This is a genomic window from Streptomyces sp. NPDC093544 (assembly GCF_040683495.1).
Classification (GTDB): Bacteria; Actinomycetota; Actinomycetes; order Streptomycetales; family Streptomycetaceae; genus Streptomyces.
In genome coordinates, this window is record NZ_JBFBEA010000043.1 from 1 (window position 1) to 46,750 (window position 46,750).

Below are 46,750 nucleotides of genomic sequence, written 5' to 3' on the forward strand. Positions count from 1 at the left end.
TTTTCTTCAAAGGAACCTCGCCCCAGCCATAACGGCTGGAGACGGGGTATCAACAAACTTGGCGTTGATTTTTGGCACGCTGTTGAGTTCTCAAGAAACGGACACTTCCTTTGTACTCACCCGAGAGACTCTCTCAGGCTTTCCTCCGGGCGTTTCCCTTCGGTCTTGCGTTACCGACTCTACCAGACTCTTTTAGGCCCGATTCCCTGTCGGCGGGATTTGCCTCAAGCCTTTGATCGCTTTCGCGTCCCGGCTTTTCGACATTCACTACGCTAGCCGATTCCCTCCGCAACTCATAATCGAGTTCCGCGAGTTCGAATTACGGCATGCAGACACGCCGAATTCGCCCCCGCTGAGGGGAGTCGTAGGTAGTGGGTTGGCCGCTCTCGGCTGCTGGCTGAACGCCGTAACCGGTTCAAGCGGCTCGGGCTACATTACGGACCCCCCAGGAACGAGTCAAGTTCGGGGACGCCGGGGCACATGGGCCCGATAAGGGCTCACTGTCGGGTCGTTGGCGATCCAAAAGCGCCAGGGGTGAACGCCCCCGTCGCCGGCCACACCGGTGCGTGGACCGCTGCGTACCTGGTCGGAGTAGACAGGGGCGCCCGTGAGGAGGGTCAGCGGGCCACCCTCAGGGGCACAGGCGTCGGTGCCGTCGAGGGCGCGGTCCACGTCCAGGGCCGTGGCCAGTCGAGCGGGCCCTTTGGCCAGTTCCTTGTCATTTCGGGCCGATAGTCGACGTTTGCGGGTGAGTTCAGCGCCCTCGGTGACCTCGCCGGCACGGAGCAGGACCGCGCAGGGCTTGCCCTCGGGGCCGCACACCAGGTTCATGCAGAACCACATGCCGTAGGTGAAGTAGACGTACACGTGTCCGGGCGGACCGAACATCACGTCGTTGCGGGGTGTGCGGCCGCGGTAGGCGTGGGAGCCGGGGTCGTTCGGGCCGTCGTACGCCTCGACCTCTGTGAGGCGGAGCTCGATCGGACCGTCCGGCGTGCTGCGCACCAGGATGCGCCCCAGGAGATCGGGGGCTACGTCCAATACAGGGCGATCGAAGAACTCGCGTGTGAGGGGCGTACGGTCAGGGGCCGTGATCATGGCGTACGAGCGTAGTCCAGACGGGCGCGTGTCGGCGGGGTGGTCAGGGGGCGTCTCCCTTGGAAGGGTGAGGACGCGGAACCGGCGACGGTCGGATTGCGTTTGTAGGGATCAAGGAATCCAGACAGACAGCAGACACAGGACAGAACAGGCGTTGCCTGGGGAGGAAGTGACATGGGGTTCAAGCGGCTGCTTGCGAGCCTGGGGGCCGGTGGGGCTTCGGTCGAGACGGTGCTGACCGAGATCAACACCGTTCCGGGCGGCGTCGTCCAGGGGGAGGTGCGGATCCAAGGTGGGTCCGTGAACCAGGCGATCGAGGGTCTGTCGGTCGGTCTGCAGGCCAAGGTCGAGGTCGAGGGCCAGGACCAGGAGTACAAGCAGGACGTCGAGTTCACCAAGCTGCGGCTCGGTGGGGCCTTCGAGCTGCAGGCCAATGGGGTGCACTCGGTCCCGTTCGGCCTCGAGATCCCGTGGGAGACGCCGATCACGACGATCGACGGTCAGCCGTTGCGGGGGATGAACATCGGGGTGACCACGGAGTTGCAGATCGCGCGCGCCATCGACTCCAGCGACCTGGACCCGATCAGCGTGCACCCGCTGCCGGCGCAGCAGGCGCTTCTGAACGCGTTCATCCAGCTGGGCTTCCGCTTCAAGAACGCGGACCTGGAACGCGGTCACATCCGGGGTACGCGGCAGAAGCTGCCCTTTTACCAGGAGATCGAGTTCTTCCCGCCGTCGCAGTACCGCGGGCTGAACCAGGTGGAGCTGAGCTTCGTCGCGGACGACCGCGAGATGGACGTCATCCTGGAGATGGACAAGAAGCCGGGCCTCTTCAGTGAGGGCAGCGACTCGTTCCGTTCCTTCCAGGTCGGGCTGCACGACTACCAGGGCACGGACTGGGCCGCGTACCTGAACCAGTGGCTGTCGGAGGTCGGCAGCAAGCGCAGCTGGTTCTAGGCTCGGCCGGGAACTGTCACCACCGATCAGGAGGTACCGAGGTGACCGAGCTCAAGCGGCCGCCGCTCCCCCACGACTTCCATCCGCCCGTGCCGTCCTTCACGGCCACGAGCGATGATGTCGAGCAGGGTGCGACGCTCAAGGACGCTCAGGTCTACGCGGCGGGGAACACCTCGCCGCAGCTGCGCTGGGAGGGCTTCCCACCGGAGACCAAGAGCTTCGCCGTGACCTGCTACGACCCGGACGCCCCCACGGGCAGCGGGTTCTGGCACTGGTCAGTCTTCGACATTCCGGCGTCGGTCACCGAGCTGCCGACGGGCGCGGGCACCGGCAAGTTCGAGGGGCTGCCCGAAGGCGCGGTCCAGGTGCGCAACGACTACGGGTCCAGGGACTTCGGTGGCGCCGCGCCGCCGCCCGGGGATCCGGCGCACCGGTACGTCTTCACGGTGTACGCCGTGGATCAGGAGAAGCTCGGTCCTGACGCGGACGTGTCGCCTGCGGTCGTGGGCTTCAATCTGCGGTTCCACACCCTGGCACGGGCCCAGCTGATCGCCGAGTACGCGGCAGGTGCGGACAGCTGAGGGTTCACGGAACGTTTGCCCGTCTCTGGTCTTGGAAGTGATCAGAGGCGGGCATTTTTATTGCGTTGTCCATCCCGGCGCGCCCGGCCAGAGTTGATCCAAGCCCGCCAGGGAGTGGGCTTGTGCGCAGAGGAGGTGGGCTGGATGCGGGACACGCTGGTGCTGAATGCGAGCTTTGAGCCGCTGTCGACGGTGACGTTGAACCGAGCCGTCGTTCTGGTGCTGCAGGACAAGGCTGTCGTGGAGCAGGCCCACCCCGAACTGCGTATGCGCGGAGCCGCGCTCGACATACCCGTGCCCCGGGTGATCAGGCTCTGCCGCTATGTCCGGGTGCCTTTCCGAAGACAAGCTCCGTGGTCGAGGCGCGGTGTGCTGATCCGCGACCGGCACAGGTGCGCGTACTGCGACAGGCGGGCGACGACCGTGGACCACGTGGTGCCGAGGGCGCAGGGCGGTCAGGACTCCTGGCTGAACACGGTCGCCTCGTGCGCCGAGGACAATCACCGCAAAGCTGCCCGTACGCCGGACCAGGCGGGTATGCCGCTGCTCCGGCAGCCGTTCGAGCCGACGCCTGCGGACGCGATGCTGCTGGCGCTGGGCCGGGACGACTTCGCCGCGCTGCCTCAGTGGCTGATACAGCCGGCCGCGTAGGTCGTCGTACGTGACTGGGGCCCGCCTTCGTCGGAAGGTGGGCCCCAGTCACGTACACGCGCGTTCGTCAGTCGGTGACGGACGGCTTCTCGCGGCGCTCGGTGCCTCCGCCGCCCGAATTGCCGCCCATCGGACCCATGTTGCCCATGGCGCCACTCAGGCCCTTGAGCGCGTCACCGATCTCGCTCGGCACGATCCAGAGCTTGTTGGCGTCGCCCTCGGCGATCTTCGGGAGCATCTGGAGGTACTGGTAGGCGAGGAGCTTCTCGTCCGCGTCTCCGGCGTGGATGGACTCGAAGACCGTGCGGATGGCCTGGGCCTCGCCCTCGGCGCGCAGAGCGGCGGCCTTGGCATCACCTTCGGCGCGCAGGATCGAGGACTGCTTCTCACCTTCGGCGGTAAGGATCGCGGACTGCCGGATACCTTCGGCGGTGAGGATCGCGGCGCGCTTGTCGCGGTCGGCGCGCATCTGCTTCTCCATCGAGTCCTGGATGGAGGTAGGCGGCTCGATCGCCTTGAGCTCGACGCGGTTGACGCGGATGCCCCACTTGCCGGTTGCCTCGTCGAGGACGCCGCGCAGCGCCGCGTTGATCTCCTCGCGGGAGGTGAGGGTCCGCTCCAGGTCCATGCCACCGATGATGTTGCGGAGCGTGGTGACGGTGAGCTGCTCGATCGCCTGGATGTAGCTGGCGACCTCGTACGTCGCCGCGCGGGCGTCGGTCACCTGGTAGTAGATGACGGTGTCGATGTTGACGACCAGGTTGTCCTGGGTGATCACCGGCTGCGGCGGGAACGGCACGACCTGTTCGCGCAGGTCGATGCGGTTACGGATCGAGTCGATGAACGGGACGACGATGTTCAGTCCGGCGTTCAGCGTCCGCGTGTAGCGGCCGAAGCGCTCGACGATGGCTGCGCTTGCCTGTGGGATCACCTGGATGGTCTTGATCAGGGCGATGAAGACCAACACCACCAGAATGATCAGGACGATGATGATCGGTTCCATCGATGCTCCCCGTACCCTTCTCCGCTCGGTAATTCCTGAAGATCTTATGGTTGTTGAAGATCTTGCTGGACGAGTGTGACAGACAGTTGTCTGTGCTGTGGGGCGTTCGGTTCACTTGTGTCGTGCGAGGTCACATGACGATCGCGGTGGCCCCCTCGATATCGACGACGACCACCTCCTGTTCGACCTCGTAGGCCTGTCCGGAGTCGAGGGAGCGGGCCGACCAGATCTCCCCGGCGAGCTTGATCCGGCCGCCGGCCGAGGCGTCGACCCGCTCAAGGACCACCGCCTGCTTGCCCTTCAACGCCTCTATGCCGGTGGCGAGTTGGGGCTGCTGTGCACGGTGCCGGGCCGCGATGGGGCGTACGACGGCGAGCAGCGCCACCGACACGACTACAAACACGACGACTTGGAGTACGACACCGCCTCCGAGGCTCGCTGTGACGGAGCCGGCGACGGCGCCCACCGCGAACATCCCGAACTCCGGCATCGCGGTCACGACGAGCGGAATGCCGAGTCCGGCCGCGGCTATCAGCCACCACACCCATGCGTTGATGTCGTCCACATGGTCATGGTAGGTCCGCGGGTCCTGCCGCGGACAGGGCGCCGATCAGGTTGGAACAGGCCTTTTACCGGGGGCTTCCGGGGTTTGCGCGGTCAGGACATGGGCAGGCCCTGCGCGGTCCAGCGCTCGCCGACCTGTTCCACGACGAGCGGGAGGCCGAAGCAGAGGGAGAGGTTGCGCGAGGTGAGTTCGAGCTCCAGGGGGCCGGCGGCAAGTACCTTGCCCTGACGGATCATCAGGACATGGGTGAAGCCGGGGGCGATCTCCTCGACGTGGTGCGTGACCATGATCATGGAGGGGGCGATCGGGTCGCGGGCGAGGCGGCCGAGACGGCGTACGAGGTCCTCGCGGCCACCGAGGTCGAGGCCCGCGGCGGGCTCGTCCAGGAGCAGCAGCTCGGGGTCGGTCATCAGGGCGCGGGCGATGAGGGTGCGCTTGCGCTCGCCCTCGGAGAGAGTGCCGAACCTGCGGTCCAGGTAGTCGCTCATGCCGAGGCGGTCGAGGAAGGCGCGGGCGCGCTGCTCGTCGATGTCCTCGTAGTCCTCGTGCCAGCCGGCGGTCATGCCGTACGCGGCTGTGAGCACGGTCTGCAGGACGGTCTGGCGCTTGGGGAGCTTCTCGGCCATGGCGATACCTGCCACGCCGATACGCGGGCGCAGCTCGAAGACGTCGACCTTGCCGAGGGTCTCGCCGAGGATGGTGGCGGTGCCCTGGCTGGGGAAGAGGTAGCTGGAGGCGAGGTTCAGGAGGGTCGTTTTTCCGGCGCCGTTCGGGCCGAGGATGACCCAGCGCTCACCCTCCTTGACCGACCAGGAGACCTGGTCCACCAGAGCCCGGCCCTCGCGGACCACGGATACGTCCTCCAGCTCCAGTACATCGCTCATGAGCGCGTTGTCTCCCATTGCAGTCTCGGCCGTCGCTTACGTCTGTGGACGCAGCCCCCAGGGAAAACCTACGCCACCGGTCGGCCGCTCTATTCCATCGGCCGGTCCTTAGGGTGGAGGCATGCTCTCGGAACCACGCTCAGGACGACTGGCCGCATGGGGAAACGCCCTTTTGGCCGGACTTGTTTCGCCGGATGACGCGGTCCTCGCCATCGTCGGGGAGGACGCGGTGCACCGGGTCGAGGGGCTGCCTGGCGAGGTGGGGCCGGTCGGTCTCACGCTCGCTCTCGGCCGGTTGCGCGCGCTCGGGGTGACCGGGCTGCGGGTCGCGCTGCCCGCGCCGGGGCACCCGCTCGGGCTCAGCGGACCGCCGGACTTCAACGCACGCGCCCTCGACGCCGAGGAGGCCGTCGTCTGCCACGGGGTGGCGCTCGGGCTCGTCCCCGAGGTGTACGAGGCCGGGCCCGACGGCGATGTGCACGTCGAGGTCGTCTGGCACTGCCTCGCCGTGCGGGAGGCGCCGCCGGCCGATGTGCCGTCCCTCGGCGAGGCCGAACGGGAGCTGGCGGAGGCGTTGCGTGACGCCACGGAGATGTTGTCGCGGCTGGATGTGGCGGGGTCGGGGCCGGTCGCCGAGGCGGCGGTCGAGGCGTATCGGGCTCGGGCGGAGCGGGGGCGCGAGGTGCTGGCTCCCGGGTATCCGCCGCGTGCGGTACGGGTGTTGGAGCTTGCCCAGCGGGTGGGGCTGCTGATCTCCGTCGCGCAGGAGAACGGGCATGGCGGGGCGGTGAGTGCGTCGGAGATTGCGGCTCGGGCGGAGGCGTTGCGGCCGGTGGAGCGGACGGGGCGGCGGGCTCAGGTGGCGGCGTACAACGCGTTTGTGGAGGAGCGGGAGCGGGGGGTTCGCTGACAGTGGTGGGCCCGGCAGGGGTTTTCGCCCCCTCCGCCCCTACCCCGACCCTTGTTCCTGGGGCTCCGCCCCCAGACCCCCCTGTCACGCTGAACGCGCTCGTTCTCAAGCGCCGGACAGGCTGAAAGCGACAAGAGCCCCGCCGACCACTCTCGGTCGCGGGGCTCTTCTCTGATGGGGCGGACGTCAGTCGTTCACGCCCGTGTTGCCGAACGCCGGGTTCAGCAGGCCAATGACGTTGGCGCTGTTGCCGATGACGTTGACGGGGACGTGAATGGGGAGCTGGACGGCGTTGCCCGAGGCGACGCCCGGCGACTTCACGGCCGCGGCCTCGGCACCCGAGTCGGCGACAGCGGCACCGGCGGAGGCGCCGGCGGCGATACCGGCGACGGTGAGGGCCACGGCGGCCTTCTTGGTGATGTTCATGAGAAGCGTTCCTCCTGCGTTTGCGGATCCGACCCGGCCGCGGGTCGTACGCTGAGCAACGCTTCAAACGCCCCTTATGGCACGGGGGACTTCACTGAACTGCCCGTTCGGTCCATTGGGGCGACGAGCGGACAACCTGACCGGCCTCCCGGGGGCACCCGGGAGGCCGGTGGTCATGATCGGTCCGGTACGGACCTCAGCGGTTGAGGCCGAGGTTGCCGAAGGCCGGGTTGAGAACGCCGATGACGTTCACGCTGTTGCCGACCGCGTTCACCGGGATGTGGATCGGGGCCTGGATGGCGTTGCCCGAGATGACGCCCGGCGAGCCCACGGCCTTGCCGTCCGCGTGCGAGCCACCGTCCGTGGCGGAGGCGAAACCGGCACCGGCGGCAACGAGGCCACCCGCCACCATCGTGACAGCTGCGGCCTTCTTCAGGTTCTTCACTTCTAAGCCCTCCTAGCGATCACTGCGGCAAGTCCCGCAGCACGCAATGGAGAACGGCCGAGATCCACAGAGGTTGCGCCATCTGGGGGACATACACACGACGGTATGAATCTCAGCCCGGAGCGGAACCCTCCGAATTGCCGGTCACCCGGCCGCACCATGCCGTACGGCCCACAGCGCGGCCTGGGTGCGGTCGGAGAGGTCGAGTTTCATCAGGATGTTCGAGACATGCGTCTTGACGGTCTTTTCGGAGAGGACGAGTGCGCGGGCGATTTCGCGGTTGGAGCGGCCGTCCGCGATCAGTCCGAGCACCTCGCGCTCCCGCTCGGTGAGTGAACCGCCTCTCCCCTGGCCCGAGTTGACCTCCTCCTGGGACAGCAGAACGCCCGCCACCTCGGGCTGGAGCAGGATGTGTCCGGCGTGCACGGAGCGGATGGCGCCGGCGAGCGCTTCGGGGTCGACGTCCTTGTACACATACCCGGCGGCGCCCGCGCGCAGGGCAGGGACGACCGTGCGCTTCTCGGTGAAGCTGGTGACGATCAACACGCGCGCGGGGTTGGTGAGTTCGCGAAGCTTGCGCAGCGCGTCGATGCCGTCCATGCCCGGCATCCTGACGTCCATGAGGACGACGTCGGGCTTCAACTCCTCGGCTCGGGCGACTCCTTCGGCGCCGTCGGACGCCTCCCCCACCACCTCGATGTCGTCCTGGACTTCGAGGAAGGTGCGCAGGCCCCGGCGGACCACTTGGTGGTCGTCGACGAGCAGCACCTTGATTGCGTCAGCCACCAGGGACCTCCATCTCGATCGTGGTGCCCTTGCCGGGCGCCGATTTCACGGTGAGCGTGCCGCCGACCCCGCTCGACCGATCACGCATGGACACCAGGCCCAGGTGGCGTCCCGCACGGCGTATCACGGTCGGCTCGAAGCCGCTGCCGTCGTCGGTGACGCGCAGGACGGCGCCCTGTCCGGCCCGCTCGAAAGTGACGTCCACCTGAGCCGCGCCCGAGTGCCGCAGCGCGTTGTGCAGGGCTTCCTGGGCGACGCGCAGCATGGCCTCCTCCTGGGAGGCGGGCAGCGCTCGTACACCGCAGCTGCTGAAGGTCACGCGCGCGGAGTGAGCACGGTCGAGGACCTGGATATGGGTGCGCAGGGTGGCGACCAGTCCGTCCTCGTCGAGGGCTGCGGGGCGCAACTCGACGACGGCGGCGCGCAGTTCGTCGGCCGCCTCCGCGGCGAGCGCTGCCACCTGCTGCAGTTCGCCCTTGGCGCGCGAGGGGTCACGGTCGACGAGGGCCGCGGCGGCCTGTGCGGTGAGGCGCAGGGAGAAGAGCTTCTGGCTGACGGCGTCGTGGAGCTCGTGGGCGAGCCTGGAGCGCTCCTCTGCGATGGTGAGTTCGCGACTGCGCTCGTAGAGACGGGCGTTCGTCAGGGCGATCGCCGCGTGCTGGGCGAGGATCGTCAGGAGTTCCTCGTCGTCCTCGGTGAAGCCACAACTGCCGTCCGGCTTCGGGCTCCGGGGGTCTGGGGGATGCCCCCCAGAAGGACGCAGCTTGTTTGCGAGGAAGAGTGCGCCGATGACCTCGTCGCCGTCGCGGATCGGCAGGCCAAGGAAGTCGGACATGTCGGGGTGGGCGCCGGGCCAGCCCTCGAAGCGGGGGTCCTTGCGGACGTCGGCGAGGCGCTCGGGGCGGGCCTCGTGGAGCATCGCGGCGAGGATGCCGTGCTGGCGCGGGAGCGGGCCGATGGCCTTCCACTGGGCATCGCTGATGCCGTCGACGACGAACTGGGCGAATCCTCCGTGGTCGTCGGGGACCCCGAGTGCCGCGTACTGGGCGTCGAGCAGCTCGCGGGCCGAGGCGACGATCGTCTTGAGGACGTCGCGCACCTCGAGGTGCCTGCTCATGGCCAGCAGCGCGGAACTCACCGCGTACAGGCCGGACCGGGGGCCTTGACTCATGACCCCAAAGTACCTGCGGGGTGTGACAACCCGTATCCGACCTGTGGCCGCCGACGCCTGGTCCGGTGGACCTAGGGCAAAGGGCCCCTGATCTTCGCGACCCGCGTACGAGGCGGCGCGGGTGGTCCGGTTCCTACGTTGAGTTCACCGCTGACGGAAGGCGGTCGAGGACGAGGGGACGTGGGTGGCATGCCGGTAGCGATCATCACGGGGGCGTCTAAGGGGCTGGGTCGGGCGCTCGGCGCGGCCCTGGCCGAGCGCGGCTGGGATCTGGTGCTCGACGCCAGGACGGCGGGGGTGCTGGAGGAGACGGCGGTGGCGCTGTCGGCGTACGGGACTCAGGTGGAGGCGCTGCCCGGGGATGTCACGGATGCCGGGCACCGCACCGAGCTGGTGGCTGCGGCCCGGAAGCTCGGGGGCGTCGACCTCCTGGTGAACAACGCGAGCGCGCTGGGCGCCGAACCGCTCGTACGTCTGGAGGGGTTGCCCCTGGACGGGTTGCGGCAGGCTCTGGAGGTCAACGTGGTCGCCGCGCTGGGCCTGATCCAGGAGGCGTTGCCCCTGCTGCGGGCGGCGCGGGCAGGGTCGGTCATCGACATCAGCTCGGACGCGGCCGCCGAGGCGTACGAGACGTGGGGCGGGTACGGGGCGTCCAAGGCCGCGCTCGATCATCTGTCGGCGGTACTCGCCGAGGAGGAGCCCGGGCTGCGGGTCTGGGCGGTCGACCCCGGCGACATGGGCACGGACCTGTACGCGGCGGCCGTACCGGACGACGACGATCCGCGGCCGGCGCCGGCCATTGTGGTTCCGGCCTTTCTGCGGCTGCTGGACCAGCGTCCGGGCAGTGGTCGTTACGGTGCTCCCGCTCTGCTGGAGACACGATGACGACCGCTCTGCGGGTTCCGGAGGAGCGGCTGGCGCGAGTGCCGGCCGAGCAGCGGGGGCCGGGGCTCGACCGGGATGCGGTGCGGCTGCTCGTCTCGCGGGGCACCGAGGTCTCGCACCACGCGTTCGTGGATCTGCCCGGGCAGCTGAGAGCCGGGGACCTGCTCGTCGTCAACACTTCTCCGACGCTGGCCGCCGCTGTCGACGGGAACGTCGGGCACGCGCGCGTAGTGGTGCATTTCTCGACGCGCGGTGATGACGGGCGGTGGGCCGTCGAGCTGCGGGATCCCGACGGAAGGGGCACCACGCGGGCGCGTGCGTGCGGACCGGAAGGAACGGAGGTGCGCCTCCCCGGGGGCGTACGCCTCGTACTGGAGGAGCCGCTGGCCGCGCGTGGCTCGCGCCTGTGGTGGGGGCGGGTGTCGGACGCGGACGTCCTCGGGCTGTTGCGGCGGCACGGGCGTCCTATTCGCTACTCCTATACGGAGAGGGATCAGCCGCTGTCCGTCTATCAGACGGTTTTCGCGCTGCCGTCCGCCGACGGCGCGGGCAGTGCGGAGATGCCGAGTGCCGCGCGGCCCTTCACCGCGCGCCTGGTGGCGGAGCTGGTGAGCCGGGGTGTGCAGTTCGCGCCGATCACGCTGCACACCGGGGTCGCGTCGGCCGAGGCGCACGAGCCGCCGTATCCGGAGAGATACGAGGTGCCGCGGGCGTCGGCCCGGCTGATCAACGCGGCGAGGGCGGGAGACGGCCGGGTCGTCGCGGTCGGTACGACGGCCGTACGCGCCGTCGAGTCCGCGGCGGGCACCGACGGGGTGGTCCGGGCCCGGAAGGGCTGGACAGACCTCGTGGTGACCCCGGAGAGGGGCGTGCGGGTCGTCGACGGGCTGCTGACGGGGCTGCACGAGCCGGAGGCCTCGCATCTGCTGATGCTGGAGGCGATCGCGGGAGGAGCCGCCGTGGACCGCAGCTACGACGCGGCGCTGAGCGGCCTCTACCTCTGGCACGAGTTCGGGGACGTACACCTCATCCTTCCGGACGAGGACCCTCACTCTGGGCATTGCTCCAGCAACTGCCGGTGAGACTGATGGGTGGCCGGTGTGACCCCGAGCATAGGGCGCAGATCACGTACGAAGGGGCATAGGAGATAAAGGGGACCTGCATGAGCGGGAAAGGCGTGACAGTCTGTCCTGTTTTGCCCTTCCAGGGTCCACTATCGGGCTTCGTACGTCACACCTTTGCCACAGGTTTTTGCGACCGCTAAGAATGGCCTCCGTCGCTCAGCGCCGCGGGTTCCGCCCCGCGGCGTTTGGTCCGCAAACACACTGTCCCCACCCGGACCGGGAGCGACCTCCGCGCTATTCGAAGAGGTCCATCAGTCATGCCCAAGAACACCACCACTCCTGGTCATAGTCCCAAGCTGACCAAGACCCACAAGCTGTCGATCGCCGGTGTCGCGGCCCTTGGTGCCGCCGCCCTCGCGTTCTCGCTGGTGCCGGGAAACGCCGGGACCACCACGTCCGACGCGGCCTCCTCGGCCCAGGTCGCCTACAGCGACCAGCAGATCAAGGACGTGAAGGCGAGCGTCACCGATCAGCTGGCCGGCGCCGACCTGAAGACCCAGGACATAGCGGCGAAGAAGAAGGCGGCCGCCGACGCCGCCAAGAAGGCCGCCGCGAAGAAGACCGCTGACGCAGCGGCCAAGAAGAAGGCTGCCGCCGCGGCCGCCGCCAAGAAGAAGGCCGCGGCTGCACGCACGAAGGAGCAGGCCGCGAGCCGCTCCACCACACGCGTCGAGGTCGAGACCGTCGCCGTGAAGACGTACGCCAACAACCTCGACGGCTGGATCCGCCAGTCCCTCGACATCATGGCGAAGAACGGCATCCCTGGCTCGTACGACGGTCTGTACCGCAACATCATGCGGGAGTCGACGGGCAACCCGAACGCCATCAACGGCTGGGACATCAACGCCCAGAACGGCACCCCGTCGATCGGCCTGCTCCAGGTCATCCAGCCGACGTTCACCGCATACCACGTGGTCGGCACGTCGACGAACATCTACAACCCGGTCGCCAACATCACGGCCGCCGCCAACTACGCGGCCGACAAGTACGGCTCGATCGACAACGTCAACGGCGCGTACTGAGGCCGGGCGCGGAGCTCTGACACGTACGCCGAAGGGCGGCACCCCTGCTGGGGAGCCGCCCTTCAGTCGTGCCCGCGTGCTTACTTGCGCATGACCTCGGGCTCGTGGCGGCGCAGCAACCGCGCGACCACGAAACCGCAGAGCACGCCGATGGCGAGCAGCACACCCATGTCGATGATCCACTGGCTCAGCTCGGGGTCCCACAGCGGGTCCCCGGGTTTGCCGGGCTGATACGGCAGCAAGGTGTTGAGGTCTGCCGTCGTCCCCGCCGCGGCGACCGCCCAGCGCGAGGGCATCAACCACGCCACCTGTTCGACGCCCACCTTGTCGAAGAGCTGGAAGAGGCAGCCGGTGAAGACGACCTGGACGATCGCGAACATGACCAGCAGGGGCATGGTCTTCTCGGCCGTCTTCACGAGCGCGGAGATGATCAGGCCGAACATCATCGAGGTGAAGCCGAGCGCCATGATCGGCAGGGTGAGTTCAAGGGCCGGCGCGCTCTTCAGCAGCAGGCCCTCCGCGGGCAGCTTGTCGCCGCGCGAGAACAGGCCGATGGCGCCGATGATCCCACCCTGCAGGATGGTGATCACGCCGAGCACGATGACCTTGGACATCAGATACGCCGAGCGGGAAAGGCCGGTCGCCCGCTCCCGTTCGTAGATCACCCGTTCCTTGATCAGCTCACGGACCGAGTTGGCCGCGCCGGCGAAGCAGGCGCCCACCGCGAGGATCAGCAGGATGGTGCTGCCGTCCCGGTTCGAGAACGGCGGGTTGCCGTTCTTCGGGCCGAGGGCGAGACCGAATTCGGCGGGGATGAGGACGCTCACGACGCCGAGGACGGCGGGCAGGATCACCATCAGGCCGAGGAAGCCCCGGTCGGACACGATCACCGACGTGTAGCGGCGGACCAGCGTGGACAGCTGGGACAGCCAGCCCTGCGGCTTCGGCGGTCGCATCGCCTGCGGCGACGGCATGTGCACCGACTGCGCGGCGACGGCGTCGATGTCCGCCGCGTACATCTGGTAATGCTGCGAGCCCTTCCAGCGGCCCGCCCAGTCGTAGTCGCGGTAGTTCTCGAACGAGGAGAAGACGTCGGCCCAGGTCTCGTAGCCGAAGAAGTTGAGGGCCTCCTCGGGCGGACCGAAGTACGCGACCGCACCGCCCGGCGCCATCACCAGGAGCTTGTCGCAGATGGCGAGCTCGGCCACGGAGTGCGTGACGACGAGGACCGTACGGCCGTCGTCGGCGAGGCCGCGCAGGAGCTGCATGACGTCGCGGTCCATGCCCGGGTCGAGGCCGGAGGTCGGCTCGTCCAGGAAGATCAGCGAGGGCTTGGTGAGCAGCTCCAGGGCCACGGAGACACGCTTGCGCTGGCCACCCGAGAGAGAGGTGACCTTCTTCTCCTTGTGGATGTCCAGCTTCAGCTCGCGCAGCACCTCGTCTATACGGGCATTGCGCTCCTGCCCCGTGGTGTCGGCGGGGAAGCGGAGCTTGGCCGCGTACTTGAGGGCCTTCTTGACGGTCAGTTCCTTGTGCAGGATGTCGTCCTGCGGGACCAGACCGATGCGCTGGCGGAGCTCGGCGAACTGCTTGTACAGGTTTCGGTTGTCGTAGAGAACGTCGCCCTCGTTGGCGGGGCGGTAGCCCGTGAGCGCCTTCAGGAGCGTCGACTTGCCGGAGCCCGAGGGGCCGATGACCCCGACGAGCGACTTCTCGGGTACGCCGAAGGAGACGTCCTTGAGGATCTGCTTGCCGCCGTCGACCGTCACCGTGAGGTGGCGGGCCGAGAAGGAGACCTCACCGGTGTCGACGAACTCTTCGAGACGGTCGCCGACGAGGCGGAACGTCGAGTGGCCGACGCCCACGATGTCGTTCGGGCCGAGCAGCGCCGTGCCGCCCTTGGCGATCGGGATACCGTTGACGTAGGTGCCGTTGTGCGAGCCGAGGTCGCGGATCTCGAAGCGGCCGTCAGGTGTCGCGTGGAACTCCGCGTGGTTGCGCGAGACCTGGAGGTCCGAGACGACCAGCTCGTTCTCCAGGGCACGGCCGATACGCATCACGCGGCCGAGCGAGAACTGGTGGAACGTGGTCGGGCTGCGGTCGCCGTAGACCGGTGGCGCCCCCGCGCCCCCACCGGGTCCCTGCTGCGGCGGAATGTTCGCGGCCTGCTGCGGCCGCTGCCAGCTCTGCTCCGGAGCCTGTTGCTGCGGCGGCTGCGCCCAGCCGGGGTTCGCGCCCTGCGCGGCGAACGGCTGCTGTTGCGGCTGTGCGGCTACGCCGGCCGCGGCGCCGGACAGGTTCAGACGCGGTCCGTCGGTCGCGTTGCCGAGATGCACGGCCGAGCCGGGGCCGATCTCCATCTGATGGATCCGCTGCCCCTGCACGAACGTGCCGTTGGTGCTGCCGTGGTCCTCCAGGACCCAGCTACGGCCGTCCCAGCTGATCGTGCCGTGCCGCCAGGACACCCTGGCGTCGTCGAGCACGATGTCCCCCTGCGGATCACGTCCGAGGGTGTATGACCTGGACGCCTCGAGCGTCCAAGTCCGTCCATTCAATTCCAGTACGAGTTCCGGCACTCCATGCCCCACTGAGTTGTCCCCCGAAGTTGCCCCATCACAGGGAGTCTAGGGATGTCGAACATCCTGGGGAACTATTTCAGTTGGAGCCCCCTGACCGAAAGTCGGGCCTCGTGAAGGGTGTGTACGGGCGGGTTGCCCGTTTCCGTTGACGGGGTTGAAACCGGCCCGGAGAGTGGTAATCCCACGCGAGGGGGACATGCGCGGTGGCTCGCCGCGGCGCGGATCGGGGGGGCTGATGATGAGCATCGAGACCGCTGAGCACGGCAGGAGGGTGCCGTGGGGAGACGTACTGCTGTCCGCGATCGCCGCTGTGAGCTGGTCACTGATCGGAATGGCGGGCACGGCCGCGCTGGGTCTGCATCTGCTCGGCGCTGACGCGGCGGGCTCCCTGGGGCCGATGACCGCGGCGGTTGTGGCACTCGGGGCGGGTGGTTCGGTCACGCCGTCCGGCGATGTGTCGGCCTTCGGCCTGAAAGGCGCGGAGGCCACCACGGCCATACAGATCACGCCACTTGGCGTGGGTCTCGTGGGCGCGCTCCTGCTGTCGTGGTTCTTCTTACGTTCCCTGCGCGGAGCGGGAGCTGTGATCGCGCCGTCCGAACTCCTCGCGCGCACGGGCTCGGTGATCGTCCTCTTCGTGGCGATGCTGGGCGGGCTCGCCTGGGCCGGCCACGACATCATCACCATCGACGGCAGCCAACTCGGGCTCGACCAGGTGCCGGGCGCCGGCGGCCTGGGTGACATCACCGACCAACTCCCCGGCGGGCTCGGGGACATCGGAGACATCGGCGGGCTGCTGCCCGACCAGATCGGTGACCTCGTGGACGCGCAGGCGGCCGTGGGCTTCACCGTCGACACCGTGCCGACACTGCTCGGCGGCGCGGCCTGGGCTGCCGGGATCCTGGTGATCGCGCTGCTCGCCTCTCGTCGTACACCGCTGCCGCGCGGCTGGGAGGCCGTGCACCGAGTGGTGCGGCCGGCCGCGTCCGCGCTGGTCACGGTGTTGCTGGTGGCGGTCCTTGCGGGGTTCGCGGCGGCGGCGTACGCGGCGATCGGCGACGACAACCCCAAGCGGATCGCCGGCGCGGCCCTGCTCGGCGCACCCAACGGCGTCTGGCTCGGCATCCCCATCGGCCTCCTCGTGCCCGTGGACGGCCAGGCCACGGGCGAACTCGCCAAGCTCCTGCCGGACCCCGTTGACAAGCTGCTCAGCGTCAGCTCCGACCAGCCCATCACCCTGGGCCGGCTCGCCGAACTGGACGGCCGGGTCTGGCTGTTGGGGGTCGCGGCCGCGATGACGATGCTGTTCGCGGGCGTACTGGCCGCCGCGCGTACGCCATTTGTACGGGCGCGGGATGCCGCCGTCGCCGGAGGGCCGGGTGGCACAGATGTACGGGGGCAGGGTGCCCTCGGTTTCGCAGGGCGCTGCGCTCTTCGGCTCGGGGTCGTGACGGCACTGGCACTGCCGCTGCTGGGGTGGCTGACGGAGGTGTCCGTGGACGCCTCGCTGTCGGTACTCGGCTTCGACGCGTTCGGCGCGGGGATCGAACTGCACGGGCAACTGGGCATGGCGCTGCTGCTCGGCGCCCTGTGGGGTGCGGGCGCGGGGGCGGCGGGGGCGCTGCTGGCGTACGCGAGCGGGGCCGCGGGGCGCCGGGCGGCGCCGCTCGCGTGGGGTGGCGGCAAGGCTTCGGTTGCGTGGGGTGACGGCACGGCTCCGATTGCTCAGGGGCCCGCGGAACTCCCCCGGCAGTCGGGACCGTACAGCCCGGGTACGCCGCACCGCGCGCCGAACCCCGACACCAATCCGTATCTGCGTCTGCCCGACGAACTGCGGGAGCCCGAGGACGGCCGGCCTGCCGAGCGGGCGCGGCCGCCCGACGTGTACGGCGCGCCGACGGTGATCGGGCCGTACACGCCGCCACCCGCACCGTCGAAGCGGCGGTCGCAGTCGCGGGGTGCCCCTCCTCCGCCACCGCCCCCGCCCGAGGAGGGGCCGCCGCCACCGGGAAGGTCTCGGCGCCGGGACTGACCCTTGACTGGACTGGCGTGGGCTGACCGTGGCCCGGAAGGACCGTCGCCGCCGGGACATGCCCACGCTACAAAGCAGACACCCAGTGTTTCCCGTCCGCAGGGCGGACCTCAGGGGCGGAAGGCGGAGGGTGCCCGATACGGTGGATACCACCATGAGCGCATCACAGACCCCTGATGTCCCCACACTTCTCGTCAAGATCTTCGGCAAGGACCGGCCGGGCATCACGGCCGGGCTCTTCGACACTCTCGCCGCCTACTCCGTCGACGTGGTCGACATCGAGCAGGTCGTCACCCGCGGCCGGATGGTGCTGTGCGCGCTCGTGAGCGAGCCGCCCGGCGGGCTCGAAGGTGATCTGCGGGCCACCGTCCACAGCTGGGCGGAGTCGATGAAGATGCAGGCGGAGATCATCTCCGGCCTCGGCGACAACCGGCCGCGCGGACTCGGGCGCTCGCTCGTCACCGTGCTCGGGCACCCGCTCACGGCGGAGTCGACGGCCGCGATCGCCGCTCGGATCACGAAGGCCGGCGGCAACATCGACCGGATCTTCCGGCTCGCCAAGTACCCCGTGACAGCGGTCGAGTTCGCCGTGTCCGGTACGGCGACCGAGACACTGCGCACCGCTCTGGCGCCCGAGGCCGCGGGGCTCGGCGTCGATGTGGCGGTGGTCGCGGCCGGGCTGCACCGAAGGGCGCAGCGCCTGGTCGTCATGGATGTGGACTCGACGCTCATCCAGGACGAGGTGATCGAGCTCTTCGCGGCACACGCCGGGTGCGAGAAGGAGGTCGCCGAGGTGACCGCGGCCGCGATGCGCGGCGAACTGGACTTCGAGCAGTCGCTGCACGCGCGCGTGGCGCTCCTGAAGGGGCTGGACGCCTCGGTGGTGAACAAGGTGCGCGAGGAGGTGCGGCTGACACCGGGCGCGCGCACGCTGATCCGCACTCTGAAGCGGCTCGGCTACCAAGTCGGCGTCGTCTCCGGCGGGTTCACGCAGGTCACCGATGACCTCAAGGAACGGCTCGGGCTGGACTTCGCGCAGGCCAACACCCTGGAGATCACTGACGGGAAGCTGACCGGCAGGGTCACCGGCGAGATCGTGGACCGCGCGGGCAAGGCACGGCTGCTGCGCCGGTTCGCCGCCGAGGCGGGTGTGCCGCTCGCCCAGACGGTGGCGATCGGCGACGGCGCGAACGACCTCGACATGCTCAACGCGGCCGGTCTCGGCGTCGCGTTCAACGCCAAACCGGTCGTACGCGAGGCCGCGCACACCGCCGTGAACTTCCCCTTCCTGGACACCGTCCTGTATCTGCTGGGTGTCACGCGTGAAGAGGTCGAGGCTGCGGACATGCATCTGGACGACCACTGAGCCCAAGAGCTACTGAGCTACTGAGCTACTGAGCTCAGTCTGCTCGCGACGGGGGCCCGGCACCGTGGTGGTGCCGGGCCCCTCGTTGTCTCTTCTTGGCTGGGTCTCCGGTCAGTCGCTCGGCGCCCAGTAGTCGGTCAGCGTGGCCGCTCCGGGCTCCAGGGATTTCCAGGAGCCGTCGAAGGAGAGCACCGCGAAGGCGGCGGCGGCGAATCCTCGGTCGTTCATCCGGGTGCGGGTGTCGCCCTCGGCCTGTCCGGCCAGGATGTCGGCGAGGCCCTGTACTCCTGGGTTGTGGCCGATCAGGACCACGTCCTGCGCGTCTTCGGGGGTTTCGTTGAGTACGGCGATCAGCTCGCCCGGCGAGGCTTCGTAGAGCCGCTCCTCGTAGACCGTTTTCGGCCGGTGGGCGAGCTCATGGACGGCAAGCTTCCAGGTCTCGCGGGTCCGGGCCGCGGTGGAGCAGAGGGCCAGATCGAAGGGGATGCCTGTGTCGGCCAGCTTGCGTCCGGCGACGGCTGCGTCCTTGCGGCCCCGGTCGGCGAGCGGCCGCTCGTGGTCGGACACCTGTGGCCAGTCGGCTTTCGCATGCCGGAAGAGGACAATCCTGCGGGATTCTGCGACGCTCATGTGTCCCAGCTTCGCACGAAACACGCCATGGGGCGCAAGGAGTTGACTCGCTGCCCCGGGAGGGGTGAAGGGGGTTCCTGGTGCTCACGGTGCTCGGTTCAGCACCGTCTGCTGGACGCGCTCGAAGACATCCGTGATCGCGGCGTTGCCGCCCGCCGCGTGCGCGTCCACCGGATTGAGTATCAGGAGCAGCAGGGTGACGAAGGCGAGCATCGGCAGCGCGAGGGCCCACCAGGGCAGCCGGATGTCGATGCGGCCCTTGGTCGCCGGGGGGAGCCGGGGGTGCGTAGGGGCCGACATGCCGCCTCCGTGGTCTTCGAGTGGTCCGTGGCCGCGTCCTCGCGGCCACAGTTCGAAGTTACGGAATCCGGAGCCCTCAACCCATCCGGTGATCCACCCACTTGACCCTGACACTCACCCCCTAGGGGATGGTGGGGCCAGCACCACCACGGACGCCGAGCGTGCCCCGCGAAGACCCCGCCGGGCACGGTGACGGCGCGGCGGTCAGGGTGAGGCGATCGTCGCGATGATGCCGATGATCACGGTGATGGCGAGGAACGTGCCGAAGACGAGCAGCATCTTCTTCTGGCCGTTCTGGGGGTTCGGATCGAGCACTGGCATACGCCCAGTCTTGCACCCTTCGCCCGCCCGTTCACGGGTGGGGTCACCACCTCACGAACGAGATCGGATCCTCGCATGGGCACGTATCGGATCCCTCGTGGGCACGTATCGGATGCCACATGGGCGCGTTCAGATTCCTCGCGGGCACGTTCGGCGTGCGGCCTCGTCCTCCACCGTGCGGTCGCGGCCCGCGAGGATGCCCACCGCGATCTGCGGGATCATCAGCCCGGCCATGAGAGCGAGAGGCAGGCCCCAGCCGCCGCTGTGCTGGTAGAGCACGCCCACGAGGAGCGGTCCAGGAATGGAGAGCAGATAGCCGGCGCTCTGCGCGAAGGCCGACAGCTCGGCCACGCCCGCACCGGTCCTGGCCCGCATGCCGACCATCGTGAGGGCCAACGGGAAGGCGCAGTTGGAGACGCCGAGGAGCACGGCCCAGGCCCAGGCGCCGCCCGCGGGGGCGAGGTAGAGGCCCGCGTATCCGGCGAGACCGCAGACGCCGAGCGCGACCACGATCGGCCCCTGGTGGGGCAGGCGCGTGGCGAGGCGCGGGATGACGAAGGCCAGCGGCACGCCCATCACCATCGTGACGGCGAGGAGCAGGCCCGCGGTGCCGGCCGAGACTCCCGCGTCGCGGAAGATCTGCGCCATCCATCCCATGGTGATGTACGCGGCGGTCGCCTGAAGCCCGAAGAACACGGCGAGCGCCCAGGCGGTACGGCTCCGGGTGATCCGCAGCCCGTCGGGCGCGTGCCGCACGGAGCCGCTGCCCGAGGAGGGTCCCTGCGGATCGGAGTCCCCGCCCACAGGACGCCGCTCCTGTGCGGAGCCGCTGCCCGCAGTACGCCGCTCCGGCGCGGAACCTCCGTCCGCGGTACGCCGCTCCGGTGCGGATACGGAAGGCCCCCGCTGGGCGGGAACACCGGACACGGCCCCCCGCACACGCACGAGCGGTATCCACGGCAGTACGGCCACCACCGCCAACCCCGCCCACACCACGAGCCCCGACCGCCAACTGCCGCCCAGGGCGTCGGTCGTGGGAACGGTCACCGCCGCCGCGGCCGAGGTGCCGAGCGCGAGGGCCATCGAGTACAGGCCGGTCATCGAGCCGACCCGCTCCGGGAACCAGCTCTTGACGATCACCGGCATCAGGACGTTGCTGACGGCGATGCCCATGAGCGCGAGTGCGGTGGCGGCCAGGAAGCCGGCCGTGTTCCCGGCGTACGGCCGGATCGCCAGGCCCGCCGCGATGGCGACCATGCCCGCGCAGACGACGGCGCCGGGCCCGAAACGGCGGGCGAGCCGCGGCGCCATGACCCCGAAGACCGCGAAGCAGAGCGGCGGTACGGAGGTGAGCAGCCCGGCGACGCTGCCGCTCATGCCGAGTCCGTCGCGTACCTCTTCCAGGAGGGCGCCGAGGCTCGTGATCGCGGGCCGCAGGTTGAGGGCCGTGAGGACGATCGCGACGACCACCAGACGCGTCGTCCACGCGCGCGTGGCGGGCGTTGCGCTCTCGGTCTTCGTCTCGGTGCCCGCGGAGCTGCGTATGGGTGTGGACGTCATCGTCCGGGTCTCCTCGCTTGCCATGTTCCCCATCATAGAATCATGGGATGATTGGCTGTCCAATCCCCTTGCGTTAGTCTCCGGAGCCTCCGGCCCCGTTCGAAGGACCGTCATGCCGCTGAGCCACCCTCGCCGTTCGGCACTGTCCGAGCAGGTCATCGCCGAGCTGCGGAACCAGATCACCTCGGGCGAGTGGCCGGTGGGCTCCCGTATCCCGACCGAGCCGGAGCTGGTCGAGCAGCTGGGCGTCGCCCGCAACACGGTCCGCGAGGCCGTCCGCGCGCTCGCGCACAACGGCCTGCTCGACATCCGGCAGGGTTCGGGCACCTACGTGGCGGCGACCAGCGAGCTGGCGGGCGTGATGCACCGTCGCTTCGCGGACGCCGATCCGCGGCACATCGCCGAGCTGCGCTCCACGCTGGAGTCGAGCGCCGCGAAGCTGGCCGCCGAGCGGCGCACCGAGCGCGATCTCAAGCAGCTGGACGGCCTGCTCGTACGCCGTGAGGAGGCCTGGGAATCGGGCGACGCGGAGGCCTTCGTGACCGCCGACGCGACCTTCCATCTGGCGGTGGTGGCCGCGTCCCACAACGACGTCATGACGGCGATGTACGCGGACCTGGGCGAAGTGCTGCGCGACTGGCTGCGCGAGGACGTCGGCGAGGAGCTGACTCCGGAGACGTACATGGACCACGCCCGGCTCGTGGACGCGATCCGGGCGGGCGACACGGAGGCGGCTGCCACGGAGGCCGCGGGCTATCCGTTCCTGTGCCGTCCGGGGCGGCTCAGGCTCGTGAGCGGGACGGAACGGTCCGCGAGGGGGCCGGGCTTCACTTCTGGTGACTGACCCAGACCGACCGCACCTCCTTCCAGCACCGGCCCGTCAGCCGCACGGTCTCCGCGGGCCCCGCGCCGACCGGGACGCCGTCGCTGTCGATGTCCCACCAGCGGTCGCACTCGAGGTGCAGGCTGACCCGGTCGGTCTCCGGGTACGGGTTGTGGCAGTACGCGGTCACATACGAACCGTCGACAGAGGTGCGGCAGGCCGCGCCGAAGGGCCTCTCGTCGGGCACGCGCGCGTGGGGTGTTGTTTTCGCGGTGTGGGAGGCAGCGTCGCCGGGCATCGCGACAAGAAGTGCCAGGGCGGCCAGCACCGGGGCGGAACGGTGGGACAGGCGCACAAGGGAGACCTCCTCGGACATGCTCGGGAGGGGAACGCGTACTCCAGAGTGCGCGGTTACCGGCCTCGTCCGCCCGGCCGACAGGGCCTAACGGGTGACGCCCCGCTCCCCGCGCACGGCGGGAGACGGGGCGTCGTCGACGTAGAGCCGCGCGGCGTCACGCACCGATGGCGTGCAGACCGCCGTCCACGTGGATGATCTCGCCGGTGGTCTTCGGGAACCAGTCGCTCAGCAGGGCGACGATGCCCTTGCCGGCCGGCTCCGGGTCCTTGAGGTCCCACTCCAGCGGGGAGCGGTTGTCCCACACGGAGGCCAGCTCGTCGAAGCCCGGGATGGACTTGGCGGCCATCGAGCCGAGCGGGCCCGCGGAGATGAGGTTGCAGCGGATGTTCTGCTTGCCCAGGTCGCGGGCGAGGTAGCGGCTGGTGGCCTCCAGGGCGGCCTTGGCCGGGCCCATCCAGTCGTACTGCGGCCACGCGAAGGACGCGTCGAAGGTGAGGCCGACGACCGAGCCGCCGTTCTGCATCAGCGGCAGACAAGCCACGGTCAGCGACTTCAGGGAGTACGCCGAGACGTGCATGGCGGTGGCGACCGACTCGAACGGCGTGTTGAGGAAGTTGCCGCCGAGCGCGTCCGGCGGCGCGAAGCCGATGGAGTGGACGACTCCGTCGAGGCCGCCGAGCTCCTCGCCGACGATGTCGGCAAGGCGCCCGAGGTGCTCGTCGTTGGTGACGTCGAGCTCGATGACCTTGGTGGGCTTGGGGAGCTTCTTGGCGATGCGCTCGGTCAGCGTGGGCCGCGGGAACGCGGTCAGGATGATCTCGGCGCCCTGCTCCTGGGCCTGCTTGGCGGCGTGGAAGGCGATGGAGGACTCCAGCAGCACACCGCTGATCAGGACGCGCTTGCCCTCGAGGATTCCGCTCATGGTGATCAGTGACCCATTCCCAGTCCGCCGTCAACGGGGATGACGGCTCCAGTGATGTACGAGGCGTCGTCCGAGGCGAGGAACCGCACCGCGGCGGCGATCTCCTCGGGCTGCGCGTACCGGCCCAGCGGCACCTGCTTCACGATGCCCGCGCGCTGCTCGTCGGTGAGCACCTTGGTCATGTCGGTGTCGACGAAACCGGGCGCGACGACGTTGAAGGTGATGTTGCGCGAGCCGAGTTCACGGGCGAGCGAGCGCGCGAAGCCGACCAGGCCGGCCTTGGACGCGGCGTAGTTCGCCTGGCCCGCGGAGCCGAGCAGCCCCACGACCGACGAAATCAGCACGACGCGGCCCTTCTTGGCACGCAGCATGGCTCGGTTGGCCCGCTTCACCACGCGGAAGGTGCCGGTGAGGTTGGTGTCGAGGACGGACGTGAAGTCCTCCTCGGACATACGCATCAGGAGCTGGTCCTTGGTGACACCCGCGTTGGCGATCAGCACCTCGACCGGACCGTGCTCGGCCTCGATCTCCTTGTAGGCCTGCTCCACCTGCTCGGTGTCGGTGATGTCGCACTTCACCGCGAGGCAGCCCAGATCGATGAGGTCGGCCGGTGGCTCACCCGAACGGTATGTGATGGCGACCTTGTCGCCGGACTCGGCGAACGCGCGGGCGATGGCGAGGCCGATGCCCCGATTGCCTCCGGTGACGAGAACCGAGCGGCTCAACGGATCACCCTTTCGATAACGGTCTGAAGCCCCTGCACAGGACAGGAGCCTTACTCGAAAACCTATCGGTCCCGCCCGGCTTGCGGAGAATCGGGCATCGACAGTCGCGTAGGGGACTCACTGTCGGGTCCCTACAGAAAGCGGTGGCCCGCCCGTCGAAAGCCCGTGGTCCGCCGACCGAAAGACGACCCAGCCGTCCTGAAGGTGTCGCAAGGCAACGGAAAGACGTGGCCTCCGACCCCGCCCGCGCGACATGATCGGACCGACAGGCCACGACAGCAGGGAGACCTCCGTGCCTCATTCCATCGACGAAGCCTTCACGGCACTACCGCTGCGCGCCCTGGCCGATGCCGCGCTCGCGCGGGCCCGTGCCCTTGGCGCCGACCATGCCGACTTCCGGTTCGAGCGGGTGCGCAGCGCGGCCTGGCGGCTGCGGGACGCCAAGCCCGCCGGGTCGTCGGACACCACCGACCTCGGGTATGCGGTGCGAGTGGTGCACGGCGGGACCTGGGGATTCGCGTCGGGGGTGGATCTGACCATGGACGCGGCCGCGAAGGTCGCGTCGCAGGCCGTGGCGATGGCGAAGCTCTCGGCCCAGGTGATCAAAGCGGCCGGGTCGGACGAGCGCGTCGAGCTGGCGGACGAGCCGGTGCACGCCGACAAGACGTGGATCTCGTCGTACGACATCGATCCCTTCTCCGTACCGGCCGAGGAGAAGGCCGGGCTGCTCGCGGAGTGGAGCGCGCGGCTCCTTGCGGCCGACGGCGTCAGCCATGTCGACGCCTCGCTGATGACCGTGCACGAGAACAAGTTCTACGCCGACACCGCGGGGACCGTGACCACGCAGCAGCGCGTACGGCTGCACCCGCAGCTGAACGCCGTCGCCGTCGACGAGTCCAGCGGCGAGTTCGACTCGATGCGGACCATCGCTCCGCCGGTCGGACGCGGCTGGGAGTACCTGACGGGCACCGGCTGGGACTGGGAGGCCGAGCTGGAGCAGATTCCGGAACTGCTCGCCGAGAAGATGCGCGCGCCGAGCGTGGAAGCGGGTATGTACGACCTGGTCGTCGACCCGTCCAACCTGTGGCTGACCATCCACGAGTCCATCGGGCACGCCACTGAACTGGACCGGGCGCTCGGCTACGAAGCCGCGTACGCCGGCACCTCCTTCGCCACCTTCGACCAGCTGGGCAAGTTGAAGTACGGCTCCGAGCTGATGAACGTCACCGGTGACCGGACCGCCGAGCACGGCCTCTCGACCATCGGGTACGACGACGAGGGAGTGGCGGGCCAGTCCTGGGATCTCGTCAAGGACGGGACGCTCGCCGGCTATCAGCTCGACCGGCGCATCGCGAAGCTCACCGGGTTCGAGCGCTCCAACGGGTGCGCGTACGCCGACTCCCCCGGCCATGTTCCCGTGCAGCGCATGGCGAACGTGTCGCTCCAGCCGGATCCCGCCGGGCTCTCGACCGAGGGCCTGATCGGGAGCGTCGACCGGGGCATCTACGTCGTCGGTGACCGCTCCTGGAGCATCGACATGCAGCGCTACAACTTCCAGTTCACCGGGCAGCGGTTCTTCAGGATCGAGAACGGCCGGATCACCGGCCAGTTGCGCGATGTCGCGTACCAGGCGACGACCACCGACTTCTGGGGATCGATGGCGGCCGTCGGCGGCCCGCAGACGTACGTCCTGGGCGGCGCTTTCAACTGCGGCAAGGCCCAGCCGGGTCAGGTCGCGGCGGTATCGCACGGCTGCCCGTCGGCCCTCTTCAAGGGCGTCAACATTCTCAACACCACCCAGGAGGCCGGTCGATGAGCACGACGACTCGTACGAACAAGCCGCACGAGGTTGTCGAGCGCGCCCTCGAACTCTCCCGCGCCGACGGCTGCGTGGTGATCGCCGACGAGGAGTCGACCGCGAACCTTCGCTGGGCGGGCAACGCGCTGACCACGAACGGGGTCACGCGCGGGCGCACGCTCACCGTCATCGCCACCGTCGACGGCCGTGAGGGCACGGCGTCCGGAGTCGTCTCGCGCGCGGCGGTGACCGCCGATGACCTGGAGCCCCTGGTGCGGGCCGCGGAGGCGGCCGCGCGCGGCGCGGCTCCGGCCGAGGACGCCCAGCCGCTCGTCTCAGGAGTGCCGGAGTCCCCCGACTTCACGGACGCACCTGCCGAGACGTCGTCCGCCGTGTTCGCGGACTTCGCGCCGGCGCTCGGTGAATCGTTCGCCCGCGCGCGTGCGGGCGGCCGGGAGCTGTACGGGTTCGCCAACCATGAGCTCGTATCCAGCTATCTCGGTACGTCGACGGGGCTGCGGCTGCGGCACGATCAGCCCAAGGGGACGCTGGAGCTCAACGCCAAGTCGCCTGACCGTACGCGTTCGGCGTGGGCGGGGCGCTCGACACGGGACTTCAAGGACGTCGACCCGGCGGCGCTGGACGCCGAGCTTGCCGTACGGCTCGGGTGGGCCGAGCGGCGCATCGAGCTGCCCGCCGGGCGCTACGAGACGCTGCTGCCGCCGACCGCCGTCGCGGACCTGCTGATCTACCAGCTGTGGTCGGCGTCGGCCCGGGACGCGGCCGAGGGCCGGACGGTGTTCAGCAAGCCCGGCGGCACCCGCGTCGGCGAGAAGCTCACCGAGCTGCCGCTGACGCTGCGCAGCGACCCGCACGAGCCGGGGCTCGAAACCTCGCCGTTCGTCCTCACCCACTCCTCCGGCGACGACGCGTCCGTGTTCGACAACGGGCTGCCCCTCAAGGCGACCGAGTGGATCCGCGACGGCGAGCTGAAGCACCTGACCACCACCCGGCACAGCGCGGGCCTGACCGGGCTCCCGGTGGCGCCCTCGATCGGCAACCTGATCCTGGACGGCGGCGACGACCGCTCCCTGGAGGAGATGGTCGCCGCCACCGAGCGCGGTCTGCTGCTGACCTGCCTCTGGTACATCCGCGAGGTCGACCCGGCGACCCTGCTGCTGACCGGGCTGACCCGGGACGGCGTCTACCTCGTCGAGAACGGCCAGGTCGTCGGTGAGGTCAACAACTTCCGGTTCAACGAGTCGCCGGTGGGCCTGCTGGGGCGGGCGACGGAGGCGGGACGGACCGAAAAGACCTTGCCGCGCGAGTGGAGCGATTGGTTCACTCGGGCCGCGATGCCCGCCCTGCGCATCCCGGACTTCAATATGAGCTCTGTCAGCCAGGGCGTATAACCTCGTACGAGCTCGACCGGACCTTCCAAGGAGATACGAGAACCGTGACGGACATCGTCGACGAACTGCAGTGGCGGGGGCTGATCGCCCTCTCCACTGACGAGGACGCATTGCGCAAGGCGTTCGCGGACGGTCCCGTCACGTTCTATTGCGGCTTCGACCCGACCGCGGCAAGCCTGCATCTCGGCAACCTCGTGCAGATCCTCACGATGCGCCGGATCCAGCAGGCGGGCAATCGCCCGCTGGGCCTGGTCGGCGGCGCCACCGGCCTGATCGGCGACCCGAAGCCGAACTCCGAGCGCACGCTGAACTCCCCCGAGGTCGTCGCCGAGTGGGTGGGGCGGCTGCGCGGGCAGATCGCACCGCTGCTGGACTTCGAGGGTCCGAACGCCGCGGTGATGGTCAACAACCTGGACTGGACCGAGGGCCTGTCGGCCATCGAGTTCCTCCGGGACATCGGCAAGCACTTCCGGGTCAACAAGATGATCGCGAAGGAGGCCGTCTCCCGGCGGCTCAACTCCGACGCGGGCATCAGCTACACGGAGTTCAGCTACCAGATCCTCCAGGGCATGGACTTCCTGGAGCTGTACCGCAGGCACGGCTGCACGCTGCAGACCGGCGGCAGCGACCAGTGGGGCAACCTCACCTCGGGCACCGACCTGATCCACCGGGTCGAGCCGGAGGCCGTGGTGCACGCGCTGGGCACCCCGCTGATCACCAAGGCGGACGGCACCAAGTTCGGCAAGACGGAGTCCGGCACGATCTGGCTGGACGCCGAGATGACCACGCCGTACGCCTTCTACCAGTTCTGGCTGAACGCGGACGACCGGGACGTCTCCAAGTTCCTGCGCATCTTCAGCTTCAGGTCCCACGAGGAGATCGAGGAGCTGGAGAAGCAGACCGAGGAGCGCCCGCAGGCACGCGCGGCCCAGCGCGCGCTCGCCGAGGAGCTGACGACGCTGGTGCACGGAGCCGACCAGACGGCCGCCGTGATCGCCGCGTCCAGGGCCCTCTTCGGACAGGGCGAGCTGGCCGAGCTCGACGAGAAGACGCTGACCGCGGCCCTCTCCGAGGTGCCGCACATCCAGGTCGCCGAACTGGCGCCCACGGTGGACCTCTTCGCGGAGGTCGGCCTGGTGGCCAGCAAGTCGGCCGCGCGCCGCACGGTCAAGGAGGGCGGCGCGTACGTGAACAACGCGAAGGTCCCCGCCGAGGACGCGGTCCCCGCCAAGGAGGACCTGCTGCACGGGCGCTGGCTGGTGCTGCGCCGGGGCAAGAAGAACCTGGCGGCGGTGGAGGTCACGGGGAGCTGAAGCCCGTACGTACGAGGCCGAAGGGGCGGACCCGAGATGGGGGTCCGCCCCTTCGGCCTACGTACGTACGACGCTCAGGCTCGCTGCTTGTTGCCCCGTACCGCCATGTAGGCCATGTCGCCCACGAAGACGATGACGATGGCGGCCGCGAGCTGCAGTGCGTGCCGGCCCCAGTCGATGCCGCTGGTCTCGTCGATGCCGATGCCTCGGGCGATCGCGTTGCCGACGATGGCGCCGATGATGCCGAAGATGGTGGTCAGCCAGAGTGGGCTGTGCTGCTTGCCCGGAAGGATGGCCTTGGCCAGCAGGCCCAGCACAAACCCGACGATGATCGCCCACAACCAGCCCATGGCTGCCTCCTAGTACGGCTCTACGCGAGCATTACGCTCAGTGTCGGACTGTCCGCCATACGGCGCATGTCGGGCGGAGCCATACGCGGTACGACGCATCAAGTCCGGCCCGGCAGAACGGGCCCCGGTCTCGAAGACGACGCAGCCGCGGCGTAACCTGAAAGTCGTTCGGGCCTGCCTCCCTGACCGGGTCCGGACTGGGTACGGGCCGGGGAGAGTCCGACACGGGTGGGTGGTGGAACGTGCCGCGGAAGCAGAGCAACGGCCAGGTCTTCCGGATCACCGGCGCCAGGCAGGGGCTCGACGAGGATGTACGCGGCAGACAGCGCCGCTATGTCATCGCCATGTCCGTCCGCACAGTCGCCGTGATCCTCACCGCCACCCTCTGGAACGTCGAGCGCCATGTCGCCGTCGTCGCCCTGGTACTGGGCCTGCTTCTCCCCTACATCTCTGTGGTGATCGCCAACGCGGGCCGGGAGAACGTGCCGTCCTTGCCCTCGACGTTCATCGCCGCCCCCACCCGTCCGATGATCGCGCCGCCGCGGCAGAACGGCTTCGCGGAATCCGTGCCGGAAGACGTCGCGGCCGACTCAGGGGCGCGGCTGCGGGCCGAACCGCACGACCCGAACTGACCCCGAGACCGCCCGGCGGCGCCCTGGAGCTGACCACGGAGGATCCTCCGGAAACGGAATCCAAGGGCGCGCTAAGCTCAAGAAAAGCTCAGATCAATCATGTTGTTCCGGTGCCAGGCACCGGGTCCCCCATGACATACTTCGTACGCGCTCCGCATCCCCCGTCGGAGCGACGGACCGACGCCGGGCAGCTCCCCCCGTGGCTGCTCGGCGTCGCCTTTTTGGAGCTGTTTCCGGAGCCGATTTCGGAGCCGTCTAGGGTGGGTGCGTGACCTTCCCGCTTTTCCCCGATGCCTCCCCCTCCACTCCTCAGTGCTCGGCCAAGGCCTGTCGTGCCGACGCGGAGTGGGTGCTCGCGTGGAACAACCCGAAGCTGCACACTCCGGAGCGCCGCAAGACGTGGCTCGCGTGTGAGGACCATCGCGAGCATCTCTCCAAGTTCCTTGGTGTACGCGGGTTCCTGAAGGACGTGGTGCCCCTGGCGGAGTGGGAGCCGGACGAGGTCCGATAGCGGCGGGTCAGCCGCCGATCGCCGACATCGGCCGCTCCGGCTGGAGGAACGACGGGTCGTCCAGGCCGGACCCCGCCTTCTTGCCCCACATCGCGAGCCGCCACATACGGGCGATCTCCTCGTCCGGGGCGTCCGAGCGCAGGGCGGCCCGCAGGTCGGTCTCCTCGGAGGCGAACAGACAGGTGCGGACCTGGCCGTCGGCCGTGAGGCGCGTACGGTCGCAGGCCGAGCAGAACGGGCGGGTGACCGAGGCGATCACGCCTACGCGGTGTGGACCGCCGTCGACGAGCCAGCGCTCGGCGGGGGCGGAGCCGCGCACGGCGGCGGTCTCCTCGGTGAGCTCGAAACGGGTGCGCAGCGAGGCGAGGATGTCACCGGCGGTGACCATGCCCTCGCGCTTCCAGCCGTGCTGGGCGTCCAGCGGCATCTGCTCGATGAACCGCAGCTCGTAGTCGTGCTCGACGGCCCAGGCCAGCAGGTCCGGGGCCTCGGTCTCGTTCAGGCCCGGCATCAGGACCGTGTTGACCTTGACCGGGGTCAGGCCGGCGTCGCCGGCGGCTGCCAGGCCGTCGATGACGTCCTTGTGGCGGTCCCGGCGGGTGAGGGTCTTGAAGACATCGGGGCGCAGGGTGTCCAGCGATACGTTCACCCGGTCCAGGCCCGCCGCCTTCAGGGCCGCGGCCGTGCGCTTGAGGCCGATGCCGTTGGTGGTGAGGGACATCTGGGGGCGGGGCTCCAGGGCGGCGACCCGCTCGACGATGCCGACGAGGCCGGGGCGCAGCAGGGGTTCGCCGCCGGTGAAGCGGACCTCGGTGATGCCGAGGGTGGTGACCGCGATGCCGATGAGCCGGACGATCTCGTCGTCCGTGAGCAGGTCGGGCTTGGACAACCACTGCAGGCCTTCTTCGGGCATGCAGTACGTGCAACGCAGGTTGCACTTGTCGGTCAGCGAGACGCGCAGGTCGGTGGCCACTCGGCCGTAGGTGTCGATGAGCACGTGGGCCCCCTCCCCTCGATGCGGATCATTTTTTCCAGACACCAGCGAGCCTACGTGACCGCGCTGACATCGGCGGAGGCCCGATCCCACGAGACACGGCGCGGCCGCGTCGTAGAGATCTACGACGCGGCCGTCACCAGGAAGTGTGCTCAGTGCGCTCCGGTACCGGTGAGGGACCGGACCTCCAGCTCAGCGTACTTGCCGGTGTCGGGCTCCTCCTTGGACAGGATCGTGCCGAGCCAGCCCAGCAGGAAGCCGACCGGGATCGAGATGATGCCGGGGTTCTCCAGCGGGAACCAGTGGAAGTCGACGTCCGGGAACATCGACGTGGGCTTGCCCGAGACCACCGGCGAGAACAGCACCAGGCCGACCGCCGTGACCAGACCGCCGTAGATCGACCAGAGCGCGCCCTGCGTCGTGAACCGCTTCCAGAAGAGGCTGTAGAGGATCGTCGGCAGGTTGGCGGAGGCGGCGACCGCGAAGGCGAGGGCGACCAGGCCGGCGACGTTCAGGTCGCGTGCGAGGGCACCGAGGCCGATGGAGACGACACCGATGGCGACCGTGGCGTAGCGGGCTGCCCTGACCTCTTCCTTCTCGGTGGCCGTGCCCTTCTTGATGACGTTCGCGTAGATGTCGTGCGCGAACGAGGAGGACGAGGCGAGGGTCAGGCCGGCGACGACCGCGAGGATCGTGGCGAAGGCGACCGCCGAGATGGTGGCGAGCAGGATCGCGCCCCATGCCGAGTCGACGCCGCCTAGATGGAGCGCGAGCAGTGGCGCCGCCGTGTTGCCCGCCTTGTTGGAGGCGATGATCTCGTCCTGCGAGATGAGGGCCGCCGCTCCGAAGCCGAGCGCGATGGTCATCAGGTAGAAGCCACCGATGATGCCGATCGCCCAGATCACGGACTTCCGCGCGGCCTTGGCGTTCGGGACCGTGTAGAAGCGGATCAGGATGTGCGGCAGGCCGGCGGTGCCAAGGACCAGCGCGATGCCCAGCGAGATGAAGTCGATCTTCGAGGTGGTCGTGAGGCCGTACTTGAGTCCCGGCTCCAGGAAGGCCGAGCCCTTGCCGCTGTTCTCGGCGGCCGAGCCGAGCAGGTCGGAGATGTTGAAGTTGAACTTGAGCAGCACCAGGAAGGTGATGAGCAGGGTGCCGGCGATGAGCAGGACGGCCTTGACCATCTGGACCCAGGTGGTGCCCTTCATGCCGCCGATCGTCACGTACACGATCATCAGCAGGCCGACGAGGGCGACGATGCCGACCTTGCCCGCGTCGCTGGTGATGCCGAGCAGCAGGGAGACCAGGACACCGGCGCCCGCCATCTGGGCCAGCAGGTAGAAGATCGAGACGACGATCGTGGAGGTGCCTGCCGCCGTACGGACCGGGCGCTGGCGCATGCGGTACGCGAGTACGTCGCCCATCGTGTACTTGCCGGAGTTGCGCAGCGGTTCGGCGACCAGGAGCAGCGCGACCAGCCAGGCGACCAGGAAGCCGATGGAGTAGAGGAAGCCGTCGTACCCGAAGAGGGCGATCGCGCCCGCGATGCCGAGGAAGGACGCGGCGGACATGTAGTCGCCGGAGACGGCGAGGCCGTTCTGGAAGGCGCTGAACTGGCGCCCGCCCGCGTAGAAGTCGGCCGCGTCCTTGGTCTGGCGGCCCGCCCAGACGGTGATGACGAGGGTCGCCACGACGAAGACGGCGAACAGGGAGACGATCAGCGGCCGGTGCTCGCTGGCTTCACCGGCGGCGATGACGAACTGGGGGCTCATTCGCCGCCCTCCATCCTGGACTTGATGGCTTCACCCTTGGGGTCGAGGTTCGCGGTGGCGTACCGCGAGTACCACCAGGCGATGAGGAACGTGGTGAGGAACTGGGCGAAGCCGAGGACCATGGCGACGTTGATGTTGCCGAACAGCTTGGTGCCCATGAAGTCGCCCGCGTAGCTCGAGAGCAGGACGTACAGCAGGTACCAGGCGATGAAGCCGATGGTCAGCGGGAAGGCGAAGGAGCGGTAGGAGCGGCGCAGTTCACCGAACTCCGCGCTCTCCTGCATCTCGACGAACTTCTCGGTCGACGGGAGCTCGGGATCTGTCTTCGAGGGGGGCGGTGCGTCGGTGGCCACGGAGTCTCCTCGCGTTGCGGGTGCGGTTGCGACGGTGGACGGGTGCGAGCCGGGGCTCGCGGTCGGGGACGGTCTGGGTACGGACATGACTGTTTCTGACCTCACGATGACGTGGATCACGTGGACCGGACGGCACTGTCAGGTGGCCACGGGCGTGATCCAGCAGGGGCTCGATCGTGCTCGGGCTCCCTGCTCAACGTCACGGCGCCACGCGTGGGCAGGTTCAACTCGTGGCACTTCTTTCAGAAGTCATCGCCGGAAGTCATTGCTGCCCAGGTCGGACGGGAGATAGCTTCAGCCTGCAGCATTCCGTCATGTACCTGCCCGAGCACCAACCTGTGTTCGGGCAGCTCGTTTTCCGGATGTTATGGAGATCCCATGGCTCATCTGCGTTCCAGACACCGGCTCGCCCTCGCGGTGCCGGTCGTTCTGTCGCTCACCGTCTCCCTCGGCTTCCTGCCGGGTGCCGCGTCGGCGGCCCCGCTCACGGCGAGCGCCGCGACGAGTGCGGACGGCCCGGTTCTGCCATACGTGGTCAACACCAAGGCCGACCACCGCACGGTCGAGTCGGTGAAGAAGGCCATCGCCAAGGCCGGCGGCACCGTCGTCATCGCGTACGAGAAGATCGGTGTGATCGTCGTCCATTCGGCCAACCCCGCTTTCGGCGAGCAGATCCGCGCGGCGCGCGGAGTGCAGTCGGCGGGCGCGACGCACACCGCGCCGGTGACCGCCGCGGGCACCACGGAAGAGGGCGCGGCGCAGATGCTGTCGGCGGCCGACGCCGCCGAGCTCTCGCAGAGCGCCGCGGCGGGCCAGGAGCCCCTGGAGGCCGACCAGTGGGACCTGCGCGCGATCGGCGCCGACAAGGCCGCGAAGATCAACCCGGGCAGCAGGAATGTGACAGTCGCCGTGATCGATACCGGCGTCGACGACACGCACCCGGATCTCGCCCCGAACTTCTCCGCCTCGCAGTCCGCGAACTGTGTGGGCGGCAAGCCGGACACGACGTACGGCGCCTGGCGTCCCGTGGACGCCGACCACTACCACGGCACGCATGTCGCCGGTGAGATCGCCGCCGCCCGCAACGACATCGGTGTGGCGGGCGTAGCGCCCGGTGTGAAGGTCGCGGGCATCACGGTGGCCGAACCGGACGCCGGGCAGCTCTTCTTCCCGGAGAGCGTCGTCTGCGCCTTCGTGTTCGCCGCCGACCACGGCGTCGAGATCACCAACAACAGCTACTACGTGGACCCGTGGCTCTACAACTGCCTGGACGACCCCGACCAGAAGGCGATCGCCGACGCGGTGAACCGGGCCCAGCTGTACGCCCAGAAGAAGGGCACGCTCAATGTGGCGGCGGCGGGCAACGCCAACGACGACCTCGACTCGGACGCCATCGTCGACGACTCCAGCCCCGATGACTCGACCCCGGTGCCCCGCACGATCGACCCGCACGAGTGCTTCGACATCCCGACCCAGCTGCCGGGTGTCGTCACCGTCAGCTCGACCGGCGTCAACAGCACCAAGTCGTACTTCTCCACGTACGGCAAGGGCGTCATCGATGTAGCGGCGCCGGGCGGCGACAAGTACCAGATCCCGGACACGCCGTCGCAGAACGGCCGCATCCTCTCCACGATGCCGAACAACCAGTACGCCTTCCTGCAAGGTACGTCGATGGCGTCGCCGCACGCCGCCGGCGTCGCCGCGCTGCTGAAGTCCAATTACCCCAAGGCGACCCCGGCCCAGCTCCAGGCGCTCCTCAAGGCCCAGGCGGACAGCCAGAGTTGCCCGACCGCGTACGACGGTGACGGCGACGGCGTCGTGGACGCCACCTGCGTGGGCGGCAAGCGCCTGAACGGCTTCTACGGGGCCGGGATCATCAACGCTCTGCGGGCGGTCAAGTAATCTCGTCAACTGCCCCTGACAGAGCGTCATTTGAGCCTCCGCACGGCTCGTACAGCTCGTACCGCGAACAGAAAACTGGAGACAAACCCATGACAGCGCCGCACACGCGCTCCCGTCGCGCCATAGCCATCCCGCTCGGGATAGCGACGGCCGCCGCCCTCAGCTTCCTGCCGAACGTCAGCGCGTCGGCGGCGCAGGCGGAGGCACCCCAGCAGGCCGCCGCCGACGCGACCGCGCTCAGCTATGTCGTCAACGTCAGCCCCGGGCACGCCCCTTCCTCCACCGTGAAGAAGGCCATCGCCGCCGCGGGCGGCACGATCTTGACGTCGTACAACCAGATCGGCGTGATCGTCGTCCACTCGTCGAACGCCGACTTCGCCAAGACGATCCGTGGCGTACGCGGTGTGCAGTCGGCCGGCAACACGCGCAACGCGCCGCTGCCCGCGCAGTCGACCACCGACGTGGGCGCGCCGACGGTGCTCACGGCCGAAGAGGTCGCGAAGGTGACGAGCACTCAGGCGGTCGCCGGGCAGGACCCGTTGGAGCCGTTGCAGTGGGACCTGCCCGCCATCAAGGCGGACAAGGCGCACGAGAAGTCGCTCGGCAGCAGCAAGGTGACGGTCGCCGTCATCGACACCGGCGTCGACGACACGCACCCCGACATCGCGCCGAACTTCGACCGCGCCGCGTCGGTCAACTGCGTGACGGGCAAGCCGGACACGGCCGACGGGGCGTGGCGGCCGAGCGCGGCCGAGAGCCCGCACGGCACGCATGTGGCGGGTGAGATCGCGGGCGCCAAGAACGGCGTCGGCATCACCGGCGTCGCGCCCGGCGTGAAGGTCGCCGGCATCAAGGTGGCGACCACGGCCGGTTACTTCTACACGGAGTCCGTCGTCTGTGGCTTCGTGTGGGCCGCCGAGCACGGCGTGGACGTCACCAACAACAGCTATTACACCGACCCCTGGTACTTCAACTGCAAGGACGACCCGGACCAGAAGGCCCTCGTCGACGCGATCACCCGCGCCTCGCAGTACGCCGAGAAGAAGGGTGCCGTCAACGTCGCCGCGGCGGGCAACGAGAGCTACGACCTGGCGGCCGACTCGATCACCGACCCGGTCTCCCCGAACGACGGGACCCCCTCGGACCGGGTGATCGACCCGTCCAAGTGCTATGACATTCCGACCCAGTTGCCGGGTGTCGTCACGGTCGCGTCGACCGGCGCGAAGGGCATCAAGTCGTCCTTCTCCAACTACGGCCAGGGTGTCATCGACATCGCCGCGCCGGGTGGCGACTCGACGGCTTACCAGACTCCCGCACCGCCCGCCACGAGCGGCCTGATCCTGGGCCCGCTGCCCGGCGGCAAGTGGGGCTACATGGCCGGTACGTCGATGGCGTCCCCGCATGTCGCGGGCGTCGCCGCTCTCATCAAGTCGACGCACCCGCACGCCTCCGCCGCCCTGGTGAAGGCGCTGCTGTACGCCGAGGCCGACGCCACGCCGTGCACCGACCCGTACGACATCAACAGCGACGGCAAGGTCGACGCCGTGTGCGAGGGCTCGAAGAACCGCAACGGCTTCTACGGCTGGGGCACCGCGGACGCGCTGGACGCGGTCACCAAGTAGCGAGAAGCGGCGTTTGACGAGGCCGGGCGGCAAGTGGGCCGCCCGGCCTTTTCGTTTGACCCCGGGAGTCGACATGTTGATTCCGTACACCCGGCATAGTGGCCCTATGACAGCTGAGGACACCGAGTTCGTCTGGTCGGCCCTGGGTGGCGATCCCGCCCTGGTCCGACGGATCGCGAACGTCGAACGGGGTGGGGCGCTGGAAGCGCGGCTGCCCGTACGGGAGTTGGCGCGGGCATGCGTAGGGGCCTGCACGCTGGCGGCCGCCGAGCTGGGGGCGCGACGGGCCGGGCTCACGGACGTGCCCGAGGTGCGGGTCGTCGACGGGGCCGTCGCCACGGCGTTCGTGAGTGAGCGGCATCTGCTGGTCGACGGGCGGGCGCCCGTGAACTTCGCGCCACTGTCCCGGTTCTGGCGAACCGCGGACGGCTGGGTACGGACGCACGCGAACTATCCGCATCATCGCCTGCGTCTGCTGAGCGCGCTCGGACTGCCCGAGGACGCTTCGATGGGCGCGACGGTGGACGTGTCGGTGGACGCCGTCGCCGCGTGCCTCGCGGAGCGGTCCGCCGTGGACGTGGAGGACACGGTGTACGCGGCCGGCGGCCTCGCCGTCGCCCTGCGTTCGGCGAAGGAGTGGGCAGCGCACGAGCAGGGGGCGGCGGTGGCGCGCAGGCCGCTGCTGAGCCGGGAGCGGATCGGCGACGCACCCGTGCGCACGCTCGCGCCGCTCTCCGGTGATCCGCTGCTGCCCGCGGCAGGCGTGCGCGTCCTGGACCTCGCGCGGGTCATCGCGGGCCCGGTCGCGACCCGTACCCTCGCCCTGCTCGGCGCCGACGTCCTTCGGGTGGACTCACCACGGTTGCCCGAACTCCCCGACCAGCACGCCGGCACGGGCTTCGGCAAGCGGTCCACCCGCCTCGATCTCGACCGCGCCACCGACCGGCGGGCCTTCGAGGAGCTGCTCGCCGGAGCCGACGTCGTCGTCACCGGATACCGGCCCGGCGCCCTGGACCGGTTCGGGCTCACGCCCGAGGCGCTGGCCGAGCGGCGGCCCGGGCTGGTGGTCGCGCAGCTGTCGGCGTGGGGCGGGTACGGGCCGTGGGCCGAGCGGCGGGGCTTCGACAGTCTGGTGCAGGTCGCCACCGGGATCGCGGAGACGGAGGGTTCGGCGGAGCGGCCGGGCGCACTGCCCGCGCAGGCCCTCGACCATGGCACGGGGTATCTGCTGGCTGCCGCGGTGCTCCGTTCGCTGACCGAGCAGACGGAGGAGGGCGGGACCAGGATCGTACGGACGGCGCTGGCGCAGACAGCGTCGTGGCTGCTGAACGGTCCTGCCCCGGAGCCCTCGCCCGGCTCGTACGAACCGGGCCCCTGGCTCGCTGAGACCGACAGCGGCCTGGGGCGGCTGCGGTACGCGAGGTCGCCGGTGTCCTTCGCGGGCGGGCCGGACGACTGGGCACGGCCTCCGGGGGCCTGGGGAAGCGATCCCGCGCGCTGGTCCTGAGCCGCGGGCAGACCGCGGACGTACCCATGGGCGGAACGCCGTTCCGCCAGTTGTTTCCCTGCACTTGCCCGGATCCGCGACCACTGGTGAAGATCTTGAGGTGACGTTGACGAGACCGACCGCCGAGGTGGCCGACGCCGACGAGCCGGCGCGCCGCCGGGCCACCGGACGGGCCGTCGCCCTACTCGCCCTGGTGGCGTCGGCGGCGCTGATCCCGCTGCTCGGCCCGCGCGCCGCGCTTGACGGCACCGGTGAGGCCGCGGCCCCCGGCGCCGGGGGCATCGCCCTGCTGCGCATGGTGCTGTTCGCAGCGCTGTGCGTCCCGGCGGGTGAACTGTTCGCGGCCCGGCTGGCCCGCCGGGTGCCGGGCGCACCCCTGGAGGACGCGCCCCGCAGCTGGGCGCCTTTCGCCGCGGCCGCCGGGTTCGTGGCCGCACTCGGTCTCGCCTCGGTCGTGGCCACCGGGAACATGCTGCCCGACCAGCTCTCCGACATGGACATCGGCGGGCTCTACGAGACCCGCGAGGGCAAGCTGGCGCTCCTGGAGGTCAACGCCTTCGTGGTGGCCGGCCTCTGCGCCCTCTACCGTCGCCCCGCCCTCCAGGTGTGGCCGCTCGCCGCGGTGGCCGTCGCGGAGGCGCTGCGCGCCCATCCCACGACGGAGTACAGCCCTCTGGTCGGCTCCGGCCTCACGCTCGTGCACGTGGTCTGCGCGGCGCTGTGGACCGGCGGTCTGCTGCACGTTCTGCGGATGCTGCGGAAATGGGGTCCTTCGGAGGCGGGGGCCGCGCTTTTGGGCCTCTACGCGCGCGTGGCGGCCGTCCTGTTCGCGGCGCTCACCGCGACGGGCACATGGAGCGCGCTGCGCCGGATGCCGCCGGGGACGGTCCTGGACCAGCTGACGACGACGGCGTACGGGCGCACGCTGCTGGCCAAGTTGCTTCTCGTGGCCGTCGTGGCCGCCCTGGCCCTGTGGGCGCGACTGCGGCTGCGCGGGGCCACGGACCCGCTCGGTGCCTGCTCCCCCGCGCGTGCGGAGGTCGTGGCACTGGGCGTCGTCGTCGTGGTGTCGGGCGTACTGACGGCAGTTCCCCTGCCGATCAGATGGTGACGAGCACCTTGAGGGCCGTGCGCCCGTCCATCGCCTTGTAGCCGTCGGGCACGCCCTCCAGGCCGACGGTCACATCGAACACGGGCGACGGGTCGATGGTCCCGTCGAGGATGTCGGGCAGCAGCTCCGGGATGTACGCCCGCACCGGTGCGACCCCGCCGCGCAGGGCGATGTTCCGGTCGAACATGACGCTCAGATCCAGCCCCGTACCGCTGCCGTGCGGAACCCCGACGAAGCCGATGGCGCCGCCGTCGCGGGTGATGTTCACCGCCGTCCCCATGGACTGCTCGGTCCCGACCGCCTCGACGACGCAGCGCGCGCCCTGGCCCCGGGTCAGCTCCCGGACAGCCTCGACAGCCGCGTCGCCACGCTCGGCGACGATGTCCGTGGCACCGAAGCCGCGCGCGATGTCCGTACGCACCTGGTGGCGTCCGAGCGCGATGATCCGCTCGGCGCCGAGCCGCTTGGCGGCCAGCACGGCGCACAGCCCGACGGCGCCGTCCCCGACGACGGCGACGGTGGCGCCCTCGTGGACCCCCGCGCCGACGGCCGCGTGATGACCCGTGCCCATCACATCGGACAGCGACAGCAAGGCCGCCAGCAGGTGGTCGTCGGAGGCGGCCTCCTTGGGCAGTTGTACGAGAGTGCCGTCGGCGTAGGGGACGCGGACGGCCTCGCCCTGCCCGCCGTCGTATCCGACATCGCCCCAGATGCCGCCGTGCTCGCAGGAGGTGGTGAGCCCCTCACGGCAGTAGTCGCACACTCCGTCGCACCACATGAAGGGCGCCACGACCAGGTCGCCACGCTTGACGCCGGTCACCTCGGAGCCGGTCTCCTCGACAGTGCCGAGGAACTCGTGCCCGATCCGCTGGCCCGGCACCCGGGACGACTCTCCGCGGTAGGCCCACAGGTCGCTGCCGCAGATGCAGGACCGCAGCACCCGGACGACCGCGTCGGTGGGCAGCTGCACCACGGGCTCGGGCACGTCCACCACGCGCATGTCGTACGGGGCTTGGATGATGGTGGCGCGCATGGGGAAGCTCCTTGTCCTGCGGTTCTACTGCGGTTCTACTGCGGTCTTCTGCGGTCTTCTGCGGAGCGTCTGCGGCTGCGCTCAGCGGGGCGTCGAACACTTCTCACCGTACGCCGCCCCCGGTGCGGATTGCGCGCCGAGCGTGCCCAGCACGCCTTTGACCAGCAGGAACTGGGCGGCGGCGTACGTGAGCATGATCCAGAAGTCCGGCCTCGGGAGCTGCGGCCAGTCGGCGACTCCGGTCGCGATGAGCGTGTCGGAGAGCAGGAAGAGGGCGCCGCCGACGCCTGCCACGAGCCCGAGCCGTGTCGAGCCGTACGCCATCGCGGTCAGCAGCAGGCTGTACCCGGCGACGGGGAGGCGCAGTTCGGCGGGGAGGTCGGGCCACAGCAGGGTGACGGTGGCGAGGAGGGCGATGCCGTACGCGCCGAGAAGCCGTGCTCCACGCGCGCGTGGAGCGCTTTTGAACAGCGCGAGGTAACACGCGTGCCCAGCGGCGAAGGAGGCCATCCCGGCCAGGAAGGCGGGGTCCGCGTCGAACAGCAGAAGGGTGTCGCCGCCCCAGCCGAAGAGCAGGGCGGCGACGAGCAACCCGGGCCCGCCGCGCGCGCCCACGTGAGCGGCGAGCAGAGGCATCAGGAGCGGCTTGGCGACCGTGTGCCCCGGATCGAAGCCGGCTGCCAGCGAGACGAGGTCCACGGCGACCGCCGCGCCGAAGGACACGAGGAGCACGCGCGCGAGGTGTGGGTTCGCGCGCACACGCGCGAGGCGTGGGTTCACGCGACCGGCTCGGTCATCGGTGTCTTCGGAGCGGCCTTCGGAGCCGGCTGCCAGCCGGGCCCGCCGAAGATCCGCCCCGCGCGCTCGCGCCAACTCCCGGCCGATCTCAGGTCCCTGGCGATGGCGGCGTACTCATGGGTGGCGACGCGCAGGGGGTTGTACGTGGAGATGTTCTTGGTGAGGCCGTAGACGGGCCGCTCGGTCTCCGCGACGAACGACCCGAAGAGCCGGTCCCAGACGATGAGGATCCCCCCGAAGTTGCGGTCCAGGTAGCCGCCCTGGGAGGCGTGGTGGACGCGGTGGTGGGAGGGCGTGTTGAAGACGAACTCGAAGGCCCGGGGCAGCTTGTCGATGCGCTCGGTGTGGATCCAGAACTGGTAGACGAGGTTCGCGGACGAGCAGAACGCGAGCGCCGCCGGATGCACGCCGTGGGCGATGAGCGGGACGTAGAACGGCCAGACGGTCCAGGTCGTCCAGGGCTGGCGCAGGGCGGTGGTGAGGTTGAACTTGCGGCTGGAGTGGTGGACGACGTGGCAGGCCCAGAGGATGCGGATGACATGGTGTCCGCGGTGCGACCAGTAGTAGAAGAAGTCCTGCCCGAGCAGCATCAGCGGGACGGTCCACCACAGGACGGGCACCTTGAGGGGGGTCAGTTCGTAGATCGCCGTGTAGAGGGCGACGATCGGGATCTTCCACAGGAAGTCGAAGGCGAGGCTGCCGAGCCCCATGCCGACGCTCGTCGCGGCGTCCTTCGCCTCGTACCCCGCGGCAGCGCCTTCGGGATCTGGATGGATCTTGACACTCACCACCTCGATCACGGTGAGCAGCACGAAGGCGGGTATCGACCACAGCACGACATCGGGCAGGTTCGGCATGGGTGAACCGTAGAACCGCTGGTGGGCCCCGGCTAGGGGTTGTTACTGACAAGTATTACCGGCGGTACGCGCTTGCTTCTTGGTGGTCTCCGCCAATGGCCGCCCCTGGCCCGGGGCCCTGAACAGGACGCTCACACCCCCGTCGCCCCCAGCAGGACCCCCGCCGCGTAGGTCACCGCCATCGCCAGCGCGCCCCCGCTCACGTTCCGCAGCACCGCGCGTCGCGCGCCCGCCGCGCTCAGATCCGCGCTCACCCAGCCGGTGAGGACCAGGGCGGCGAGGACCGAGACCACGGTGACGGGCACCCTCCAGTCGCTCGGCGGGAGGACGATCGCGAGCAGGGGCAGGAGCGCGCCGATGGTGAACGACAGGAAGCTCGCCCAGGCCGCGTGCCAGGGGTTGGTGAGGTCGTCGGGGTCGATGCCGAGCTCCTCGCTCGCGTGGGCCCTGAGCGCGTCCCGTTGCGTGAGCTGCTCGGCCGCCTCGCGGGCCACGTCCCGTGTCAGGCCCCGCTCCTCCAGGAGCCCGGTCAGCTCCTCCAGTTCGGCTTCCGGCTGTTCCCTCAGCTCCCACTTCTCCAGCGCCAGCGCGGCCTTCTCCGAGTCCAGTTGGGTGGACACCGAGACGTACTCGCCCGCCGCCATGGACATGGACCCGGCCAGCAGCCCCGCGAGCCCGGCGGTGAACAGCGCGGAGCGGTCGCTGGTGGCGCCCGCCACGCCGACCACGATGCCCGCGGTGGAGACGATGCCGTCGTTGGCGCCCAGGACGGCGGCACGCAGCCAGTTCAGCCGGGATCCGAGGGCGCCGCCGTGGGGTTCGTCGTGCGTGGGTTCGGTCACACGGGGAGGATCGCACCCCGGGCGCCGCCCACGACGTATCGACCCGTCACCACACGCGTGCCTACCTGTCGCCACACACGCCGACCCATCACCACACACGTACCAACCCGTCGCCACACGTGCCGACCCGTCACCAGACCCGTACCGCCCCTCCCTTCGCGAACACCGGACTCGTCGCGTCCACCGGGGGCTCTCCCAGCGGCTCCGCGATCTCGGCCACTGTCGGTCCCATCCTCGCCGCGAACGGGTCGAGGAGGCCGAGGTCGAAGCCGTACACGCGGGCGGCGTTGCCACCGACCATCGCCGCGATCTCGTCCGGCGGCAGACCCGCGTACGCGATCCGAAGGCCCTCCCTGGAGTACGGGTGGGTGCCCTAGTCGTGCGGGTAGTCGCTCCCCCACATGATCTTGTAGAGGCCGATACGGTCGCGCAGCGGTACCTCGTGACGACGGCGACCCGCCCCTCCCGCAGATCCGTCAGACGCTCCCCTCGGGCGGCCCGTCGAGGATCTGCCGGGGATCGTCGTAGCGCTGGTGGATGTACGGCAACAGGGCCTGGGCGCTGACGCGTTCGACGACCCTGCCGCGCCGGCCGGTGGTCTTCTCGCCGAGGGTGACCTCGACGAGCCGTTGCACGGGGAGGTCGGCGACCGGGTCGTACATCGACTCGCGCAGGACGACGTCCCCGATGATCCGCTCCAGCTTGCGCACCCTCTCGTTGCGCAGGCAGTGCACGAGGACGGGTTCGGCGTCGAAGCCCCAACCGTCCACCGCGGGAAGGAACTTGAAGTAGAAGTCGGTCTTCCGGACAGGCTCGGGCAGCGGCAGGTCACCGCTGACCGCGCCGCGTACCTCTACGAACGCGATGCCGTGCCGGGCGAGTGCGGCGCGTACGACGAGACCGTCGCGCTCGACGGTCACCTCGCCGAGCTTCTTGGATTCCCCGAAGACCTCACGCCCGCCGATGAGAGCCCGTTCGTGCGTCATCGGCATGACGAGCGGACACCAGCCCTCGATGCGGTCGTGCGCGGCGGCGACCGCGAACGAGCCGGCGCCCAGCGGGTATCCGGCCAGGTCGACCTTGCTGATGCTGACCCGCACCAGGGGCCGCCCGGTGGGGTTTGAGCGGGGCGGCAGGACCGCCGCGATCGCGTCCGGGTCGCTCTCCCAGACGGCCACCACGCCGGTGGACCAGATGCTGGAGAGTCTCGAGCTCGCGGTGCGCGCGGCGGCGATCTCCGCCTCGGTCCGTGCGCCGTACCTCACTCGTGCCATGTCTCGTACCGCCCTTAGCAGGCCGTCGTCCACCGGGCGCGCAGCACGTTTGCACCAGGCAGGGGAAAGGGCCATAGCCGTGCGCATCGGGCTTCGCACCGGCCCCGCACGGGCGGACTCGGGCGAAACCCGCGCAACTCCCGGCCCTCGCCGTACGGGGCGCCCGCGGCGTGGGCGTCTGACGGACCCTCCGATGAGTGCGGAGTCCGGGGACGGGACTGTCAGTCGCGCCCCGTATTCTCAGTGACCATGCTCGAAGACCTGACGACCGCAGCGTCCCCCGTCTCCTGGCCGGCCGCGTATCCACAGGGGTACGCGGTCGTCGACGTGGAGACCACAGGCCTGGCCCGGGACGACCGGATAATCTCGGCCGCCGTCTACCGGCTGGACGCGCACGGTGAGGTCGAGGACCACTGGTACACGATGGTCAACCCGGAGCGGGATCCGGGCCCGGTGTGGATCCACGGCCTGACGAGCGACGTGCTCGAAGGCGCCCCGCTCTTCCAGGACATCGCCGAGGAGTTCGCCGGCCGGCTCGCGGACCGCGTGCTCGTCGCGCACAACGCGGTCTTCGACTGGTCGATGATCGCGCGGGAGTACGCACGTGCGGACAGCGAGGCTCCGGTGAAGCAGCGCCTGTGCACCATCGCGCTCTCCAAGGAGTTGGGGCTTCCGCTGCCCAACCACAAGCTGGAGTCGCTGGCCGCGCATTTCGGCGTCGTACAGCAGCGGGCGCACCACGCGCTGGATGACGCGCGCGTGCTGGCCGAGGCGTTCCGGCCGAGCCTGCGGGCCGCCGCGCACCGCGGTGTCCGGCTGCCCCTCCTTGAGTGCCGTCCGCTCACGGAGTGGTCCTCCGGCCCGTCGATCGGACGGCAGTCCAGCGGCGGTTACCCGTCCGGGAGTTGGCGCCCCTCGCGCAAGCGCCCCGCCTGCCCCTATCCCAACCCTGGCCGCTACGAGGCGGATAAACCGCTCAGGCAAGGCATGCGGATCGCGTTCTCCGGGGATACCTCCGTCGACCGTGAACTACTGGAGGACCGCGCCGTCGAGGCCGGACTGCATGTCGCGACAAGCCTGTCCCGGCTCACCAGCCTGCTCGTCACGAACGATCCGGACTCCAGTACGTCCAAGGTGGTCAAGGCCAGGCAGTTCGGGACCCCGGTGATCGACGAGGCGGCATTCGGGCAGTTGCTGCGGGATGTGGACCCGGCGTAGGGGGGGGCCGCATGGGCGTGGGCGTGGCGGACCGCACGGGCGTGGGCGTCACAGGCCGCACGAGCGTGGGCGTCACAGGCCGCACGAGCGTGGGCGTCACAGGCCGCACGAGCGTGGGCGTCACAGGCCGCACGAGCCTGGCGTCACAGGCCGCACGGACGGGGCCGTCGCAGGCCCGACCGACGTGGGCGTCAGACGGGTGATTGCGGGGCGACTCGCCCGGCGTCCACTCGCCCGCGCCCCGTCGGCGCCCCACCCTGTGGCGCATGGCGAGATGTGAAGTATGTGGCAATGACTACGGCATGAGTTTCGAGGTGCACGCGCAGGGCGCGGTGCTCTTGCAGGGGTGCACCTGAGCCAGTCCTTTTTCCACACCCTGCCCAAGCACCGAGGAGCCCGTTGGCTACACAGCAGAGCCGACCTTGTCCACGATGCCGACCTTGCCCTCCGCGCGGGCACAATGCGCGCCGCAGAACCAGTGACCATCCACCTCGACGCCTTGGCCGATGATCTGCACCCGGCAGTGCTCGCAGATGGGGGCCATACGATGGATCGCGCAAGCGAACGAATCGAAAACGTGACGTGCCCCATCCCGGGTCTCGACAGTGAACGCCAGCTCGTAGTCATTCCCACACACTTCGCAACGTGTCATAAGGCGAATCGTCAGGGGCGGGGCAGGCACTCGCAAGCTGACAGCGCTGCGCCGACCCAGGTGACCCCTGGTCGGCGCAGCGCTGTCACTGACTGGCAGACCATTCGCCCGCGCCCGTGTCTCATCTTTCGCAGCACTCAACCCCGCCGGATCAGATCCAACGGGGCGGAATCAACCGACAGCGTCCAGTACCCCCGGCAGGGGCTCCAGGCGGTTGTCCCCCTCCAGCCCTGACCGAGCACGGCGTCTTGCCGCATCAGGTCAGTCCTCGTCGTTTCCCGCAGGCGTAAGGACGTCGGCGATGTCGTCCAGATCATCCTCCGAGAACAACAGCGCCCGTGACAGCCAGTACTCAAGCCGCTCACTCTTCCTCATGATCACAGGTAGTACAGCCTCTCCGAGATCCCAGTTCCATCAAAGAGGAGAGTTCTCCTGCGGAGATGCACCCGGTCTCGCCGTCGGTCGGACTGAGGCGCGTGAGCAGTCCGCTCTCGAACGCCGCGTCCTCGCCGGGCGGTTCGACCAGAGCCGCCCAGTCGTATTCCCTCGCCCCGTGGGCACCCGGGCCGGCGGAGCGGGTCACGAACGCCTCCTGCGGGCGGACCGCGCGAGCGCTCGCGCGGTCCGCCCCCCGGGGCCCCGACCGCAAAAACGCCCCCCACCCCCCCCCCCCGC

The 46,750-nt window shown here is 69.5% G+C and carries 46 protein-coding genes and 1 pseudogene; 20 read left to right on the forward strand and 27 right to left on the reverse strand.

Annotation, left to right across the window (positions count from 1 at the left end; translation table 11 throughout):
- Positions 1–456: 456 nt before the first annotated feature.
- Positions 457–1,098 (reverse strand): DNA-3-methyladenine glycosylase, encoded by a 642-nt coding sequence (locus tag AB0N66_RS39260; RefSeq protein WP_365444635.1) that lies wholly within the window; start codon positions 1,096–1,098, stop codon positions 457–459.
- A gap of 174 nt (positions 1,099–1,272) precedes the next feature.
- Between AB0N66_RS39260 and AB0N66_RS39265 the strand changes: the two genes are divergently transcribed.
- From AB0N66_RS39265 to AB0N66_RS39275, 3 genes are all read left to right on the forward strand, one after another.
- Positions 1,273–2,055 (forward strand): sporulation protein, encoded by a 783-nt coding sequence (locus AB0N66_RS39265; RefSeq protein WP_365444638.1) that lies wholly within the window; start codon positions 1,273–1,275, stop codon positions 2,053–2,055.
- 41 nt (positions 2,056–2,096) lie between these two features.
- Positions 2,097–2,636 (forward strand): YbhB/YbcL family Raf kinase inhibitor-like protein, encoded by a 540-nt coding sequence (locus AB0N66_RS39270; RefSeq protein WP_365444641.1) that lies wholly within the window; start codon positions 2,097–2,099, stop codon positions 2,634–2,636.
- A gap of 144 nt (positions 2,637–2,780) precedes the next feature.
- On the forward strand, positions 2,781–3,287 hold the full coding sequence (locus AB0N66_RS39275) for an HNH endonuclease (RefSeq protein WP_365444644.1): 507 nt from the start codon (positions 2,781–2,783) through the stop codon (positions 3,285–3,287).
- A 67-nt stretch (positions 3,288–3,354) separates the two neighbouring features.
- Here the strand turns inward: AB0N66_RS39275 and AB0N66_RS39280 are convergent, their stop codons facing one another.
- The 3 genes from AB0N66_RS39280 to AB0N66_RS39290 all read right to left on the reverse strand — a co-directional run bounded on the left by AB0N66_RS39280 (position 3,355) and on the right by AB0N66_RS39290 (position 5,739).
- Positions 3,355–4,290: an SPFH domain-containing protein gene (locus AB0N66_RS39280; protein WP_365444647.1), complete on the reverse strand. Its 936-nt coding sequence runs from the start codon at positions 4,288–4,290 to the stop codon at positions 3,355–3,357.
- 130 nt (positions 4,291–4,420) lie between these two features.
- Positions 4,421–4,855 carry an NfeD family protein gene (locus tag AB0N66_RS39285; protein ID WP_365444650.1) on the reverse strand — a complete coding sequence of 145 codons (435 nt, stop codon included), beginning with the start codon at positions 4,853–4,855 and terminating at the stop codon, positions 4,421–4,423.
- 92 nt (positions 4,856–4,947) lie between these two features.
- Positions 4,948–5,739 (reverse strand): ABC transporter ATP-binding protein, encoded by a 792-nt coding sequence (locus AB0N66_RS39290; RefSeq protein WP_362086294.1) that lies wholly within the window; start codon positions 5,737–5,739, stop codon positions 4,948–4,950.
- Positions 5,740–5,860: 121 nt separating this feature from the next.
- Between AB0N66_RS39290 and AB0N66_RS39295 the strand changes: the two genes are divergently transcribed.
- The gene (locus AB0N66_RS39295) at positions 5,861–6,649 is read left to right on the forward strand and encodes a hypothetical protein (RefSeq protein ID WP_365444653.1); all 789 of its coding nucleotides are present in this window, start codon (positions 5,861–5,863) and stop codon (positions 6,647–6,649) included.
- A 186-nt stretch (positions 6,650–6,835) separates the two neighbouring features.
- Here AB0N66_RS39295 and AB0N66_RS39300 read toward each other — a convergent pair whose 3' ends face one another.
- From AB0N66_RS39300 to AB0N66_RS39315, 4 genes are all read right to left on the reverse strand, one after another.
- Positions 6,836–7,075 (reverse strand): chaplin, encoded by a 240-nt coding sequence (locus tag AB0N66_RS39300; protein WP_365444656.1) that lies wholly within the window; start codon positions 7,073–7,075, stop codon positions 6,836–6,838.
- Between the two features lie 196 nt (positions 7,076–7,271).
- On the reverse strand, positions 7,272–7,520 hold the full coding sequence (gene chpE / locus AB0N66_RS39305; RefSeq protein ID WP_365444659.1) for a chaplin ChpE: 249 nt from the start codon (positions 7,518–7,520) through the stop codon (positions 7,272–7,274).
- A gap of 144 nt (positions 7,521–7,664) precedes the next feature.
- The gene (locus tag AB0N66_RS39310; protein ID WP_365444662.1) at positions 7,665–8,306 is read right to left on the reverse strand and encodes a response regulator transcription factor; all 642 of its coding nucleotides are present in this window, start codon (positions 8,304–8,306) and stop codon (positions 7,665–7,667) included.
- Entirely contained in the window at positions 8,299–9,477 is a 1,179-nt protein-coding gene (locus AB0N66_RS39315) for a GAF domain-containing sensor histidine kinase (protein ID WP_365444665.1), read from the reverse strand. The genes AB0N66_RS39310 and AB0N66_RS39315 overlap by 8 nt, the downstream gene beginning before the upstream one ends.
- A 189-nt stretch (positions 9,478–9,666) precedes the next feature.
- On the opposite strand from AB0N66_RS39315, the gene AB0N66_RS39320 reads away from it, so the two are divergent.
- The 3 genes from AB0N66_RS39320 (at position 9,667) to AB0N66_RS39330 (ending at position 12,508) form a co-directional block, all read left to right on the forward strand.
- Positions 9,667–10,362, forward strand: a complete 696-nt coding sequence (locus AB0N66_RS39320; RefSeq protein ID WP_365444668.1) for an SDR family oxidoreductase — start codon at positions 9,667–9,669, stop codon at positions 10,360–10,362.
- Complete coding sequence (locus tag AB0N66_RS39325; RefSeq protein ID WP_365444671.1) at positions 10,359–11,444, forward strand: S-adenosylmethionine:tRNA ribosyltransferase-isomerase; 1,086 nt, start codon at positions 10,359–10,361, stop codon at positions 11,442–11,444. The genes AB0N66_RS39320 and AB0N66_RS39325 overlap by 4 nt, the downstream gene beginning before the upstream one ends.
- Before the next feature lie 299 nt (positions 11,445–11,743).
- Positions 11,744–12,508, forward strand: a complete 765-nt coding sequence (locus AB0N66_RS39330) for a transglycosylase SLT domain-containing protein (protein ID WP_365444674.1) — start codon at positions 11,744–11,746, stop codon at positions 12,506–12,508.
- 80 nt (positions 12,509–12,588) lie between these two features.
- Here the strand turns inward: AB0N66_RS39330 and AB0N66_RS39335 are convergent, their stop codons facing one another.
- Positions 12,589–15,084, reverse strand: a complete 2,496-nt coding sequence (locus tag AB0N66_RS39335; RefSeq protein ID WP_365444677.1) for an FHA domain-containing protein — start codon at positions 15,082–15,084, stop codon at positions 12,589–12,591.
- A 241-nt stretch (positions 15,085–15,325) separates the two neighbouring features.
- On the opposite strand from AB0N66_RS39335, the gene AB0N66_RS39340 reads away from it, so the two are divergent.
- Complete coding sequence (locus AB0N66_RS39340; RefSeq protein WP_365444761.1) at positions 15,326–17,119, forward strand: streptophobe family protein; 1,794 nt, start codon at positions 15,326–15,328, stop codon at positions 17,117–17,119.
- A gap of 154 nt (positions 17,120–17,273) precedes the next feature.
- On the forward strand, positions 17,274–18,485 hold the full coding sequence (gene serB / locus AB0N66_RS39345) for a phosphoserine phosphatase SerB (RefSeq protein ID WP_365444680.1): 1,212 nt from the start codon (positions 17,274–17,276) through the stop codon (positions 18,483–18,485).
- A 111-nt stretch (positions 18,486–18,596) separates the two neighbouring features.
- Here serB and AB0N66_RS39350 read toward each other — a convergent pair whose 3' ends face one another.
- From AB0N66_RS39350 to AB0N66_RS39365, 4 genes are all read right to left on the reverse strand, one after another.
- Positions 18,597–19,115 carry a histidine phosphatase family protein gene (locus AB0N66_RS39350; RefSeq protein ID WP_365444683.1) on the reverse strand — a complete coding sequence of 173 codons (519 nt, stop codon included), beginning with the start codon at positions 19,113–19,115 and terminating at the stop codon, positions 18,597–18,599.
- A gap of 84 nt (positions 19,116–19,199) precedes the next feature.
- Complete coding sequence (locus AB0N66_RS39355; protein ID WP_365444686.1) at positions 19,200–19,415, reverse strand: hypothetical protein; 216 nt, start codon at positions 19,413–19,415, stop codon at positions 19,200–19,202.
- Between the two features lie 204 nt (positions 19,416–19,619).
- Positions 19,620–19,736: an SGM_5486 family transporter-associated protein gene (locus AB0N66_RS39360; protein WP_365444689.1), complete on the reverse strand. Its 117-nt coding sequence runs from the start codon at positions 19,734–19,736 to the stop codon at positions 19,620–19,622.
- Between the two features lie 129 nt (positions 19,737–19,865).
- Complete coding sequence (locus tag AB0N66_RS39365; RefSeq protein WP_365444692.1) at positions 19,866–21,320, reverse strand: CynX/NimT family MFS transporter; 1,455 nt, start codon at positions 21,318–21,320, stop codon at positions 19,866–19,868.
- Between the two features lie 88 nt (positions 21,321–21,408).
- On the opposite strand from AB0N66_RS39365, the gene AB0N66_RS39370 reads away from it, so the two are divergent.
- Entirely contained in the window at positions 21,409–22,140 is a 732-nt protein-coding gene (locus tag AB0N66_RS39370) for a FadR/GntR family transcriptional regulator (RefSeq protein WP_365444695.1), read from the forward strand.
- On the opposite strand, the gene AB0N66_RS39375 is transcribed toward AB0N66_RS39370, so the two are convergent.
- The 3 genes from AB0N66_RS39375 to fabG form a co-directional block, all read right to left on the reverse strand.
- Positions 22,124–22,474, reverse strand: a complete 351-nt coding sequence (locus tag AB0N66_RS39375) for a hypothetical protein (RefSeq protein WP_365444763.1) — start codon at positions 22,472–22,474, stop codon at positions 22,124–22,126. The two genes, AB0N66_RS39370 and AB0N66_RS39375, sit on opposite strands and share 17 nt — an antisense overlap.
- Positions 22,475–22,631: 157 nt before the next feature.
- Positions 22,632–23,399, reverse strand: a complete 768-nt coding sequence (fabI, locus tag AB0N66_RS39380) for an enoyl-ACP reductase FabI (RefSeq protein ID WP_365444698.1) — start codon at positions 23,397–23,399, stop codon at positions 22,632–22,634.
- A 5-nt stretch (positions 23,400–23,404) separates the two neighbouring features.
- Complete coding sequence (gene fabG / locus AB0N66_RS39385) at positions 23,405–24,124, reverse strand: 3-oxoacyl-[acyl-carrier-protein] reductase (protein ID WP_365444701.1); 720 nt, start codon at positions 24,122–24,124, stop codon at positions 23,405–23,407.
- 292 nt (positions 24,125–24,416) lie between these two features.
- On the opposite strand from fabG, the gene AB0N66_RS39390 reads away from it, so the two are divergent.
- From AB0N66_RS39390 to tyrS, 3 genes are read left to right on the forward strand one after another with little or no spacing between them, the layout of a single operon-like run.
- Positions 24,417–25,940 (forward strand): TldD/PmbA family protein, encoded by a 1,524-nt coding sequence (locus AB0N66_RS39390; RefSeq protein ID WP_365444704.1) that lies wholly within the window; start codon positions 24,417–24,419, stop codon positions 25,938–25,940.
- A complete protein-coding gene (locus tag AB0N66_RS39395; protein WP_365444707.1) occupies positions 25,937–27,334 on the forward strand; it encodes a metallopeptidase TldD-related protein in 1,398 nt (465 codons plus the stop codon). The genes AB0N66_RS39390 and AB0N66_RS39395 overlap by 4 nt, the downstream gene beginning before the upstream one ends.
- Positions 27,335–27,378: 44 nt before the next feature.
- A complete protein-coding gene (gene tyrS / locus AB0N66_RS39400; protein WP_365444710.1) occupies positions 27,379–28,647 on the forward strand; it encodes a tyrosine--tRNA ligase in 1,269 nt (422 codons plus the stop codon).
- A 74-nt stretch (positions 28,648–28,721) separates the two neighbouring features.
- On the opposite strand, the gene AB0N66_RS39405 is transcribed toward tyrS, so the two are convergent.
- Complete coding sequence (locus tag AB0N66_RS39405) at positions 28,722–28,997, reverse strand: GlsB/YeaQ/YmgE family stress response membrane protein (protein ID WP_365444713.1); 276 nt, start codon at positions 28,995–28,997, stop codon at positions 28,722–28,724.
- Positions 28,998–29,239: 242 nt separating this feature from the next.
- Here AB0N66_RS39405 and AB0N66_RS39410 point away from each other — a divergent pair, with 242 nt between their 5' ends.
- Together AB0N66_RS39410 and AB0N66_RS39415 are read left to right on the forward strand one after the other, a co-directional pair.
- On the forward strand, positions 29,240–29,629 hold the full coding sequence (locus AB0N66_RS39410; protein ID WP_365444716.1) for a DUF3099 domain-containing protein: 390 nt from the start codon (positions 29,240–29,242) through the stop codon (positions 29,627–29,629).
- Between the two features lie 268 nt (positions 29,630–29,897).
- Positions 29,898–30,140 (forward strand): hypothetical protein, encoded by a 243-nt coding sequence (locus AB0N66_RS39415; RefSeq protein ID WP_365444719.1) that lies wholly within the window; start codon positions 29,898–29,900, stop codon positions 30,138–30,140.
- A 7-nt stretch (positions 30,141–30,147) separates the two neighbouring features.
- On the opposite strand, the gene moaA is transcribed toward AB0N66_RS39415, so the two are convergent.
- From moaA to AB0N66_RS39430, 3 genes are all read right to left on the reverse strand, one after another.
- Entirely contained in the window at positions 30,148–31,137 is a 990-nt protein-coding gene (gene moaA / locus AB0N66_RS39420; RefSeq protein ID WP_365444722.1) for a GTP 3',8-cyclase MoaA, read from the reverse strand.
- Positions 31,138–31,286: 149 nt separating this feature from the next.
- Positions 31,287–32,906, reverse strand: coding sequence for a cation acetate symporter (locus AB0N66_RS39425; protein WP_365444725.1), 1,620 nt, complete (start codon positions 32,904–32,906; stop codon positions 31,287–31,289).
- Complete coding sequence (locus AB0N66_RS39430) at positions 32,903–33,259, reverse strand: DUF485 domain-containing protein (RefSeq protein ID WP_365444728.1); 357 nt, start codon at positions 33,257–33,259, stop codon at positions 32,903–32,905. The genes AB0N66_RS39425 and AB0N66_RS39430 overlap by 4 nt, the downstream gene beginning before the upstream one ends.
- A gap of 378 nt (positions 33,260–33,637) precedes the next feature.
- On the opposite strand from AB0N66_RS39430, the gene AB0N66_RS39435 reads away from it, so the two are divergent.
- The 4 genes from AB0N66_RS39435 (at position 33,638) to AB0N66_RS39450 (ending at position 39,401) form a co-directional block, all read left to right on the forward strand.
- The gene (locus tag AB0N66_RS39435) at positions 33,638–35,161 is read left to right on the forward strand and encodes a S8 family serine peptidase (RefSeq protein WP_365444731.1); all 1,524 of its coding nucleotides are present in this window, start codon (positions 33,638–33,640) and stop codon (positions 35,159–35,161) included.
- An 89-nt stretch (positions 35,162–35,250) separates the two neighbouring features.
- Entirely contained in the window at positions 35,251–36,783 is a 1,533-nt protein-coding gene (locus AB0N66_RS39440) for a S8 family serine peptidase (RefSeq protein ID WP_365444734.1), read from the forward strand.
- A gap of 106 nt (positions 36,784–36,889) precedes the next feature.
- Positions 36,890–38,290 (forward strand): CoA transferase, encoded by a 1,401-nt coding sequence (locus AB0N66_RS39445; RefSeq protein ID WP_365444737.1) that lies wholly within the window; start codon positions 36,890–36,892, stop codon positions 38,288–38,290.
- 106 nt (positions 38,291–38,396) lie between these two features.
- Positions 38,397–39,401: a CopD family protein gene (locus AB0N66_RS39450; RefSeq protein WP_365444766.1), complete on the forward strand. Its 1,005-nt coding sequence runs from the start codon at positions 38,397–38,399 to the stop codon at positions 39,399–39,401.
- On the opposite strand, the gene AB0N66_RS39455 is transcribed toward AB0N66_RS39450, so the two are convergent.
- The 6 genes and pseudogenes from AB0N66_RS39455 to AB0N66_RS39480 form a co-directional block, all read right to left on the reverse strand.
- Positions 39,391–40,434, reverse strand: a complete 1,044-nt coding sequence (locus AB0N66_RS39455) for a zinc-dependent alcohol dehydrogenase family protein (RefSeq protein WP_365444740.1) — start codon at positions 40,432–40,434, stop codon at positions 39,391–39,393. The genes AB0N66_RS39450 and AB0N66_RS39455 overlap by 11 nt on opposite strands.
- 81 nt (positions 40,435–40,515) lie before the next feature.
- The gene (locus AB0N66_RS39460; RefSeq protein ID WP_365444743.1) at positions 40,516–41,193 is read right to left on the reverse strand and encodes a lysoplasmalogenase; all 678 of its coding nucleotides are present in this window, start codon (positions 41,191–41,193) and stop codon (positions 40,516–40,518) included.
- A 17-nt stretch (positions 41,194–41,210) separates the two neighbouring features.
- Positions 41,211–42,089 (reverse strand): sterol desaturase family protein, encoded by an 879-nt coding sequence (locus AB0N66_RS39465; RefSeq protein WP_365444746.1) that lies wholly within the window; start codon positions 42,087–42,089, stop codon positions 41,211–41,213.
- 131 nt (positions 42,090–42,220) lie between these two features.
- Complete coding sequence (locus tag AB0N66_RS39470) at positions 42,221–42,931, reverse strand: VIT family protein (RefSeq protein WP_365444749.1); 711 nt, start codon at positions 42,929–42,931, stop codon at positions 42,221–42,223.
- Positions 42,932–43,061: 130 nt separating this feature from the next.
- Positions 43,062–43,376 (reverse strand): annotated as a pseudogene (locus tag AB0N66_RS39475) (amidohydrolase family protein); the annotation flags it as partial.
- Between the two features lie 31 nt (positions 43,377–43,407).
- Positions 43,408–44,205, reverse strand: coding sequence for an acetoacetate decarboxylase family protein (locus tag AB0N66_RS39480; RefSeq protein WP_365444752.1), 798 nt, complete (start codon positions 44,203–44,205; stop codon positions 43,408–43,410).
- Between the two features lie 249 nt (positions 44,206–44,454).
- Between AB0N66_RS39480 and AB0N66_RS39485 the strand changes: the two genes are divergently transcribed.
- Positions 44,455–45,423, forward strand: coding sequence for a DEDDh family exonuclease (locus AB0N66_RS39485; RefSeq protein WP_365444755.1), 969 nt, complete (start codon positions 44,455–44,457; stop codon positions 45,421–45,423).
- 403 nt (positions 45,424–45,826) lie between these two features.
- Here AB0N66_RS39485 and AB0N66_RS39490 read toward each other — a convergent pair whose 3' ends face one another.
- On the reverse strand, positions 45,827–46,075 hold the full coding sequence (locus AB0N66_RS39490; protein WP_365444758.1) for a hypothetical protein: 249 nt from the start codon (positions 46,073–46,075) through the stop codon (positions 45,827–45,829).
- Positions 46,076–46,750 lie beyond the last annotated feature (675 nt).

What these genes read in the sequence shown, in the direction of transcription:
- AB0N66_RS39260 (WP_365444635.1), bottom strand. Translation starts at nt 1,098, where the DNA reads ATGATCACGGCCCCTGACCGTACGCCCCTCACACGCGAGTTCTTCGAT.
- AB0N66_RS39265 (WP_365444638.1), top strand. Translation starts at nt 1,273, where the DNA reads ATGGGGTTCAAGCGGCTGCTTGCGAGCCTGGGGGCCGGTGGGGCTTCG.
- AB0N66_RS39275 (WP_365444644.1), top strand. Translation starts at nt 2,781, where the DNA reads ATGCGGGACACGCTGGTGCTGAATGCGAGCTTTGAGCCGCTGTCGACG.
- AB0N66_RS39280 (WP_365444647.1), bottom strand. Translation starts at nt 4,290, where the DNA reads ATGGAACCGATCATCATCGTCCTGATCATTCTGGTGGTGTTGGTCTTC.
- AB0N66_RS39290 (WP_362086294.1), bottom strand. Translation starts at nt 5,739, where the DNA reads ATGAGCGATGTACTGGAGCTGGAGGACGTATCCGTGGTCCGCGAGGGC.
- AB0N66_RS39295 (WP_365444653.1), top strand. Translation starts at nt 5,861, where the DNA reads ATGCTCTCGGAACCACGCTCAGGACGACTGGCCGCATGGGGAAACGCC.
- AB0N66_RS39300 (WP_365444656.1), bottom strand. Translation starts at nt 7,075, where the DNA reads ATGAACATCACCAAGAAGGCCGCCGTGGCCCTCACCGTCGCCGGTATC.
- AB0N66_RS39315 (WP_365444665.1), bottom strand. Translation starts at nt 9,477, where the DNA reads ATGAGTCAAGGCCCCCGGTCCGGCCTGTACGCGGTGAGTTCCGCGCTG.
- AB0N66_RS39320 (WP_365444668.1), top strand. Translation starts at nt 9,667, where the DNA reads ATGCCGGTAGCGATCATCACGGGGGCGTCTAAGGGGCTGGGTCGGGCG.
- AB0N66_RS39325 (WP_365444671.1), top strand. Translation starts at nt 10,359, where the DNA reads ATGACGACCGCTCTGCGGGTTCCGGAGGAGCGGCTGGCGCGAGTGCCG.
- AB0N66_RS39330 (WP_365444674.1), top strand. Translation starts at nt 11,744, where the DNA reads ATGCCCAAGAACACCACCACTCCTGGTCATAGTCCCAAGCTGACCAAG.
- AB0N66_RS39340 (WP_365444761.1), top strand. Translation starts at nt 15,326, where the DNA reads ATGAGCATCGAGACCGCTGAGCACGGCAGGAGGGTGCCGTGGGGAGAC.
- serB (WP_365444680.1), top strand. Translation starts at nt 17,274, where the DNA reads ATGAGCGCATCACAGACCCCTGATGTCCCCACACTTCTCGTCAAGATC.
- AB0N66_RS39350 (WP_365444683.1), bottom strand. Translation starts at nt 19,115, where the DNA reads ATGAGCGTCGCAGAATCCCGCAGGATTGTCCTCTTCCGGCATGCGAAA.
- AB0N66_RS39355 (WP_365444686.1), bottom strand. Translation starts at nt 19,415, where the DNA reads ATGTCGGCCCCTACGCACCCCCGGCTCCCCCCGGCGACCAAGGGCCGC.
- AB0N66_RS39360 (WP_365444689.1), bottom strand. Translation starts at nt 19,736, where the DNA reads ATGCCAGTGCTCGATCCGAACCCCCAGAACGGCCAGAAGAAGATGCTG.
- AB0N66_RS39365 (WP_365444692.1), bottom strand. Translation starts at nt 21,320, where the DNA reads ATGGCAAGCGAGGAGACCCGGACGATGACGTCCACACCCATACGCAGC.
- AB0N66_RS39370 (WP_365444695.1), top strand. Translation starts at nt 21,409, where the DNA reads ATGCCGCTGAGCCACCCTCGCCGTTCGGCACTGTCCGAGCAGGTCATC.
- fabI (WP_365444698.1), bottom strand. Translation starts at nt 23,399, where the DNA reads ATGAGCGGAATCCTCGAGGGCAAGCGCGTCCTGATCAGCGGTGTGCTG.
- AB0N66_RS39395 (WP_365444707.1), top strand. Translation starts at nt 25,937, where the DNA reads ATGAGCACGACGACTCGTACGAACAAGCCGCACGAGGTTGTCGAGCGC.
- AB0N66_RS39405 (WP_365444713.1), bottom strand. Translation starts at nt 28,997, where the DNA reads ATGGGCTGGTTGTGGGCGATCATCGTCGGGTTTGTGCTGGGCCTGCTG.
- AB0N66_RS39425 (WP_365444725.1), bottom strand. Translation starts at nt 32,906, where the DNA reads ATGAGCCCCCAGTTCGTCATCGCCGCCGGTGAAGCCAGCGAGCACCGG.
- AB0N66_RS39435 (WP_365444731.1), top strand. Translation starts at nt 33,638, where the DNA reads ATGGCTCATCTGCGTTCCAGACACCGGCTCGCCCTCGCGGTGCCGGTC.
- AB0N66_RS39440 (WP_365444734.1), top strand. Translation starts at nt 35,251, where the DNA reads ATGACAGCGCCGCACACGCGCTCCCGTCGCGCCATAGCCATCCCGCTC.
- AB0N66_RS39445 (WP_365444737.1), top strand. Translation starts at nt 36,890, where the DNA reads ATGACAGCTGAGGACACCGAGTTCGTCTGGTCGGCCCTGGGTGGCGAT.
- AB0N66_RS39455 (WP_365444740.1), bottom strand. Translation starts at nt 40,434, where the DNA reads ATGCGCGCCACCATCATCCAAGCCCCGTACGACATGCGCGTGGTGGAC.
- AB0N66_RS39465 (WP_365444746.1), bottom strand. Translation starts at nt 42,089, where the DNA reads ATGCCGAACCTGCCCGATGTCGTGCTGTGGTCGATACCCGCCTTCGTG.
- AB0N66_RS39480 (WP_365444752.1), bottom strand. Translation starts at nt 44,205, where the DNA reads ATGGCACGAGTGAGGTACGGCGCACGGACCGAGGCGGAGATCGCCGCC.
- AB0N66_RS39485 (WP_365444755.1), top strand. Translation starts at nt 44,455, where the DNA reads ATGCTCGAAGACCTGACGACCGCAGCGTCCCCCGTCTCCTGGCCGGCC.
- AB0N66_RS39490 (WP_365444758.1), bottom strand. Translation starts at nt 46,075, where the DNA reads ATGACACGTTGCGAAGTGTGTGGGAATGACTACGAGCTGGCGTTCACT.